Source organism: Thermus oshimai DSM 12092 (assembly GCF_000373145.1).
GTDB classification, from domain to species: Bacteria; Deinococcota; Deinococci; order Deinococcales; family Thermaceae; genus Thermus; species Thermus oshimai.
Genome location: NZ_KB890621.1, coordinates 53,411 through 110,395, shown reverse-complemented (window position 1 = coordinate 110,395; position 56,985 = coordinate 53,411). Strand labels below are relative to the sequence as shown.

The 56,985-nt window shown below is 68.1% G+C and carries 47 protein-coding genes (2 of these 47 only partly in view); 22 read left to right on the top strand and 25 right to left on the bottom strand.

Translation table 11 applies throughout. The features are described 5' to 3' along the window. The 4 genes in view from B043_RS0109880 to B043_RS0109865 are tightly spaced (each overlapping or abutting the next) and all read left to right on the top strand, a layout consistent with a single transcriptional unit that may run on beyond the window. Window positions 1–690, top strand: the 3' portion of a protein-coding gene (locus B043_RS0109880) for a cyclase family protein (protein WP_018461877.1). It extends 120 nt beyond the left edge of the window; 690 of the gene's 810 nt are visible here — the last part of the coding sequence; the start codon falls outside the window, past its left edge; its stop codon occupies window positions 688–690. Next, window positions 691–1,464: an ABC transporter ATP-binding protein gene (locus B043_RS0109875; RefSeq protein ID WP_018461876.1), complete on the top strand. Its 774-nt coding sequence runs from the start codon at window positions 691–693 to the stop codon at window positions 1,462–1,464. Next, a complete protein-coding gene (locus B043_RS0109870; RefSeq protein ID WP_015065412.1) occupies window positions 1,451–2,224 on the top strand; it encodes an ABC transporter permease in 774 nt (257 codons plus the stop codon). The genes B043_RS0109875 and B043_RS0109870 overlap by 14 nt, the downstream gene beginning before the upstream one ends. After that, window positions 2,221–3,210 (top strand): ABC transporter substrate-binding protein, encoded by a 990-nt coding sequence (locus B043_RS0109865; RefSeq protein ID WP_015065411.1) that lies wholly within the window; start codon window positions 2,221–2,223, stop codon window positions 3,208–3,210. Before B043_RS0109870 ends, B043_RS0109865 begins: the two co-directional genes overlap by 4 nt. 12 nt (window positions 3,211–3,222) lie before the next feature. Here the strand turns inward: B043_RS0109865 and B043_RS13400 are convergent, their stop codons facing one another. The 8 genes from B043_RS13400 to lysA all read right to left on the bottom strand — a co-directional run bounded on the left by B043_RS13400 (window position 3,223) and on the right by lysA (window position 15,620). Beyond that, window positions 3,223–6,510, bottom strand: a complete 3,288-nt coding sequence (locus B043_RS13400) for an efflux RND transporter permease subunit (protein WP_018461874.1) — start codon at window positions 6,508–6,510, stop codon at window positions 3,223–3,225. Further along, entirely contained in the window at window positions 6,511–7,815 is a 1,305-nt protein-coding gene (locus B043_RS0109855; RefSeq protein ID WP_015065409.1) for an efflux RND transporter periplasmic adaptor subunit, read from the bottom strand. It lies immediately after the preceding gene. Between the two features lie 12 nt (window positions 7,816–7,827). Further along, window positions 7,828–8,799, bottom strand: coding sequence for a TolC family protein (locus B043_RS0109850; RefSeq protein ID WP_081593799.1), 972 nt, complete (start codon window positions 8,797–8,799; stop codon window positions 7,828–7,830). Window positions 8,800–8,861: 62 nt separating this feature from the next. After that, a complete protein-coding gene (locus tag B043_RS0109845; RefSeq protein ID WP_476687175.1) occupies window positions 8,862–9,983 on the bottom strand; it encodes a TolC family protein in 1,122 nt (373 codons plus the stop codon). 864 nt (window positions 9,984–10,847) lie between these two features. After that, a complete protein-coding gene (locus B043_RS0109835; protein WP_015065406.1) occupies window positions 10,848–12,116 on the bottom strand; it encodes a family 4 glycosyl hydrolase in 1,269 nt (422 codons plus the stop codon). Beyond that, the gene (locus B043_RS0109830) at window positions 12,113–13,369 is read right to left on the bottom strand and encodes a Gfo/Idh/MocA family protein (RefSeq protein ID WP_015065405.1); all 1,257 of its coding nucleotides are present in this window, start codon (window positions 13,367–13,369) and stop codon (window positions 12,113–12,115) included. Before B043_RS0109830 ends, B043_RS0109835 begins: the two co-directional genes overlap by 4 nt. Next, the gene (locus B043_RS0109825; RefSeq protein ID WP_015065404.1) at window positions 13,366–14,442 is read right to left on the bottom strand and encodes an N-acetylglucosamine-6-phosphate deacetylase; all 1,077 of its coding nucleotides are present in this window, start codon (window positions 14,440–14,442) and stop codon (window positions 13,366–13,368) included. Before B043_RS0109825 ends, B043_RS0109830 begins: the two co-directional genes overlap by 4 nt. Window positions 14,443–14,447: 5 nt before the next feature. Beyond that, a complete protein-coding gene (gene lysA / locus B043_RS0109820; RefSeq protein ID WP_015065403.1) occupies window positions 14,448–15,620 on the bottom strand; it encodes a diaminopimelate decarboxylase in 1,173 nt (390 codons plus the stop codon). Between lysA and B043_RS0109815 the strand changes: the two genes are divergently transcribed. Both B043_RS0109815 and B043_RS0109810 read left to right on the top strand, forming a co-directional pair. Next, window positions 15,607–16,272, top strand: a complete 666-nt coding sequence (locus B043_RS0109815; RefSeq protein ID WP_018461869.1) for a gamma-glutamyl-gamma-aminobutyrate hydrolase family protein — start codon at window positions 15,607–15,609, stop codon at window positions 16,270–16,272. The genes lysA and B043_RS0109815 overlap by 14 nt on opposite strands. A gap of 69 nt (window positions 16,273–16,341) precedes the next feature. Beyond that, complete coding sequence (locus tag B043_RS0109810; RefSeq protein ID WP_081623148.1) at window positions 16,342–16,986, top strand: hypothetical protein; 645 nt, start codon at window positions 16,342–16,344, stop codon at window positions 16,984–16,986. An 8-nt stretch (window positions 16,987–16,994) separates the two neighbouring features. On the opposite strand, the gene B043_RS12850 is transcribed toward B043_RS0109810, so the two are convergent. From B043_RS12850 to B043_RS0109775, 9 genes are all read right to left on the bottom strand, one after another. After that, a complete protein-coding gene (locus B043_RS12850; RefSeq protein WP_155987425.1) occupies window positions 16,995–17,375 on the bottom strand; it encodes a hypothetical protein in 381 nt (126 codons plus the stop codon). Window positions 17,376–17,564: 189 nt separating this feature from the next. Further along, window positions 17,565–19,649, bottom strand: coding sequence for a UvrD-helicase domain-containing protein (locus tag B043_RS0109805; protein WP_018461867.1), 2,085 nt, complete (start codon window positions 19,647–19,649; stop codon window positions 17,565–17,567). Between the two features lie 78 nt (window positions 19,650–19,727). Next, window positions 19,728–23,021 carry a Swt1 family HEPN domain-containing protein gene (locus B043_RS0109800; protein ID WP_018461866.1) on the bottom strand — a complete coding sequence of 1,098 codons (3,294 nt, stop codon included), beginning with the start codon at window positions 23,019–23,021 and terminating at the stop codon, window positions 19,728–19,730. Between the two features lie 22 nt (window positions 23,022–23,043). Beyond that, on the bottom strand, window positions 23,044–25,920 hold the full coding sequence (locus B043_RS0109795) for a DUF1156 domain-containing protein (protein ID WP_018461865.1): 2,877 nt from the start codon (window positions 25,918–25,920) through the stop codon (window positions 23,044–23,046). Window positions 25,921–25,930: 10 nt separating this feature from the next. Beyond that, a complete protein-coding gene (locus B043_RS12700) occupies window positions 25,931–26,548 on the bottom strand; it encodes an NYN domain-containing protein (RefSeq protein WP_081623146.1) in 618 nt (205 codons plus the stop codon). A gap of 148 nt (window positions 26,549–26,696) precedes the next feature. Then, a complete protein-coding gene (locus tag B043_RS13395) occupies window positions 26,697–30,182 on the bottom strand; it encodes a helicase-related protein (RefSeq protein ID WP_018461864.1) in 3,486 nt (1,161 codons plus the stop codon). Window positions 30,183–30,198: 16 nt separating this feature from the next. Continuing rightward, window positions 30,199–31,095, bottom strand: a complete 897-nt coding sequence (locus B043_RS0109785; RefSeq protein ID WP_018461863.1) for a ParB/RepB/Spo0J family partition protein — start codon at window positions 31,093–31,095, stop codon at window positions 30,199–30,201. Next, the gene (locus B043_RS0109780) at window positions 31,092–32,009 is read right to left on the bottom strand and encodes a ParA family protein (RefSeq protein ID WP_015065385.1); all 918 of its coding nucleotides are present in this window, start codon (window positions 32,007–32,009) and stop codon (window positions 31,092–31,094) included. Before B043_RS0109780 ends, B043_RS0109785 begins: the two co-directional genes overlap by 4 nt. A 77-nt stretch (window positions 32,010–32,086) precedes the next feature. After that, complete coding sequence (locus B043_RS0109775) at window positions 32,087–33,313, bottom strand: MFS transporter (RefSeq protein WP_026234219.1); 1,227 nt, start codon at window positions 33,311–33,313, stop codon at window positions 32,087–32,089. A gap of 134 nt (window positions 33,314–33,447) precedes the next feature. On the opposite strand from B043_RS0109775, the gene B043_RS13390 reads away from it, so the two are divergent. From B043_RS13390 to B043_RS0109720, 10 genes are all read left to right on the top strand, one after another. Further along, a complete protein-coding gene (locus B043_RS13390) occupies window positions 33,448–34,182 on the top strand; it encodes a flavin reductase family protein (protein WP_281158759.1) in 735 nt (244 codons plus the stop codon). Continuing rightward, entirely contained in the window at window positions 34,110–34,349 is a 240-nt protein-coding gene (locus B043_RS13385; protein WP_018461861.1) for a class I SAM-dependent methyltransferase, read from the top strand. The genes B043_RS13390 and B043_RS13385 overlap by 73 nt, the downstream gene beginning before the upstream one ends. Before the next feature lie 138 nt (window positions 34,350–34,487). Next, window positions 34,488–35,462, top strand: coding sequence for a C4-dicarboxylate TRAP transporter substrate-binding protein (locus B043_RS0109760; RefSeq protein WP_015065383.1), 975 nt, complete (start codon window positions 34,488–34,490; stop codon window positions 35,460–35,462). 42 nt (window positions 35,463–35,504) lie between these two features. After that, window positions 35,505–35,975 carry a TRAP transporter small permease gene (locus B043_RS0109755; RefSeq protein ID WP_015065382.1) on the top strand — a complete coding sequence of 157 codons (471 nt, stop codon included), beginning with the start codon at window positions 35,505–35,507 and terminating at the stop codon, window positions 35,973–35,975. Next, entirely contained in the window at window positions 35,966–37,240 is a 1,275-nt protein-coding gene (locus B043_RS0109750; RefSeq protein WP_015065381.1) for a TRAP transporter large permease, read from the top strand. Before B043_RS0109755 ends, B043_RS0109750 begins: the two co-directional genes overlap by 10 nt. A 9-nt stretch (window positions 37,241–37,249) precedes the next feature. Next, window positions 37,250–37,957, top strand: coding sequence for an SDR family oxidoreductase (locus B043_RS0109745; RefSeq protein WP_015065380.1), 708 nt, complete (start codon window positions 37,250–37,252; stop codon window positions 37,955–37,957). Next, on the top strand, window positions 37,954–38,988 hold the full coding sequence (locus tag B043_RS0109740; RefSeq protein ID WP_015065379.1) for an Ldh family oxidoreductase: 1,035 nt from the start codon (window positions 37,954–37,956) through the stop codon (window positions 38,986–38,988). The genes B043_RS0109745 and B043_RS0109740 overlap by 4 nt, the downstream gene beginning before the upstream one ends. Then, a complete protein-coding gene (locus B043_RS0109735; protein ID WP_015065378.1) occupies window positions 38,981–39,907 on the top strand; it encodes a sugar kinase in 927 nt (308 codons plus the stop codon). The genes B043_RS0109740 and B043_RS0109735 overlap by 8 nt, the downstream gene beginning before the upstream one ends. Before the next feature lie 15 nt (window positions 39,908–39,922). Further along, entirely contained in the window at window positions 39,923–40,657 is a 735-nt protein-coding gene (locus B043_RS0109730; RefSeq protein ID WP_026234218.1) for an SDR family NAD(P)-dependent oxidoreductase, read from the top strand. A 402-nt stretch (window positions 40,658–41,059) separates the two neighbouring features. Continuing rightward, window positions 41,060–41,818: an IclR family transcriptional regulator gene (locus tag B043_RS0109720; RefSeq protein ID WP_015065376.1), complete on the top strand. Its 759-nt coding sequence runs from the start codon at window positions 41,060–41,062 to the stop codon at window positions 41,816–41,818. Here the strand turns inward: B043_RS0109720 and eda are convergent. Then, a complete protein-coding gene (gene eda / locus B043_RS0109715) occupies window positions 41,796–42,413 on the bottom strand; it encodes a bifunctional 4-hydroxy-2-oxoglutarate aldolase/2-dehydro-3-deoxy-phosphogluconate aldolase (protein WP_018461859.1) in 618 nt (205 codons plus the stop codon). The two genes, B043_RS0109720 and eda, sit on opposite strands and share 23 nt — an antisense overlap. A gap of 58 nt (window positions 42,414–42,471) precedes the next feature. Here eda and B043_RS0109710 point away from each other — a divergent pair, with 58 nt between their 5' ends. Next, the gene (locus B043_RS0109710) at window positions 42,472–43,851 is read left to right on the top strand and encodes a replication initiator protein A (RefSeq protein ID WP_015065374.1); all 1,380 of its coding nucleotides are present in this window, start codon (window positions 42,472–42,474) and stop codon (window positions 43,849–43,851) included. A 484-nt stretch (window positions 43,852–44,335) separates the two neighbouring features. Here B043_RS0109710 and B043_RS0109705 read toward each other — a convergent pair whose 3' ends face one another. Together B043_RS0109705 and B043_RS0109700 are read right to left on the bottom strand one after the other, a co-directional pair. After that, the gene (locus B043_RS0109705) at window positions 44,336–44,854 is read right to left on the bottom strand and encodes a chromate transporter (protein ID WP_018461858.1); all 519 of its coding nucleotides are present in this window, start codon (window positions 44,852–44,854) and stop codon (window positions 44,336–44,338) included. Further along, a complete protein-coding gene (locus tag B043_RS0109700; RefSeq protein ID WP_018461857.1) occupies window positions 44,851–45,390 on the bottom strand; it encodes a chromate transporter in 540 nt (179 codons plus the stop codon). The genes B043_RS0109705 and B043_RS0109700 overlap by 4 nt, the downstream gene beginning before the upstream one ends. 271 nt (window positions 45,391–45,661) lie before the next feature. Between B043_RS0109700 and B043_RS0109695 the strand changes: the two genes are divergently transcribed. Genes B043_RS0109695 through B043_RS13370 form a run of 5 tightly spaced genes read left to right on the top strand, consistent with a single transcriptional unit; the run spans window position 45,662 to window position 51,578 of the window. Continuing rightward, window positions 45,662–46,741: an ABC transporter substrate-binding protein gene (locus B043_RS0109695; RefSeq protein ID WP_018461856.1), complete on the top strand. Its 1,080-nt coding sequence runs from the start codon at window positions 45,662–45,664 to the stop codon at window positions 46,739–46,741. Window positions 46,742–46,751: 10 nt separating this feature from the next. Further along, a complete protein-coding gene (locus B043_RS13380; protein WP_018461855.1) occupies window positions 46,752–48,452 on the top strand; it encodes an ABC transporter permease in 1,701 nt (566 codons plus the stop codon). Between the two features lie 49 nt (window positions 48,453–48,501). Next, window positions 48,502–49,593 (top strand): ABC transporter ATP-binding protein, encoded by a 1,092-nt coding sequence (locus B043_RS0109685; RefSeq protein WP_051073592.1) that lies wholly within the window; start codon window positions 48,502–48,504, stop codon window positions 49,591–49,593. Window positions 49,594–49,611: 18 nt separating this feature from the next. Then, on the top strand, window positions 49,612–50,973 hold the full coding sequence (locus B043_RS13375; RefSeq protein ID WP_018461853.1) for a sensor histidine kinase: 1,362 nt from the start codon (window positions 49,612–49,614) through the stop codon (window positions 50,971–50,973). Further along, window positions 50,919–51,578 carry a response regulator gene (locus tag B043_RS13370; protein WP_038037049.1) on the top strand — a complete coding sequence of 220 codons (660 nt, stop codon included), beginning with the start codon at window positions 50,919–50,921 and terminating at the stop codon, window positions 51,576–51,578. Before B043_RS13375 ends, B043_RS13370 begins: the two co-directional genes overlap by 55 nt. 9 nt (window positions 51,579–51,587) lie before the next feature. Here B043_RS13370 and B043_RS0109670 read toward each other — a convergent pair whose 3' ends face one another. From B043_RS0109670 to B043_RS0109645, 5 genes are all read right to left on the bottom strand, one after another. Then, window positions 51,588–52,811, bottom strand: coding sequence for an ATP-binding protein (locus B043_RS0109670; RefSeq protein WP_018461851.1), 1,224 nt, complete (start codon window positions 52,809–52,811; stop codon window positions 51,588–51,590). A gap of 114 nt (window positions 52,812–52,925) precedes the next feature. Continuing rightward, window positions 52,926–54,140 carry an MFS transporter gene (locus tag B043_RS0109665; protein WP_018461850.1) on the bottom strand — a complete coding sequence of 405 codons (1,215 nt, stop codon included), beginning with the start codon at window positions 54,138–54,140 and terminating at the stop codon, window positions 52,926–52,928. Window positions 54,141–54,167: 27 nt separating this feature from the next. After that, complete coding sequence (locus tag B043_RS0109660) at window positions 54,168–54,641, bottom strand: DUF6428 family protein (RefSeq protein WP_018461849.1); 474 nt, start codon at window positions 54,639–54,641, stop codon at window positions 54,168–54,170. Window positions 54,642–54,918: 277 nt separating this feature from the next. Then, a complete protein-coding gene (locus tag B043_RS0109650) occupies window positions 54,919–55,257 on the bottom strand; it encodes an ArsR/SmtB family transcription factor (protein WP_018461847.1) in 339 nt (112 codons plus the stop codon). A 141-nt stretch (window positions 55,258–55,398) separates the two neighbouring features. Continuing rightward, window positions 55,399–56,985, bottom strand: partial view of a ribonucleoside-diphosphate reductase subunit alpha gene (locus B043_RS0109645; RefSeq protein ID WP_018461846.1) — the 3' portion only. Its footprint extends 96 nt past the window's final position; 1,587 of the gene's 1,683 nt are visible here — the last part of the coding sequence; the start codon falls outside the window, past its right edge; the stop codon is at window positions 55,399–55,401.

The window sequence follows — 56,985 nt, the reverse complement described above, 5'->3', positions numbered from 1 at the left end:
GCCTTCCGCCGGGTGGTGGACCTCACCCACGAGCTCTCCCCCGAGATCCCCCTCTTCCCAGGGGCCGAGCCCATGCGCATCACCACCCTGGTCACCGTGCGCCAGAACGGCTACTACGGCAACCGGCTGGACCTTTGGGAGCACTCCGGCACTCACATGGACGCCCCCGCCCACTTCGCGGAAGGGGGGCTCACCGCGGAACGGCTCCCGGTGGAGCGGCTCATCGCCCCCCTGGCGGTGGTCCACATCCACGAGAAGGCGGCCAAGGACCCCGACGCCCAGGTCACGGTGGACGACCTCCTGGCCTACGAACGGCAACACGGCCGCCTGCCCAAGGGGGCCTTCGTGGCCCTGCACTCCGGCTGGGAGGCCCGCTGGCGGGACCCCAAGGCCTTCCTGAACCAGGACGCCTCGGGCACCCTCCACTTCCCCGGCTTCTCCCCCGAGGCCGCGGCCTTCCTGGTGGAGGAGCGGGAGATCGTGGGGGTAGGGGTGGACACCCTCTCCCTGGACTATGGCCCCTCCAAGGACTTCAAGGCCCACCTCACCCTCCTGGGGGCGGGGAAGTACGGCCTGGAGAACCTGGCCAACCTGGCCCAGGTGCCCCCCGCGGGGGCCCTCATCCTGGTGGGGGGCCCCAAGCACCGGGGGGCCTCCGGGGGGCCGGTGCGGGCCCTGGCGGTGTGGTAGATGGCCTTCCTGGAGTTCCGCCAGGTGGCCGTGGCCTTCGGGGCCTACGTGGCCGTGGAGGGGGTGAGCCTGCGGGTCTCGGAGGGGGAGTTCGTGAGCCTGGTGGGGCCCACGGGGTGCGGGAAGAGCACCCTCCTCAACGTAGCCGCGGGCCTCCTCCCCCCCACCCGGGGGGAGGTCCTTCTGGAAGGGCGCCCCTTGAGGGGCCTGAACCCCAAGGCGGGCTACCTCTTCCAGCAGGACGCCATCCTGCCCTGGAAGACCGCCCTGGACAACGTGGCCCTGCCCCTCCTCTTCCGGGGGGTGCCCCTGAAGGAGGCCCGGGCCCGCGCCCGGGCTTGGCTCGCCAAGGTGGGCCTGGAGCGCTTTCCCGACCGCTACCCCCACCAGCTCTCGGGAGGGATGCGCAAGCGGGTGGGCCTGGCCCAGGTGCTCATCGCGGATCCCAAGCTCCTCCTCATGGACGAGCCCTTTTCCGCCCTGGACATCCAGACCCGGCAGCTCATGGAAAACGAGCTCCTCAGGCTCTGGCAGGAGGACCGCAAGACCGTGCTCTTCGTGACCCACGACCTGGAGGAGGCCATCGCCCTCTCCGACCGGGTGGTGGTCCTCGCCGCGGGGCCGGCCTCGAGGCCCATCGGGGACTTCCCCATCCCCCTGCCCCGGCCCCGGGACGTGGCGGAGATCCGGCTCACGCCCGAGTTCCTGAGGCTCCACCGGGAGATCTGGGACCTCCTGAGGGGGGAGGTGATGCGGGCCCATGCGGGGGCTTAGGGTCAGGGCCTGGCAGGCGGGCCTCCTCCTGGCCCTCCTCGCCCTCTGGGAGTGGGCCTCGAGGACCGGCCGCCTGGACCCCTTCTTCTTCTCCCAGCCCTCGGCCATCGCCGCCCGCGTCCACCGCTGGTTCAGCACGGGGGAGGTCTACCCCCACCTCTACGTGACCACCCTGGAGATGCTCCTGGCCTTCGCCATCGGCACCCTCCTGGGGGTGGTCTTCGGGCTCTGGCTGGCCCTGGCCCCCGGGGTGGCCGCGGTGCTGGACCCCTACGTGAAGGCCTTGAACGCCATCCCCCGGGTGGTCCTGGCCCCCATCTTCACCCTCTGGTTCGGCCTCGGGGTCCTCTCCAAGGTGGCCCTGGGGGTGACCCTGGTCTTCTTCGTGGCCTTCTTCAACACCTACCAGGGGGTGAAGGAGGTGAGCCCGGTGGTGCTCCAGAACGCCCGCCTCCTGGGGGCCACCCGCTTCCACCTCCTCCGCCACGTCTACCTGCCCTCGGCGGCCAGCTGGATCTTCAGCTCCTTAAGGACCTCCATCGGCTTCGCGGTCATCGGGGCGGTGGTGGGGGAGTACCTGGGCTCCGCCGCGGGCCTGGGCTACCTCATCGCCCAGGCGGAAGGGGTCTTTGACACCACCGGGGTCTTCGCGGGGATGGTGGTGCTCATGGCCTTCGTGCTGGTGCTGGACGCTCTGGTGGGCGCCCTGGAGCGGAGGCTCCTCGTCTGGCGCCCCCAGGGGGAAGGAGGGCAAAGGTGAAGCGCGCAGTCCTGGTGTTTTTGGCGGTGCTACTGGCCTTCGGGCTGGCCCAGAAGCGGGTGGTCCTGGGCGTGGGGGGGAAGACCGCGGTGGTCTACCTCCCCCTCACGGTGGTGGAGCGGCTGGGCTACTTCAAGGAGGAGGGCCTGGACGTGGTCATCCAGGACCTCCAGGCGGGCTCCCGGGCCCTCCAGGCCCTCATCGGGGGCAGCGTGGAGGTGGTCATGGGCTTCTACGACCACACCATCCAGATGCAAGCCCAGGGCCGGGACATCGTGGCCTTCGTCCAGGTGGGGCGCTACCCGGCCATCGTCCTGGGGGTGCGGAGCGACCTCGCGGACCAGATCCGCTCCGTGGCCGACCTCAAGGGGCGGCGGGTGGGGGTCACCGCCCCTGGGAGCTCCACCCACTTCTTCCTGAACTACCTCCTGGTGAAGAACGGGCTCAAGCCCACGGACGTGGCCGTGGTGGGGGTTTCCGTGGGGGCCCAGGCGGTGGCCGCGGTGCAGAACCGGCAGGTGGAGGCCATCTCCAACGTGGAGCCCGCCATCACCCTCCTGGAGGAGCGGGGCCTCATCAAGGTCCTGGCGGACACCCGCTCCACCCGGGGCACCCGAGAGGTCCTGGGCGGGGAGTACCCCGCGGCCGTGCTCTACACCACCCGGGCCTGGCTGGACCGCAACCCCGACACCGCCCAGCGCCTGGTGAACGCCATGGTGCGGGGCCTCCGCTGGATGCAGGGGAAGACCCCCGAGGAGATCGCCGCGGTCCTCCCCGAGGAGTACTTCCTGGGGGACCGGGCCCTTTACCTCAAGGTCCTCAGGAACTCCCTGGAGTCCTTCTCCCCCACGGGCCGCTTCAGCGACACCGCCCCCTTGCGCCCCCTCACCGTCCTCTCCGCCTTTGACCCCAACGTGCAGCGGGCCCGGATAGACCTCAAGCGCACCTACACCAACGCTTTTGTGGACCGAGTTCCGAAACAGTGAAAATCCCCTTAGCTAGGTGGCTTCCGCCTTAAAGGCCTCCCCCCCGACCCGGACGCGCTCGTAACGATAAAAGGCGGCGGGCACCACGAAAAAGGTAAGGAGAGCCGAGGTAAAAACCCCGCCTAGGATGACCAGGCCGAGGTTGCGCCCAAACTCAGCCCCTGCCCCATGCCCTAAAAGGAGGGGCAGGCCGATGACCAGGATGGTCAGCGTGGTCATAAGGATGGGCCGGAAGCGCAGGCGAGCCGCCTCCACCAACGCCTCTTCCAAAGGCATCCGGCCCAAACGATCCTGGACAAAGTCTAGATAGAGGATGGCGTTTTTGGCCGAGAGACCGATGAGGAGCAGGAAACCTAAAATGCCGAAGATGTCCAGGCTGGCCCCAGCCAAGTAAAGGAGGAGGAGGGCCCCAGCCAGGGCGAGGGGCACCGGCAGGAGCAGGTAGAGGGGATAGCGGAAGGTGTTGAACTGGGCGGCCATGACCAGGTAGGCCATGAAGAAGGCTAGGGCGAAGAGGCCAAGGCCCTGCCCCGAGAGCTCCCGGGCCAACCGGGCTTGACCAAAGGCCCCGGCCTCTGTGAGGGCCACCCGCTCGTCCAACACCCCAGCCGCCCGTAATCGCTCCTCCACGTGGGCCAAAAGGGCGGCCGCTGGGGGAGCGGAGGGCGCGGGGCTCAAGGAGAGCGTAGCCACATAGAGCCGGTTCTGGCGCTGGATGCTGCTGGGGACCTCCTCAGGTACCAGGTGGCCCAGCTGGCCAATGGCCAGGTTAGTCCCTAAACTGGGGCTATAAAGGGGCAGGCTGAGAAGGGCCTGGACGTCCCCTACATAGGTGGGGTCCACCCGTAGGCGGATAGGGTAGGTGAGGCCCTCGAGCTCCACCTGGCCCGCCTGCGTGCCCTGGAGGAAGGCCTGCAGGGTAGAGACCACTTGGTTAGGGGTAAGCCCGGTACCGGCTAAACGAGCCGCATCGGGAATGAAGTTGAGCTCCAACCGGTTCTGCCCCTGGATATCCACCCCTAGGAGGTAGGGGTCGTCTTGCAGGATGGCCACCGCCTGCTCCAGCCGTTCCTGGAGAAGCTCCTGACCTGCGGAGGCCAGGGCCACGTTGAGGCTACCCCCTCCCCCAGGGCCCCCCGGGCCTCCCCCACCGAAGAAGACCACCCGGGCCTCGGGGGTTTCCGCGTAGAGGGCGCGGGCTTGGGTCTGATAGCGGGCGAGGAGGGTAAAGGCATCTGGGCGCTCCCCAAAGGGCTTGAGCCCCAGGACCAGGTTGGCCTGCCCTTGATTCACGGTAAGCTGCACGGTCTCCACTTCCGGTTGGGCGAGGAAAAAGTTTTCCAGCCGGGCCACCAGTTCGTTGGTGCGGTTCAAGGAGGCTTCGCTGGAAAGCCTAAGCCCCGCCCTAAGGTATCCTGTGTCGTACCGAGGAACGAAGGAAAAAGGTATCCGTGGAAAAACCGCCAGGGCCACGATTAGAAAAAGGGCCAGAGAGAAAAGGAGAACCGAGCCGTTGTGGCGGAGGACCCAGGGAAGGCTTTGAGCGTAGGCCGCCCTGGTTTTCTCCAAAAGGGCCTCGGTGCGGAGGTGCAGGATTAGGGTGAGGGCCTCGAGGAAGGCCAGGAGGGTACGGACCAGGTACTCCCCTAGGGCTAGGAGGAAGGGGTAAAGGAGGAGAAGGGGCAGGTACATACCCCCCTGGCGCAAAAGGAAAAGAGCAAGGGCCAGGCCCCCCAGGAGGCCTAGGCCTCTCCGCCAGGCGGTAAGGCCAAAGCGCAGGGCACGGCCTAGGTCCAGAAACTCCCGCCAGGCAGAGGCCCAGGTCTTAGCGGGTGCATCGGGGGTGTAGGCCATACGCACGGTGAGGAAGAGAAGGGCCTCTAGCCAGCTCATGGCCACCGCTGCGGCTAACCCTAAGGCGAACTGCTGTACATAACGACCAGCGAAGCCCTCCACAAAGCTTACCGGGATCACCACGGAAAGCACGCTCAAAGAGGCAGCGGCCACAGCAGAAAAGACCTCGCTAGCTCCCTTCAGAACGGCTTCCATCTGGCCCAGGCCCTGAGCCCGGTAGCGTTCCACGTTCTCCGCTACCACGATGGAGTCGTCCACCACGATGCCGATGGCCACAATAAGAGCCAGAAGGGAGACCAGGTTGAAGGTGAAGCCCAGAAGACTATACAGGATGGGAGCTGCAGCCAAGGAAATAGGGATGGCCAGGATCACGGTAAAGGCGGTGTTGAGCCGCCCCAGGAAAAGAAGGACCACGGCGGCCACCACCCCCGCAGTGAGGAAGAGCTCCTTGTAGGTTCGTTCCACAGCGGCCCGGATAACCAGGGTGGTGTCGTTGGAAAAAACCACCTGGTAGCCCTCAGGCAGGCGCAGATCCTGAAGGAGCCGCCGAACCCCATCGGCCACCGCCAACGCGTTGCTCCCTGAAGCCTGCTGGAGGGAAACCAGTACCGCGGGCTGGCCGTTGACGCGCACGTAGCTTTCCACTTCGTTCCGTACCTGGACCTGGCCCAGATCTCCCACCCGAATGCCCCGCTGGGGATCTACCAGGATGGCCGCCACATCTTCGGCGCTTTTGGGCACCGTGCGGGTGGACAAGCTTAAGGTGGTGCCCGAACGGGTAAGGCTACCGATAGGGCTTTGGAGGGCAGCGCCCGCAACAGCCTGGCTCACCTGCTGGACGGAAAGGCCGAAAAAGGCCAACCGGCTCGGGTCTAGGAAGATATCCACCCCCTTTTCCGGTCCCCCCGTAAGGGCCACGTTAGCCACCCCGCTCACCTGCTCCAGAAGGGGCAGAAGCTGGTCCTCCGCGTAGCGGTAGACCTCTTCCAAAGGCTTGCCCGGGGCGTAGAGGCCGAACTCCAGAATGGGCTGGGCGTTGGGATCAAAGGTTTGAACCGTAGGGGTGCTAACCCCACTCGGCAGACCCCTTAGGGCCGCCACTTGGGCCGCCACCTGGCTGGCCGCCTGCCTTGGATCGGTGCCGGGACTGAAGGAGACCACCACTCGGCTCTGGCCCAAGCTACTGGTAGAACTCAGCTGGGCTATGCCCCCAAGGCGGGAAAGCGCATTCTCCAAGAGCTGGGTCACCTGCCGGTCTACCGTGGCCGGGCTCGCCCCTGGGTACTGGACGCTGACCACCACCGTAGGCACGTTCACCGAGGGCAAAAGGTCCACCCCCAGGCTCCGCGTGGCCAGGTACCCAAAGAGGAGGACCGCTGCAAAAAGCCCTAGGGCCAGAACATAGCGCTCCACAGAGAAGCGCACCAAAGGGTTTACACCCTTCACCTAGTCACCTCCCCTACGGGGCTGGGATCCGGGCTGCCCCGAGGTGGTGCGCACCCGGCTACCGTCTAGAAGGCCGGGCGGCGGGTTCAAAACCACTCGATCCCCTGGGGCCAGCGGCCCTTCCACCACAGCCAGGTCCCCGGACTGCGCCAAGACGGTCACCTGGCGTCGCCGAACCACCTCTCCTTCCACCTGGAAAACGTAGGCGGTGTTCCCCTCCACGCTGAGGGCTACCACGGGCAGGAGGAGCCCCTGGGCCAAGGTCAGGCGGTAACGGACCATACCTGTGGTCCCCAAGGGGAGGTTAGGTGCACCCTGGGCAAAGCGGGCCAAAAGGGTGACTTGGCCCCCGCTAGGGGCCTTGGGGTTCTGCTCCACCCGAAGGGTATAGGTCTGTCCTTCGGCCACGAAGGTCAGGTCAGACCCTGGGGAGAGGCTGGCCGCGTCGGCAGGGGGCAGGCTGAATTGGACTCGGCGTTCCTGTGCGGCAAGGGTAAAGGCCACTCCCCCCATCCCCAGGTACTCTCCCGGCGCCACGTTCACACCGGTCACCTCCCCGGTGAAGGGGGCCCGGATGGCGGCCAAGCCCAGGTTCCGCTCCGCTTGGGCCACCTGGACGCGGGCGGCTTCCACCTGCAGGCGGAGCTGGGCCAAGGTCTCCTTCCCTGCGCGCTCGTTCTGGGCCAAGGCAGCCTGGGCAGCTTCCAAGTTGGCCTGGGCCTGGGCCAAGGTGGCCTGGGCGTTTTCCAGCTCCACCCTCGAGGCGCCTCCCAGCTCAAAGGTGCGCCGTGTGGCCTCGTAGGTGCTTTGGGCCACCCGGTAGGCCGCCTGGGCTGCCCGAAGCTGGCTTTCCAACCGGGCTCGGGCCTCGGCTATCGCCCGGGTCTGGCTCTGCAAGGCGATCTCCGCCTGAGCCAAGGCGGCGCGGGCGCTGGCTAGGGCCAGCTCAAGGGGGGTCCGATCCAGCAGAACCACCGTCTCCCCCTGAACCACCTGGCTGCCTGCGGGTTTGAGAACCTGGGCCACAACCCCTCCCACCTGCGCCGAGACCCGGCTGGTGGTGGCCACCACCACCCCAGGAGCCTGGCGCTCAGCTGTAAGGGGGCCCCGTTCCACCTGGACCAGCTCCACCGTCATCGCCGTTCCCAGGCCCGGGCGGGCCTGGCGGCCCGAGGCGCCGGAAGGAGCACCGGCACCAGGGGTGGTGGGGGCTTCCTGCACCCTACTCTCCTTGGGGGCCAGGCTCCAGCCCGCGAGGGCCCCGAGGAGAAGGGCGAGGAGCAAAAGGGCGATCTGCCGCACCATACGTCACCTCCGCTACTGGGGCAGAAGCCCAGTAAGGTCCTGCCCCGCTGCCAGGGAGAGGGCCACCAGGGCTCTTAGGTAGCTGTTTTTAGCCTGAAGGAGGGCGTAGGCCGCGGTCATAACCGAGACCTGGTCCGCTTGAAGCTGGAGAGCGGAGACCGTGCCCGCCCTGAAGGCGGCCTGGTCCTGCTCCAGAACTTTCTGGGCGTTTTGGAGGCTCGCCTGGGCCAAGGCGATAGCTCCATAGGCTGCCCGGGCAGCCTCATAGGCGTTCCGTAGGCTGGTGAGGGCGTTTTTCTGGGCCAGATCCAGTGCTTTCCGATCGTTTTCCAAGGCCAGCTGGGCCGTCCTCAGGGTTAGCGCCGGCGTGTAATCGTTGTCGTAAAGCTTCACCTGGAGTTCATCGTATTCCACCGCCTGCCGGGCCTGGAGGAGAGAAGGGATCCGGTCAGCCAAGCCCACCTCCAGGTCCTCGAGGGGCGCCGTCAGGGAAGGTGGCTCCGGTGGGGCCGCTAGAACCACGGGGCCCAGATCGGAAAGCCCTAGCTGGACAGCCAACTGCCCAGCCAGGATGGGCCTTTGTCCTTGAAGGGTGGCCAAAGTCTGGCGAGCGCTGTCCAAGCTGGCCTGGGCCCGGGCCACGTCCAAGGGGGTGGCGTTGCCCACGGCCTGCCGGGCCTTGGCCACCTGGAGGTTGCGCTCGGCCAAGGCCACCTGGGCCTCTTGGAGCTTGAGGTTTTCTTGGTTCTCGTAGAGGGCCAGATAGGTGTTCACCACCCCCTGCAGGACCTGAAGCCGGGCGTAGGCTAGGTTGGCCTGGGCTAGGGCGTAGGCTTGCCGGGCCCGGGTCAGGTCCAGGATAAGGGTGGTGGGATCCGCCTCCCTAGCCCGTAGCTGCAATTCAGCGTTTTGCAGGGCCACCTGGGCCGCCTGCAGACCCGGTCCCGTCTCTAAGGCTTGTCGCAGGGCATCGGCCAGGGTCATGGAAGCCGGTTGGGCCAAAGAGGGGGAAAGGAGCAACGGGAAAACCACTTTCCAAAAATTTCTCACTGTTCCACCTCCAGCTGGCCTTGGGCCCGTTGTAGGGCCAGCCAGGCCAGATAGGCGCTTACCCGAGCGCTTTCCACGGCGTAGGCCGCTCGTAGGCGGGCCAGTTGGGCCTGGGCCAGTTCCAGGGGGGAGATGAGGCCCGCCTGCAGGCGGAGACGGGCTTCCTCCTCCCCCTGCACCGCCGCTCGGTGTGCAGCCTGGGCGGCCTCGAGCTGGTCCAACGCTGCCCGGTAGGCGGCCAAACGCCCCCTTAGGGTGGCTTCTGCAGAAAAGCGAGCCTGATCCAAAGCGGCCAGAGCCCCCTCTAAAGCCGCCTTGGCCGCGGCCACCTGGGCTTCCCCGCCAGGGTCCACCAGGGGCAGGGCCAGGCTTAGGCTAGCCTGGAAGCGTCCGCTTCCTCCCGCACCCGGAGCGTAGGTACCGCTTACGCTCAGGGTACCGGTGGCTAGGTTAAGGTTCAACCCCAAACTAGAGGCCCCTGTGCCCTGGCCGTAGGCCAAGATCAGGCTCCCCTGGGGGAGGAAACGGCTCCGCTCAGCGTAGGTCAAGCTGGCTTGAGCGTCCTCCAGGGTGTTTTGGGCTCGGGCCACCTCGGGCAGGCTGGAAAGCCCACGGAGGGCCGTTTCCAGATCGGGTACAGAGGGCAGGGTCTCCGGAGGAGGGGTGGCGGGGTCCAGACCTACCGGGCGTCCCAGCAGGGCATAAAGGGCCGCCAGACTTGCCACCCGATCCGCCTCGGCTTGAGCCAAAGCCGCCTCCGCCGCCTTAAGGTCGGCCTCCGCTTGGAGGAGGCCCGAAGGGGCAAGCTGTCCTTGGGCCCGTCGGGCCTGGGCCGCCCGGTAGGCGCTTTGGGCTACCTCCAGAGCCTTCTGGGCCACCTCCAGGTTTTTCCCCGCCAGGTAAGCCGCGTAGTAGCGTTGGGCCAGGGTGAGAACCAGATCCATCTTCCCGGCCCTCAGGCTGAGCTCTGCCCGCTCTAGGGCTTTCCTAGCAGCCCTAAGGGCCTCGCTAGCAGGGCTATAGGGAAGAACCCCTAGGCTCAGGCTGGCCTGAAGGGTTGCCTGGCCCGTCCCCTCTGTGTAGGCATAGCCCCCACCCCCCAAGACCTGGAAACCCACCGCCGCCAGGGCTTTGGCGTAAGCAACCTCGGCTGAGCGGTACTGGGCCTCCAAGGCCTGGGCCTCAGGACTAGTCCAAAGAACATTGAGGGCTTCCTGCCAGGTAAGGCCCTGGGCTGAGGTGGAAGAGAAGGTCCAAAGGATAAAAGCCAGGAGTACTGGGTACCTCAAAACCCGCATCCCCAGCACCCCCTGCCCAAGGAGAAGAAGGGGAAGATACCAAGTCCAACCTGAAAAGGTCCCCTTGGGGCAGCATCGGCCACCTAGATGGGGATTCCCAGCTAGGATGCCAGGGAATCGAGGAGGAAGTGGGAGGAGGCGGAGAGAGATCCCATCCCGGCGTGCTGAGGTCTGGCTCCGCCTTGGCCCGTGACGAGAAAGGTGGGCTTGAAGGAAGTGGGGAGGCGGGCGCTTGGCCAAAGAGCGAAAATACGGGAAAGGAAGAAGAGGGCCACGAGCTTCATGCCACCCGTTACCCAACGGGAAACCGACGGCCCCTTTGCAGCAGCTCACCTGCATAAACCTCAGAGAAATATAGGTGCAAGTTCTGAGGTATCCCACTCCCTCAGGCTAATCCCCCCGTGTTAGCCCAAGGTTAGGAAGCCCACACCCTGAAGACCCAAACAAAGGCATCGCCGGGTCCGCCTCGAATTCAAGCGCACCGACACCAACGCCTTCGTGGACCGGGTGCCCAAGCCCTAGGGAGGAAGTCGCCTGGCCTTTAGGTGCGGGGCCTTGCCCGGAAGCCCTCTGCTCTGTCCCCTTGCTTTTCCTTCGGGCCAGTTCCCCCTGACCTAACGGCCTCCCCATCGGCATGGGGCTTTAGCGCTTCCCCCCGCTTTGCAAGGGCAAGGCACGAACCCGCTACGTTACCCAAGAAGGGAGAAGGCCCTTTCCGGCCTCTACCAGCCTGCGAAAGAGGGCCTCTATTCCCCTGAGGTCCAGCACCGCCGCCGTGAGGGGATCCAAGGCCAGGCCCTGAAGGAGAAGGCTGGGGTCATGCCCTAGAGCCCCCTCCACCCAAAGGGCCTGAACCTCCTGAGCATGCCGGCTTAGGGCCAGGGGACCCGGGGGGAGGAGGACCTCCTCCCCCTTCCAGGCGGGGAGGCGCAAGGGGGCCTCCGCGGGAAAACCGGCCAGGAGCCCAGGGACCCGGGTCTCGAGGTGGGTAGCGTAAAGGCGGAACGCCCTCCCCAAGAAGAAGGCCTCCAACACCGGTACCGCATACTCCCCGCTGGGGGATTTTGGGTAGGCGCCGCGAAGCCAAGCCTCCTCCTCCCGCAGGGCCTCCTCCACAAAGCGGAGGTGGTGGCGGGGGTAAAACCCGCTCTCTCCCCTATACCCGGAACGGACATAGCGGGCCATGATCTCCGGCCGCTTGCGGAAGTAGGGCAGGTATTCGGAAACGTGTCCGCTGGACTCCGAAGGGAAGAGGCCAAAGACGCGCAAGAGCTCAAACCGCACCGGGTCCAGCTCCCAGTAATCCTCCTGCTGGGCCAGGGCCCGGAGGCGGGGGTAAAGGTCCTCCCCCCCATGGGCTAGGCGGACAAACCAGGAAAGATGGTTAACCCCTCCCGCCAGGTAGTCCAGCTCCCCTTCCGAAAAGCCCAGGTAGCCCGCCAGGGTACGGGCGGTTTCGGCAATGGAGTGGCAAAGGCCCAGCGCCCTATGCCCTTTCCGCGCCAAAAAGGCGGTCACGGCGGTCAGGGGGTTGGCGTAGTTCAGGATAAGCTCTCCCTGAAACCCTTCCGCCACCTCCTCCAGGAGGGGGAGCAGGCGGAGGAACTTCATGAGCCCCCCCGGGCCCAGGGTATCGCCGATAGACTGGTCCACCCCAAAGGCCAACGCCGTCTCGTAGTCCTGCCTCAGGACCTCCTCTCCCCCCACATCCGCAGCGAAGACCAGGACGTGGGCTCCCCTCAGGGCCTCCGGCAGGGGCAGAGGGCGGAGGTAAACGGCTTTGGGCCCCTCTTCCCGGAACTTCTCTCCCAAGCGCACCAGCCGGGCTAGGCGGTCCCCTTCGGGGTCCACCAGGCGCACCTCCACCTCCTCCAAGGGGGAGAGGAAGAGGTCTAAGAGAAAGGTGCGGCCAAAAACCGCATTGCCGGCGCCCACAAACGCGATGCGGATCACAGGTCCACCGTTCGCCCTTCCCTTCGGCTCTGCTCCGCCAGGAGGGTGAGGCGGTGGGCGTAAAGGGCCTCCTCAAAGGCCTCGAGGCGGGAGGGGTCCTCCCGGGCCACCGCCTCCACGAAGTCCGCCATGAGGCCCATGTCCCCCCCGCCGTGGCCCGAACGCAAGGAGCCCTCCCGGCCCTCCCCCACCCGGTAGACCCGCTCGCCCTCCAGGAAGCGGAAGACCCGCACCGACTCCCCATCCCCCCAAAGCTCCCCCTCCGTGCCGAAGAGGCGCGTTTCCCGGAAGCGCATGCGGCTCAGGGCCTCCGCGTGGAAGCTGGCGGTGCGCCCGTCCCGGTACTCCAGGAGGACCGCCTGGTGGTCGGCCACGTCGTTCTTCCCCAGGTAGACGCACTCCCCGTAAGGCCCCGTCCAGAGGGCCTCCAGGAGGGCCTCCCGGGTGAGGGGGAAGGCCACCACGTCCAGGGGCCAGCCCCGCTCCCCCCGGTCGTAGGCCTCGAGGTAGATCCGCCGGGCGGAAAAGGGGCAGGCCCGCTCCACCTCCTCGGGGCAGGAGAGGCACCGCTCCCCCGCCCCCTTAGGCCGGTTCTCCGGCCGGAAGTGGTAAAGCCCGCCGAAGGAGGCCATCCGGGCCACCTCCCCCGGCATGAGGAAGAGGATCCAGTCCAGGTCGTGCACCGCCTTGGCCAGGAGGAAGGGGCTGGAGGCCTTCTCCTCCCGCCAGTTCCCGCGGACGTAGGAGTGGGCGAAGTGCCAGTGCCCCACGGGCTCCAGGTGCTGGAGGGAGACGGGATGCCCGATGACCCCCTCCTCCAGGAGGGCCTTCAGCCCCCGGGCGTAGGGGGTGTAGCGGAGGACGTGGGCCACGGCCACCATGCGGCCCGACCGCCGCCAGGCCCCCTCCACCCGGTCCAGGTCCTCCAGGGTGGTGGCCACGGGCTTCTCCAGGAGGACGTGGTACCCCTTTTCCAGGAGGGCCACCGCGGCCTCCGCGTGGAGGGCATCGGGGAGGGTGAGGAGGGCCGCCTCCCCCAGGCGGGGCTCCTCCAGGAGGGCCCTCCAGTCCTCGTAAAGCCGGTGCGGGGGCAGGCCGTGGGCCTCGGCGAAGTAGGCCCGGCGGCCCGGGTGGGGTTCGGCCACGGCCACCACCCGGGTCCGGTCCGGGTGCAGGAGGGCGTATTGGGCAAGGGTCCGGCCCCGGTTCCCCCCGCCCAGGACCACCAGCCTTACCGGCGTGTCGCCCTTCACCCCACCACCTTACGCCCTCCCAGGTAAACCTCCACAAGCCCCCCCTGCCAGAGGACGAGGTCCGCGGGGAGGCCGGGCTCCAGGCCGTGCTCTAGCCCCAGGTAGGCCGCGGGGCGGAGGCCCGTCAGGGCCACGGCCTCCTCCAGGGAAAAGCCGAACTCCAGGAGGCGCTCAAGGGCCCGGTCCATGGTGAGGGTGCTCCCCGCCAGGCCCTCCCCCAGCCACACCCCCTCCCCCCGCTTCTCCACCCGGTGGGCCCCCAAGGGGTAGACCCCGTCCGGCATCCCCGCCGCGGCCACCGCGTCCGTGACCGCGTAGAGGCCGGGGATCAGGCGGTGAGCCAGGCGGAGGAGGCTGGGGTGGACGTGGAGGCCGTCGGGGATGACCTCCGCCCACCGGCCCCGCTCCAGGGCCGCCCCCACCACCCCCGGGGCCCGGTGGTGCAGGGGGGGCATGGCGTTGAAGAGGTGGGTGAAGCCCGAAGCCCCCCGCTCCAGGGCCCTCAGGGTTTCCTCGTAGCCCGCCTCCGTGTGGCCGATCTGCACCCGCACGCCCCGCTCCCTGAGGAGGGGAATGGCCCAGTCCATCCCGGGAAGCTCCGGGGCCAGGGTAACGGCCCGCACGGCCTGGGAGGCGAGGAGGGCCTCGAGCTCCTCTAGGGTGGGGGGCCGGGCGAAGGGGGGCTGGGCCCCCAGGCGCCGGGGGGAGATAAAGGGCCCCTCCAGGTGCACCCCCAAAAGGCGCGCCTCGCCGGGCCCGGGGCGCGCCATCACCCGCCGGGCGGCCTCCAACACCCTTAGGAGGTCCTCCAGGGGGGCGGTCACCGTGGTGGCCAGGAGGGCCGTGGTCCCGTGGCGGAGGTGGAAGGCGAGGAGGGCCCGGATCCCCTCCTCCCCCTCCATAACCTCCCGTCCCCCGCCCCCGTGCACGTGCAGGTCCACAAAGCCCGGGAGGGCCCAAGGGGCCTCGAGGTCCACGGGGCCCCGGGGCTCCAGGCCCTCCACCCGCTCAGAGAAGCGGAGGCGGGCCAGGGCCGGCCCCTCCGGAAAGAAGGCGTTGGCCAGGAGCTCCATCCCCCCTACCCCTCCCCCGCCCAGAGGGCCTCGATGCGGCCCCGGGGGCGGAGGACCTCCCACCCCGACCCTGTCCAGGCCACCTCCAAGGGGGCCGGGGTGTCCAGGTAGGGGGTGGCCATGCTCCCCCCGTAGGCCCCCGCCCAGAGGAAGGCCAGGGCGTCCCCCTCCTCTGGGCGGGGCAGGCGCACCTCCCGGGCCAGGACATCCCCCGCCTCGCAGGCCGGACCCGCCAGGTCGTAGACCCCCTCCCCTTCCCCCTCGTACAGGGGCAGGACGGGGTGCCGGGCCCCGTAGAGGGCGGGGCGGAGGAAGACGCTCATCCCCCCGTCCAGGAGGAGGTAGGGCCGGCCGGTGCGCTTCTCCCCCCAGACCCGGACCACCAGGACCCCCGCCCCCGCCACCAGGCGCCGCCCGGGCTCCAGCCAGAGCTGGGCCCCGTAGAGGGCCGATAGGCGGGCCGCCTCCGGGGCCAGGGCCTTCAGGTCCAGGGCCGGGCCGAACCCGCCCCCCAGGTCCAGGACCTCTAAAGGCCCCACCGCCCCCCTTAGGCCCTCCAGGACCCGGTAGCCCCGGAGGAAGTCCTCCGGCCGGTCCAGGTGGGAGCCCAGGTGGAGGTGGAGGCCCAGGGGCCTAAGTCCCAAGGCCTGGGCCTCCTCCAGGGCGGAGGGCGCCTCCTCGGGGAGGAAGCCGAACTGGCTCTCCTTCCTGGCGGTGGCCAGGTGGGCGTGGGTGGCCACCTCCAGGCCCGGGTTCACCCGCACCAGGACCCGGACCCCCGGGAGGAGGCGGGCCACCCGGCGGAGGTCCGGCCAGGAGTCCAGGACCACATAGGGGGGGCGTTCCGCCAGGACCCTCAGGTCCTCCGGGGTCTTCACCGGCCCATTCAGGACCACCTCCTCCGGGCCGAACCCCGCCCGGTAGGCCCGGAGGACCTCCCCCAGGGAGACGGCCTCCACCCCAAGCCCCAGGGCCCGGAGGCGCCGGAGGAGGCCCAGGCGGGGGTTGGCCTTCAGGGCGTAGAAGAGCCGGGCCCCGGGGAAGGCCTCCCGGAAGAGGGCCACCTCCCGCTCCACCTGGGGGAGGTCGTAGGCGTAAAAGGGGGTGGGGAAGCGGCGGGCCGCCTCCTTGAGGGCCTCGAGGAAGCCCTCGGTAAACTGGGGCATGGCCAGGTTCATCGGCATCGCCACCCAGTTTACCCAGGGCTTCTACGGGGTGCGCACCCCCTACCTGGAGGCCTTGGTCCAGGTGGGCCTCACCCCCGTCCTCCTCCCCCCCCAGGACCCGGAGGGGGTGGAGCGCCTCCTCCCCCACCTGGACGGCCTCCTCCTCCCCGGGGGGGTGGACGTGGACCCCGCCCTCTACGGGGAGGAGCCCGGGCCCGGCCTGGGGGAGGTGCACCCGGAGCGGGACGCCCTGGAGCTCCGCCTGGCCCGGTACGCGGCCAAAGAGGGCATGCCCCTTCTCGGGATCTGCCGGGGCCTCCAGGTGCTGAACGTGGCCCTAGGAGGAAGCCTCCACCAGGACCTGCAAAGCCCCATCCAGCACTACCAAAAGGCCCCCTGGGGCACCCTCGGGCACAGCGTGCGCCAGGTGGGAAAGAGCCCCCTGGAGGGCCTCTTCCCCGAGACCTTCCGGGTGAACTCCTACCACCACCAGGGGGTGAAGGCCCTGGGCCAGGGGCTTAGGCCCGTGGCCGTGGCCCCAGACGGGCTGGTGGAGGCCGTGGTCCTGGAGGGCCATCCCCTCTTCCTGGGGGTGCAGTGGCACCCCGAGCTCCTTCCGAGCCACCGGGGCCTCTTCCGCCTCCTAGCGGGCCCGGGGGTCTAGGGCGTCCCGCAGGGCATCCCCGAGGCTTGGCCTTCTAAAGCACACTGGCCCCTGGTCCCCTAAACTGGGGTGAGGAGACCAGAGGGCGGCGAGCGCGACCTCTGGGTTTGGGCGTTGCGAACCCTCCTTTTGGCACTCCTTCTCCTAGGCACGGTCCTGGGTTGGAACCGCTACGCAGGAAACCGGCCCATCCCCCATCCCCCAGGGGTCTTGGTTCCCGACCCCCCGGTGCAACGCCCCCTTTCCCGCGAGGAAGTCCGGGTTTGGGAAAGGGACGGCTACCGCTTCATCCCCGTGGCCCGCTTTGAACTCCGGGCGCGGGTGCTGGCCAAGCGGGTCTACCGCGACCGGGGTGCAGCCGTCGCCCCCCTGGACCTGGCCCTGGGCTGGGGGCCCATGTCCGACACCGCGGTGCTCCGGCACCTCCGGATCCGCCAGGACTTCCGCTTCTACTTCTACAGCTGGTCGGGGAAACCCCCTATCCCTCCGGGGGAGATGGCGGTAAACAGCGCCAACATGCACATGGTGCCCGCCAACGACGCCCTGAAGAAAGCGCTCCTGCGCCTCCGGCCCGGCCATCTGGTGGCCATCCGGGGGTTCTTGGTGAACGTGACCGGCCCAGAGGGCTTCTACTGGCGCACCTCCACCACCCGCTCGGACACGGGCAACGGGGCCTGCGAGATCGTGTGGGTGGAGGACCTGAGCTTCCTTTAGTGGTTTGTCTATGGTTCTTGATTAAAAAGCTTCTGCTCTAGAATCTTGATCTTTTCCTCGGCGGTTGCGAGATCGTTGATGAGGCGGTTTCTCCGCTCAAAAAGGTAAAGGGGAGGCAGTAGGTCACGGCTTTCGTACCATCCGATCTCCCGACGGTTCCTTTCCTCTTCTGTTCTAAGTTTTTGCGCCCGTTTACGCCAGTATTCCAGTTCTAGTGGAAACCACTCTGATTCAGGAAGCATCAATAGGCGGGCTTGCTCCTCGGTAATTTCAAGGACACGGGATGAACGGGAAGCCCTCACCTGCCAACCACCCTTAGGATTCTCCTCAAGAATCGCATCGCTCTGAAGATGATCCCTCAGACTAACCAGCAGCGGGTCAAGCTCCATGACCCCATGATAGGGAGGGGTTTTCCCAACAGGGTGAGCATCTTACCCAGGGGTTGGCCTCCCTGCCTAGCCTCGAGGCCGGGGAGCCCGGCGTCCTCCCCGAGGCCTCGTTTTACTCGGGAGCCTCCAATGGCTGGCCCTTGCGCTTCCTCACCCCCAGCGGGCCGGCCTAGGTAGCGAAACCCTCCCTTAAAACCGTGCCCGGGCATAGGCCTTTAAAAGAGGGTGCCGCACGCTCGCCCCTAAGCCCCGCCAAAACTCGGCAAGGGACCTACCCATAAGCTCCCGCTTCCTGGCCCGGGCCACGAAAAGAAGATCCTCCGCCTCCTCGCCCCCGGGGAACCTATCCCCGAGGATTTTGGCAAGCTTGCGGGGGTTGCGCCCGCCCAAGAGGGCTAGGGCGTTGATGGCGCGCAGGAGCTCGTAGGGATCCTCCCGCCACATGGCTCCAAGCCCTTCCCGTATGGCACCCAGGGCCTCTTCCGGACGGGCCCTTTCCCAAAGGGCCTGGGCCACTTCCGGGGGTAAGGGGGTGGGAGAAAGGCCGGAGAGGCGGGCCAGATCATCCCGGAGGAGGTGAAGCAGGGGGTCCCTCCCCCCATTGAGGGCCTCCGAAAGCAGGCGGTCGTAAAGGGAGGGAAGGGGGAAGGTGGCTTCTTTAGGGGAAACCGGGGTAGGCCCTGTAAAGGGCGCCGGGAGGGTTTCTCCCCTCTCGTCCTCTCCCCTATCCTCCCCCGAAGGTAAGCCTGGGGACAGGCGGTCCAGGATCCGCTTGGCCTCCTCTTCCGCCAAAGCCTCGGGCAGGGAAATGTGAAGGCCAAGGCGGGCCCTGGTCATGGCCACATAGAAGATGTTCTCTTCCTCCAAAAACTCCGGGGACGGCTCGCTAGGGGGCGGAGCAGTGTTGGGGAAAAACCATCGGTAGGCCGCAACCCAGTAAAAATCCTCCCAGAGGAGCACCCGGTCCCACTCCCGCCCCTTGGCCTTGTGGGCGGTGGAAAGGACCAGCTTAGCTCCCTCCTCCGGACCGTGCAGCTGGGCGATCTTGTGGGCGAGGGCCTCGAGATCGTACTCCTTGGCCAGGCGGAGCAAACGGTTCAAGACGATGGAATACTCCGCCAGGGACTCCACCTCTTCCCACTTGGAAATACCCAAAAGCTCCGGGTGAGGCCTGGGGCGCTCACCCCCTTCCTTGATGGCCTGCAAGTCGGTGAGGAGCCAGACCAGCTCCTCCACACCCCCCACCACGTGGGCCTCCTCCTTTTGCAGGGAAAAGAGCTGGGCCCCCTCTAAGAGGGCGGTGACCAGACCCAGGTTGGATCGGGTGAGGATGGTGAAGGGGGGCGTGGGGAAAAGGTTGACGTGGACCTCCGTAGCCCACCCCGCCCGCCCCACCAGGGGCACCAGGCCCTGGGTTTGCCGGGCGGTGATGGCCTGAACGAAGGAGGCCAGGGGCTCCCCAAAGCGGAAGCTCCAGGTGAGGGGGCTTTCCGGCAGGTCTATCTCCCCCATGGCGTTCACCGCGCCCCGCCAGCCGTAGATCTGCTGGCGGGGATCCCCCACGAACACCTGTTGAGCCTTTCCCCGCCAGCCCGAAAGCACCGTCAGGAAGTTGGGGTCCAGATCCTGGGCCTCGTCCACCAGGATGACCCCGGCCGGAGGGTCCCCCCCTGCCCCCTCCTCCCGCCAGATGCGCACGTAGCCGTCGTGGGAGAGGGGGAAGGGGTCCTTGGGGTCTCGCATGGCCTTCCAAAGGAGGGCCACCCCCTTCACCGCCCGCTCCACCTCGGCGAAGCCGGAAGGACCCCGAGCCTCCACGGTTTTGCGCCAATCCCGAGGCAGGTGCCGGGGTAGGGGCTCCGGGTCCCCCGACCGGATGAACCGCTCCAGCCCCGAGCGGACCACGTAGGCCAGGAGGGGATCCACCTGGAGGCGTTCCCGAACGTGCACGGGGCGAACCTGTCCGTTCCCCAGCCGGAACTTGGCCTCGTAGGGGGTGCCGGGCACGGTGCGCCGGTAGGCCAGGGCGTGGAGGGTGAACACCCGGGTATTGGGAGGAAACTTGCGCCGGGCCTCTTCCTTCATGGCCCGGTTGAAAGCCAAATAGGCGATGTGTCTTCTGGGAAAACTCTCCGCCATGAGGCGTAGGGTGGTGGTCTTCCCGCTTCCCGCCACCGCCACCAGCTTGAAGTCTTGGCGGGAACGGTAAAGGTGCAGGGCCTTTTCCTGTTCTGGGGTAGGAACAAGCTCGGCTTTTGATAGAGAAGAGGCCATTTGGCGCTCATTCTATAGGCAGAAAAGGCGCTCCACCCACGCCAACCCAGGAAAGGGGGCTGGGTAGAGCGCCCCCACCTAGGCGCCCTCCTCCTCAAAGTCCGCCTGGTTAAAGCGGAGGGCCCGGCTGTTTTCCGCCAGAACCCGCACCGTATGCTCCGAAAACCCCTGGGGGGCGTGGGCCTTGATCTCCAAGGTGACCTCCACCCTAGCCCCTTGGGTCAGGAGATGGGCGATGATCTCCTCCGCGATCTTGGCCGCATCCGGGCCCACCCGCATGGGGTTTAAGGAGGCCACCCCGTAGAACCGCACCTTCTTGGGGGGCGGAGGGGGAGAGGTCACCCCACCCGAGACGCCCGGAGAGCCTCCCCCCTCGGGCGGGGTTGGAGGGGGGGGTGGGATAACGACCTTTTCCCGTTCCAGCTGGTCCCGGGCCACCTCGGGGCGCACCAGGAGGCCGGGGTCATCCGGGGAGATCAGGAGGGTTTCCCCACCCCGAAGGCCCCGGTATTGGCCCGTGGCCTCATCGTACGCATCGGCGTAGGCGAAGGTTTCCGCCTGCCAGGTGCGCAGGGAAAGCCCCTTCTGGATGGCCTGGGCCAGGACATGAGGCCCTTCCAGGCGGGGCAGGTAGAGGTAGGTGGCGAAGTCCTCCACCAGCTGGCGGATGGCCACGTGGTTTCCCCGCCAAAGGGGGACGTCGTCCAGGTATTTGCGCAGGATGGTGGGAGCCAGGCCGGTAACCAGTCGGTCCTCGTTTTTGAGCTTCTTGCCTGCCTGGACCGCTAGGGCGTCGTTGCCGGTGAGCCTTAAGGCCTGCCAGGTGATGGGGTCGGAAGGGGTCTTCTGCTCGGGCACCAGGAGCCAGGCGTAGGCCTCGGGAATGCGGGCGTTCACCGTGCCTTCGGCCGCCTTCAGCTGGGTCTCCGCCTGGCGCACCTGGAAGGGGGTGAGGTTCAGAACCTCCTTCTCCTCCAGGATGGAGCGCCAGGCCAGGTAGAGGCGGATGGCCTCCTCCAAATCCTGCCAGCGGGGCCCATCGGCGGCCAGGAAGACCAAGGTGTTGCGGTAGAGCCTGGGGGCGTTCCCCCGCTTCTCCAGGAGCTCCCGGGCAGCCAAAAGGGCCTTGCTCTCCCCTTCCCGGGTGTGGAGGTACTCCGGGGAGAGGACCACCAGGCGGGCCTCGAGGTCGTCGGGCACGTCGGCCCCCGTGCGGGGGAAGAGGTGCACCTTGGCGAAGGGCCCCCGTTCCCTAAAGGCCTCCCTTAGGCGCCGTTCCAGCTCCTCAAAGACCTTGTCGGGCTCCCGCCTTAGAGCCCCGGCCCGGTCCTCCGCCAGCTTGGTCACCGTGGGCTGGGTGTCGTACCAGAAGTGGGTGCCGTCTTGGTAAAGGTAGGTGGCCTGGGCAGCCAGGCGCCTTAGGGCATCCCCGAAGACCGCGGGGGACTCCCCAGGCATGGCGCACCCCAGCTTGATGCGGCGGTCCTCGAGGCCCCGGTGGGCCGCCCCCACCTTGGGGGCCGAACCCAGGAAGATGGTGCGGGCCACGCGCCGGGCGGCCTGGAACTTGCCCAGGTTGGGCACCTCTGCGTCTATCCGCAGGGGCAGGGCGTTTTCCCCGTCCACGTCCCGGGAGATGATGGGGGCCCAGTTGTCGGGCAGGTGGCGGGTGAGCTCCGACTGGACCCTGGGGTCGTCCAGGGGGATGGTGGAGGGCAGGATGAGCGGGTTCTTGTCCCCCTTCTCCCACAGGACGTGGACCACCGCGGCCATGAGGCGCAGGACCCCCCGGGTGCGCTGGAACTTCACCAGGGAGGACCAGTCCTGGTACAGGCGGTCAAAGATCTCGGGGTGGATGGGAAAGGCCCTTTTGATGCGCTCCTCGTAGTCGCTGGTGGCGCACTCCGTCGGAAACTCGGCCGCGTGGTTCCGGTAGAGGTCGGCGAAGGCCCGGGCGGTGGTGTCCCGGTGCTTGTAGGCCTCGGGGTCGGCGATGGGCTGGAAGAGGCGGCGGCGGACGATCTCAAAGCTTTCCTCGGGGCTTGCCGGCCGCCAGGAAGACTCCAACCGCCCCACCACGTTCCGGAGGCGCTCCAGGGCCTCCCGGCCCCTAAGGCCTCCCACCTCCACGTCCTCGCTCCGGGCATCGGAAGCGGGCAGGGAGACCACCAGGAGGCAGTTCGGGGCCAGCTTGGCCGACTCCGTGAGGGCCTGGGCGAAGGAGAACTGGGTTTCAAAGCTCCCCCCGGGGAGGTCCCCCGTGTCGTGGAGCTGGCGGGCGTAGGCCACCCACTCGTCAATGAGGATGAGGCAGGGGCCGTAGCGCACGAAAAGCTCCCGCAGGCGGTCGCCGGGGCTGGTGGCGTTCTTGTCGTCCTCGGCGATGACCGCGTAGGCCTCCTTCCCCCCAAGCTGGTAAGCAAGCTCCCCCCACAGGGTGCGGACCACGGTGCCGTCGGGCTTGGTGACGGGGTTCCCGGGGGAGATCTTGTTCCCCACCAGCACCACCCGGCGCACCTGGGGAAGCTCTGTTACCTCGGCCTCGGCCAGGAGGGCCTCCACGCCGGGAAGCTCGCTGGGCTTCCTGCCGGAGAACAGGTGGTAGAGGGCCAGCATGGAGTGGGTCTTCCCTCCCCCGAAGTTGGTCTGGAGCTGGACCACCGGGTCCCCCCCCTGGCCGGAAAGGCGCCTTAAGGCGTTCACCAGAAGCCCCTTCAGGCCCTCGGTGAGGTAGGTGCGGCGGAAGAACTCCACGGGGTCCCGGTACTCGTCGCTCCCCTCCCCCAGGTGCACCTGCCAGAGGTCGGCGGCGAACTCCGCCTGCTGGTAGCGGCCGCTGGCCACATCGGGGTGGGGGGTGATGATCTCCCGCCAGGGCCTGAGCGTCCCGCTGGCGGCCTCAACCAGGGAGCCCCCCGCCTTGCGCTTTTCCTGGCGCACCTGCTCGTCAAAGACCTGGCGCATGAGCTCCAGCTTCAGGCGGCGCACCTCGTCTTCCTGGGGAGCGGAAACGGCGGAAAGGAGGCGCTCCATGGAGTCCAGGGCCCGGTAGGCGTCGTCGCTGGAGAAGGGCTCCTGGTGGGCCCACTTGTTCCGCCAGTCCCGGATTTCGCTCACCAGGCTCCGCTCGGTCTGGCCCAGGGTGTCGCGGAAGACCTCGTTCCAGGTCTCCCACATGAGCTTAAGAAGGGCGGCGCTGTCCCACTCCAGGATGGGCTTGTCCTTGAGGAGCCCGTCTTCCAGAAAGGTGCGGAGCTTTTCCGGGTTAAGCGCTCCCTTTTCCAGAGCGCTCTTAACCTCCCGCCCCACAAAGGGGGCCAGGCCTTCCCGCAGAAGGTCCAGCCCCTTGCCCACGCGCTCGCGGTTGGTCATGGCCACAGTTTATCCCCCCTTTCTAAAAAAGCTCGGTTTGCGCTGGGGCCTTCCCCTCCTGGCTCAGGCGGGCGATCTCGGGCCAGCTCTGCACCAGGGCGTTGTAGGAAAGGGCCTCCTTGCTCCAGCCCTTGCGCTCGCAAAGGGCGTACAGGCGGTAGGCCAGTTCGCGGGCGGTGTCCCCTCGGCTTCCCAGCTTGGCCAGGAGGTCCGCGGCGGCCATCTCGCCCCCGGTTTCCAGGCGGAGGACCAGCTGGTGCACCGCCTCCCAGTAGGTGAAGCGGCCATCCCGCACCGGGTCCCAGTCCCCGGGGAGCTCTTCGGGCTTTAGGAGGCGCACCTTACCCCGCCGGGACTCCAGGATGCCCGCCTCCACCAGCCCCTCCACGCTGGTGTTTTTGGCCTTGGAGAGGGTTTCGGCCACGCCGAACTCCCCTTCCCCAAAGCCGAACTGCTCAAACCAGGCCAGGGCCCAGCGGGTGTCGGGGTCAAAGTCGCCCTCCTGCTCCGCCAGGGCCTCGTCCAGCACCTGGTTGATGAGGGCTAGGGCCTCCCGCACGGTCACGGGGTTGCCCTCCGCATCCAGCACCCCGGCGTAGCGCGTGTACACCGCCATCCCCGGCCCGATGGCCGCCTGGGCCAGGTCTACGGGAGCGATGTTGCCCGCCTGGAGGAGGCGAAGGGCCTTGGGAAGCTCCTCTTTCAGGGCCGAGAGGAACTCGCGCCGGGTGGCGGTGGGGGCGTTCTCCGGGCGCTTGCGGCAGACCAGGACGATGCTGGAAGCCAGGGCGTTGGTGTCCTTCCCCACCATGCGGTTGCTCAGCTCCGTGCGCATGGGCCAGGTGCCGGTGATGGAAAACCCCGCCCGGATAACGGCTTCCAAAAAGGTTTCCCACCCCGTGCGCCGGGCCTCGCCGTTCCCCTCGCTTTCCGACTGCTTGAAGGCGTAGTAGATGGTAACCGGAAAGGCCGGGTGGGCCTGCTCCGCCAGGCGGGCTAGGGCCTTGGTCATGCCCTCCAAGAAGAACTGCTCGGCTTTATCTTTGCTCCCATGCCGGTAGGGCGTAGCTACCAGCTCCTCCGCCTTGGGCACGGCCACGGTAGCAAAGAGGTCGGGAAAAACAGAGCGGAGGGAGCGACGGAGCCAAACATAGAAAAAGTCGGAAAGGTCAGCGTAGCCGATGTTGTCGTAGTAGGGAGGGTCGGTAGAAATAATTTTTCCGGCGCTGACAGTTTGGTTCTGAGCGTCTGCTTGTTTTGAAACGCCAGGAAGTAATGAGGGAAGGTGACCTAAAACCTGTTGAATCTGCTCCAACGCGTTTTCAAAACTGCCAGCATTTCCACCAACTGAGTTAGATTCAGCAAAGTCCCAAACCATTGGGATGGCCTGACGCCCAAACACACCCCGGATGCTATCTCTTGAAGAATCCCATCCGCATATTGCGGAGTTTCGGTCAGACATTTTATCTACTGCAAACCCCAAATACACCCCCACCGCCTCCGCATAGGCCCGGGCGCCGGTGCCGCCCTCCCGCAGGGGGGTGTCGTCGTCGGGGAGGCCCGCGGCTAGGGCATCCTGGCGCACGCGCTCCATGGCCTCGCCCACCAGGTCGGCGAAGGTGGTGAGGGACACCAGCTGGCGGGGGGTGAAGAGGTCGCCATAGGTAGTGAAACCGTAAAGAGGGGGCGAAAACCAGCGGGGGTTATCAGGCATAGGTACATCCGGCTTCCAATCCGGTTTTGCCTCTAGAACTACCATCTCATGCTCAAGCGTAGGTGGGAGATAAATCCGACCATTAGGGCCCTCTGCAACAATGGCCATAAGGCGCGTTCCTATCCGCTTTGACCGGGCCTCAGCATAGATGTAATCGGCTGCAATGGGCATGCCAGACATCAAGCAACGGAAGTTGGCCCCACGCGCCAGCTTGGTGCCCATCTTGGCCGCCTCCGGGTCTTTGGGCTTGCCCACCTTCACGGTGAAGCGGTAGCCATCCCCCTCAATCACCGGCTCCACGTAGGCTTCCTTGCCCGGCTTGGTGGAGAGCATGAAGGTGGAGGCCAGGGGCACCTCCACATGGGCGAAGGCGGGGTTGGGGCTCCGCACGGTACGGGCCCAGATCCAGGCGATTACCGTGAGCTCCTGGCCCACCAGGGGCTTCAGGTCGGGCCGGTCCTGGGCCATCTCGGGGGTGATCTTCACCTTGGGGTAGAGGTGGCCGATGCGCCGTTCGGCCTCGTCCCGCATCCAGCGGCCGTAGTAGCGCACATCCTCGGCCAGGCCCTGGGCGCCCTTCCACTCCCGCTCCATAAGGGCCTTCTTGGCCCGGGCCTCGGGGTTCACCGGGGGCCTATTCGCAAAGCGGGGGGGAATCTCAATCATGGCCTTGTTGATGAGCACGGCCACGGGGTTCAGGTCGCTGGCGTAAGCCTCCAGGCCCAGGCGCTGGGCTTCCAGAGGAAGGGCGCCGCCCCCGGCGAAGGGGTCGTGGAAGGCGGGCAGGCGCTTGGGGTTGAAAAGCTCCTCGGCCCTGGGGTGGTGGGCGTTATCCCGGCAGGCCCGTTGCCAGCTTTTCCAGATCTCCTGCCGGGCCTCTTCCAAAAGGGCCTCGTTGGTGGTGTTTTCCCACTGCACCAGCTTTTCTATAAGGCGGAAAAGGCGCTCGCGCTCCCTTGCCTGGGCCTCCTCGGTGGGGAACTCCTCGGGGCAGGCGGAGGGGTCGTCCACCATCTGGGCGAAGATGACCGCCCGGGCCGAGGCCAGGGGGCGGCGGGCCCACCAGAGGTGCAGGGTGCTGGGGTGGCCGTGGCGGATGGACTTTTCCCGCGCGGAGGCGGCGTTGATGGCTTCCAGGGGTAGAGCGACTTCAATGAGTTTCTTCCGGGAGCGTACCTCACTCATGATTCACCTCTTAGCGCCAAGTTGACGGACGAACCAGCACATGGCCATCTGGCTTTGTCAGCCGATCAGGTAGTTGGCTTTTTCGTAACTTATCCTTGCCAATATGCAGGTAGCCACTAGCGTGCTTTTTTAGCTGTTCCGAAGAACGTCCCGGAGGAAAAGCGACAATGACTCGCTTATTAGGAAAGCGGCTCCGTACGCGCTGAATAGGAGTGCTTAGGTCGCTGTCTCCAGAAACAATAAGGGCTACATCAAAAAGGTCATCACATGCATCCAAGAGTATTTGGGTAGCGATATTCACATCGGTCATTTTCTCCTCGTAGTAGGGCCAGCTTGCCCCACATTTATGGCACCGCTGGGTCTTTTGTAGATAATGACCAAAGTGGCAGTTCACACCCACCAAAGTCAAGGCTTCTAAGTAATCGTTTTGACGCTTCCGATCAGGTCCGTTATTTCCCGTATCCTGTATGCGCGCCGTAAAATAGTGGGTGGCAACCAAATGTTGTTGAGGCTTAAGTAGGTTTTTGGCCAACAAGCTGACGTCAAGCCAATAATAGCGCTTTAGCTTCGCCTCGCGCAGGCCGAAGTAAAGGTTAAAGCCATCCACGTAAGCGATTACCCTCTCCATGAGATTCCTCCATAAAATGGGGTCTTGACAACGGGGTGGGGTTTCGCTTTAATTAAAGCGTAAACCCCGCCAGAGATAGTATCTCTGGCCCGACGCCCCAAAAGGGCGTCTCTTTCGTTATTGGGAAGCCCGCGCCCGTAGGTCATCCTCATTTCCAGGGTTCCTCTCCCCGAGCAAAAAGCTCCGCAAAGCTGTAGTTCACGCTGGTTACCCCAAAGTCGGGCTCGCGGTTGAAGGGGCGGCGCACGTAGCGCACCTGGTGGCTCCCGTCCTCCTGGAAGACCACCAGGGCCAGGATGAAGTCTTCCGGCTTGTTCAGGGCGGTGAGGATCTCGTTGCGGGTTACGGTGATGGTGTCGGCCCCGGCCACGCGGCCCTTGACCTCAATGAAGCGCAGGCGGCCTGTTTTGGGGTCGCGGCTTTCAATGTCGTAGCCCAAGCGCTCCAGTTCCCGGTCCACGGGCTCAAAGCCCAGGCGGCGCTCAACCTCCATGACGATGGCCCGTGCCCGGGCGGCCGCGGCCTGGGTGTCTTTGGGAAGGGATTCCCTGGAAGGGGGCTCCCCAAGAAGGCGCTCCAGAAGCCCCTTAGGCACCACCACGGCCCCTCCGAGGAGGATGGGGGGCTTGGCGAAGACCTGGGCCTCCAAGTCCAGTTCCTTCATCCTCTTCTCCAGGCGCTCGCGGAACTCGTCCGCCCGCTTTTGGGCCTCCTGCCAGTTCAGCTTGGCGTTGCGCTGGCCCCTGGCTTCCTTCTCCTTGAGCTCCTGGGCGCGGCGGTCCCAATGGGCGATCTCATGCACCAGGCGGGTTTGGACCTCGGCCTTGGCCTTCTCCACCCACCTTTCCCGTTCTTCCCGCACCGCCTTCAGGTGCTCGGGGACCAGGCGCTCCGCCGCGTACTCCAGGGCCTTCCGGGCCAGGTCCCCCCGCGCCCAGGCCAGCTCCGGCCGGGCCAGAAGGTCTTGCGGGGCGGGCTCTTCGGGGCGGAGGGGGCGGTAGTCCAGGTGGGGAGCGTCGGGCAGGGGGCGGATCTCGCCGGTGGGGTGCACCTCCAGGTAGAAGACCCGCCGGGAGAGCACGCCGCCCTCCTTGCCCCCCTCGAGGGCGTGCTCCAGGAGGAAGAGGACCCTGGGGACGGTGCCCAGATCGGCCTCGTCCACCAGCACCGCCCCTTGGCGCAGGAGGCCCTGGTGGGCCTCGAGGGTGAGGTCCAGGACGGCCTCAAAGAGGGGGTGCCCGGGGCCCACCAGGACCGCGGGGGGCCTGCCGGGGAGGTTTAGGCGGCCCTTGTCAAAGGTAACGCGCTCGTAGCCCTCGGGGACGTGGCCCTTGGCCACCTGCCGCATCCTCTCCCGCACCCGTGCGGGCAGGTGGGTGATCTCGTAGCGGCCGCTTTCCCGCTCCCTGGCCCCGCCCCCGAGGCGGCGGAAGGCCTCGAGGAAGAAGGAGGCCACGTAGTGGGGCTGCAGGCGCCGGGCCTCGGCCCGCTCCATCTCCTCCCGCACCCGGAGCACCCGCGCCCGGTCCAGCACCTCCCGGGCCAGGGCCCTTTCCTCTAGCAGGGCCTTCAGGGCTTCCGGGTCCACAGCCCCCTCCACCGCCTCTTGCAGGCGGGCCCGAACCTCGGGCCGGTCGCCGTAGCGGATGGCCTCCAGCAGGAGGTCCTTCAGGGGCTTACCCCCAAACTGGAGCCGGCCCAGCACGTCAAAGACCCGGCCGCCTAGGGCCTTGCGGGCCTCCTCCAGCTTGTCCAGAAGGCGGCGGTACACCTCCCCTTCCCGCGTGCCCTCGGCCACCAGGTTCCAGAGGTGGCAGACCTCGGTCTGGCCGATGCGGTGGATGCGCCCGAAGCGTTGCTCCAGGCGGTTGGGGTTCCAGGGAAGGTCGTAGTTCACCATGAGGTGGGCCCGCTGGAGGTTGATCCCCTCCCCCGCGGCGTCGGTGGCCAGGAGGACCTGCACCCTGGGGTCTTCCAGGAAGCGGGCCTGAAGCCTCCTTCGCTCCTCCCGGGAAAGCCCCCCGTGGATGGCCACCACCCGCTCGGGGCCCAGGTAGTCCCCCACCCGCTTTTCCAGGTAGCGCAGGGTGTCCCGGTGCTCCGTGAAGACCACGAGCTTCCTCCGGCCGGGGTCGGCGCTACGGCCGAAGAGGGCCTCCAGAAGGGAGCGGAGTTCGCGCCACTTGGTGTCCTCCCCCCGGTTCCGCACCTCCAGGGCCAGGGCCTCGAGGCGCTTTAGGGTCTCCACCTCCGCCTGGAGCTCCTTCAGGGAGCGGGCCGCGGTGGCCTCCCCCAAGAGGGCCTCTTCCAGCCGGAGCTGTTCCTCCTCGGGGAGGTCTTCCAGGTTGGCCCACTCCGGCTGGTCGGCGTCCAGGGCCTCGAGGTCTTCGGGAAGGAGCGCTTCACCCCACCTTACCCGGGCCTGGCGGGCCTCGAGGCGCTCCCGGCGCCGCTTCAAGGACTGGTAGATGGCCTCAGGGGAGGAGGCCAGCCGCCGTTGGAGCAGGGTGAGGGCGAAGCCCACCGCCGCACCGCGGCGCCGGTCGGGCAGGAGCTCCGCCCGCCCCCACTCCTGGCGCACGTAGTCCGTAACCTCCCGGTACAGGGCCTCCTCCTCCGGGGAGAGGCGGTAGGCCACGGTGTAGGCCCGGCGTTCGGGGAAGAGGGGGGTGCCGTCCATCCGGAGGAGGTCTTCCTTCTGGCGGCGGAGCATGAGGTCGCTGATGTCGCTGCGGTGCACCCCTGCCCTGAACCGGCCTGCGAAGCGGTCGGGGTCCAGGAGGGCCAGGAAGAGCTGGAACTCCTCCTCCTTGCCGTTGTGGGGGGTGGCGGTGAGGAAGAGGAGGTGGCGGGTGAGGCGGGAAAGGCGCTGGCCCAGGTGGTAGCGCTTGGTGTAGCGCACCTCGTTCCCGAACACGCTGGCCCAGAGCTTGTGGGCCTCGTCCACCACCACCAGGTCGTAGCGGTTCTCCGGGTGGGCCAGCTTGGCCTGCAGGGCCTCATCGCGGGCCAGCTTGTCCAGGCGGGCGATGAGGAGATCGGCCTCGAGGAAGGGGTTCCCCGTGCGGGCATGGGCGATGCGCTCCCCCGTGAGGATCTCAAAGGGAAGCTGGAAACGCCCTTGCAGCTCCTCCTGCCACTGCTCCAAAAGGCTCCCCGGGGCCACGATGAGGCACCGGCGCACGTCCCCCCGGACCATGAGTTCCTTGATGAGGAGGCCGGTCATGACCGTCTTCCCCGCCCCGGGGTCGTCCGCCAGGAGGAAGCGGAGGGGGTTGCGGCGGAGCATGACCTCGTAGACGGCCAGGATCTGGTGGGGCAGGGGCTCCACCTCCGAGGTGTGCACCGCCAGGAGGGGGTCAAAGAGGTAGGCCAGCTTGAGGCGGTGGGCCTCGGCCGCCAGGCGGAAAAGGGCCCCGTCCCCGTCAAAGGGCCAGGAGGGGGCCCCCTCTAGGGCCTCCAGGGCCCGGGCCTCCTCCGCCAGAAGGAGGCGCGAGCCCACGTGGCCCTCCAGGGTGCGGTAGGTGAGGTTCACCGCGCCGGAGCCCATCCGCTCCACGGCCACCACCTCCACCAGGGCCTGGGGGAGGAGACCCTTCAGGAAAAGGCCAGGGCAAAGGTCCTCGAGGCGCATGGCTTGAGGCCTTGGGCTACTTCTTCCCTCGGACTAGGGCCTCCAGCTCCGCCAAAAGGGTTTCCGCCCGAGCCCGCCTTTCCGGAGAGAGGGTCCTGAGCCGGGGGAGGAGGGCCTTCAGGCGAAGGGCCAGGTCTCCCTTCCTCTCCTCCCGCTTTCCCTCTAGAACCGCCCGCACCCGGGCCCTGAGGTCCCTTAAGGAAAGCCCCGCCCTGGCCTCCTCCAGGAGGGCCTTCCGCACGCCCTCGTCCCTCACCTTCTTGAGCTCCAGGGCGGCGGTATAGGGGATGGCCCCTTCCTCCAGGGCGGCCTTCAGGTCCTCGGGGAGGCGGAGGAGGGGGAGGCGGTTCTGGACGAAGGAGCGCCAGTCCAGGCGGGCGGCGGTGCGGAAGACCTCCTCCACCACCTCCGCCTGTCCCATAACGTTATGGGACACCTCCCCCTTCCGCTTCTCCGCCTGGAGGAGGTTCTGGAGGGCCTTGGCCGCCCCCTCCCGGTCCGTCCCCAGCCTGAGGGCCAGGAGGTCCAGGAGGGCCACGGTCTCCTCGTAGGGGTTCAGGTCCTCCCGCTTGAGGTTCTCGATGAGGGCGACGGCGCGGGCCTCCTCGGGGGTGAGGTCCAGGACCACCACCGGGACCTCCTCGAGGCCCGCCATCTTCGCCGCCCGGTACCGGCGCTCCCCGGCCACGATCTCGTACCGCCCCTCCCCCAGGGGGCGCACCAGGAGGGGCTGGAGGATTCCTTTCTCCTGGATGGAAGCGGCGAGGTCTTCCAGGCCCTCCAGGCGCTTCCGGGGCTGGTGGGGGGAGGGGAGGAGGGCGGAGAGGGGGAGGGCGGTCCGGGCCTTGAGGCGCCTATCCAGGGCCTCGGCCTTGGCCTCCAGGTGGCCCAAGAGTTCCCGGAGCTGGCTCATGCCTCCACCTCCTGGGCCACCTTCAGGAGGGCGTCGGCGATGGCCTGGACCTCCCGCACCGCCTCCTGGGCCCCGTCCACCATGTGGATGGGCACCCGCTCCGCCGCGCTGCGGCGGAAGGGGCCGGGGCGCTCGTGCAGGGGCGGGGCCACGGGGAAGCGCTTGCCCAGGCTCAGTACCCCCTCCAGGGCCTCCTGGGCGGTGCGGGAGCGGGGGTCGTAGCGGGTGGGCACCAGGAGGCGGATGAAGTTGGCCGCCCCCACCGCGGTGGCGTAGAGCTCGGACACCTCCATCACCCCCTCGAGCCCCTGCAGGCCCTTGGCCGTGGTCTCCACGGGGACGATGAACCCCTCCCCCGCCAGGCCGGCCAGGAAGGAAAGGGGCCCCAGGGAGGGCGGGGAGTCCACCAGGATGAAGTCGTAGGCCTCCCGCACCGCCTGGAGCTTGCGCCTCAGGAGGAGCTCCCCCGCGGGGACGGACTTCAGCTTCACGTCCAGGACCGCCAGGCGGAGGCTGCTGGGGATCACGTGCATCCCGTAGGCCTCCTTGGGCTCGGGCAGGACCCCGCCCGTCAGGGTGAGGAGGGTGTCCTTCTCCTCCACGGGCCCCAGGCCCAGCCACTGGGTGAGGTTGGCCTGGGGGTCCACGTCCACCAGGAGGACCCGGTGGCCCCTCGAGGCCAGCTCAAACCCCAGGTCCCGGGCCAGGGTGGTCTTCCCCACCCCCCCCGCGTGGTTGAAGAGGGTGAGGACCCGGCCCTGGCCGCTCCCCTCCTCCACCTCCTCCACCACGTACCAGTAGCGGCCCAGCTTGCGGGCGGGGATCTCCCGCTCCTCGGCCATCTTGCGGGCAGTGGAGCCGGGAATCCCCCGCTGCTCGGCCCAGAGGCTCAGGGGCACCAGCCTTTCCTTCATGGGGGCATCCTAGCCGGGTTTCCGATTTTGTGTCAAGCGCTCGGATGGTGCGGAATCGTCAAGAAACCCCCCTTGCCTTAGGCCCCCGCGCCCCGGGGAGCCCGGCGGATGCCCAGGGAGAGCAGCCCGGCCATGACCGCCAGCGCCCCCGCCAGGAAGAAGGCCAGGGTGTACGCGCCAAACGCGTCCCGCACGCTCCCCCCGGCCCAGGAGGCGAAGGCCGCCCCCAGCTGGTGGGCCGCGAAGACCCAGCCGTAGACCGTACCCACGTTCCGCCGCCCGAAGTGGTCGGCCGCCAGGGCCACGGTGGGGGGAACGGTGGCGATGTAGTCCAGGCCGAAAAGGATGGCGAAGGGAACCATGGTCTCGGGGGTCACCGCGTAGGGCAGGAAGAGGAGGGAAACGCCGCGAAAGGCGTAGTAGAGGCTGAGGAGCTTGCGGGGGTCAAAGCGGTCGGTGAGCCAGCCCGAGGCCAGCGTGCCCAGAAAGTTCATCGCCCCCAGCAGGGCCAGCATCCTCGAGGCCACCCCCTGGGGGATACCGCAGTCCACGGCGTAGGGGATGAAGTGGACGCCGATGAGGCCGTTGGAGGTGGCCCCGCAGATGAAGAAGGTGCCCGCCAAGAGCCAGAAGGTGGGGGAGCGCACCGCCCGGCCCATGACCCCGGCCTCGGCGGTGACCTTAAGGGGCGGGCTACCCGGCGGAGCCCCCAAAGGCCGCTCCCCCACCTCGGCCGGGCTGTCCCTCATGAGCCAGAGGATGGGCACCGCCACTACCAAGACCACCCCGGCCATGATCCAGCTGGCCTCCCGCCACCCCAGGCCCGTGGCCCAGGCCACCAGGGCCGGGATGAAGACGAGCTGCCCCGCCGAGGTGGCCGCCCCGAAGAGCCCCGTGACCAGCCCCCGCCGCCGGATGAACCAGCGGTTGGCCACCGTGGCGCCCAGCACGCTCCCCACGATGCCCGTGCCCACCCCGCTCACCACACCCCAAGCGAGGTGGAGCTGCCAGACCTGGGCCATGAGGGCGCTGCCCGCCATGCTCAGCCCCATCAGGAGGAGGCCGGCGAAGGCCACGCGGCGCGGGCCGTAGCGGTCCATAAGGTGGCCGCTGAAAGGCCCCCCCAACCCGAAGAGCACCAGCCCGATGGAGACGGCCAGCGAGAGGGTGGTCCTGCTCCAGCCCAGCTCCTGCTCCACGGGCACCAGCAGGGCCCCCGGCACCGAGCGGACCCCGGCGGCCACCAAGGTGGCCAGCACCGCCACCGCCACCACGACCCAACCGTAGAAAAGGCGCCCCCTCACCCAAGCCCCTCCGTAAATGGCCCACTTTACCACGCTTTCCCGAAAGGGAAGCCTCCTCTCCTTCCCACAGGGGGCTGGCCTCCTCCTTTCGCGGGGCTACACTTTTCCCCAGACCCCAGGCCCATCATAGGGGGGTGTACAAGGCCCACTTCTACCCCATGCGCCTGGCCCTCCTCACGGTGGGACGGAACTTCATGCCCATGGCCTGGTGGACCCCGGTCTCCAAGGACCCCTTCCGCTTCCTCCTGGCGGTGGACCGCAAGAACCACACCCTAACCCTCCTCCGGGAGCTCGAGGAGGGGGCCCTCTGCTTCCTCCCCTGGGAGGAGCGGGCCTGGGTGGTGCGGGCGGGCTACCTCACGGGCCGGAAGGCCGACAAGGCGGAACGGCTGGCGGTGGCCTTGCGCCCGGCGAGGGTTTTGCAAAGGACCCTGGTGCCGGAAAAGGCCCTGGCGGTCTACGAGCTGAGGACGGTGGAGTGGCCCACGGACGGGGACCACGCCCTCTTCCTCGGGGAGGTGGTCCTGGAGGCCCACACCTACCCCGGCGGGCTTGCGGGAAGCCTCCACCACCGGGGGGTCTTTCTGGACACGGGGGCCACCCTCCTCTCGGGCTTCGCCCCCGGGGGCCCCATGCGCCTTCTGGAGGAAGCCCTGGGCCTCTCGTTCCCCGTGGAACCCCTCCCCGAGGGGTTTCCCCTCATGGCCGTCCACCTGGAGGGACCCTCCTCCGCCCCGTGGGGCGGGAGGCGGAACGGGCGGAGGCCCTGCCCTTCCCCGATGGGGCCTTCTCCGGCGTGGCCTTCGGCCCCACCTGGAACGAGCTGGAAGACCCCGAGGCCGCGGCCCGGGAGGCCTTCCGGGTGCTGAGGAGGGGCGGGCGGCTCTTCGCCCTGCTCCTCCTGGGGGAGGGGAGAGGGGGGATGCTCTACCGGCCGAGCCTCGAGGGGTTCCTGGGGCTCCTCCGGGGCGCGGGCTTCCGGGCCTTCGGCAAGCGGGTGGGGCGGATCGGGCTGGTGCGGGGGGAGGTGGTTTAGCGCCCCACCGGAGCCCTCGCCCGAGCGGGGGGCTGGGAAGCACGGGTCCTCCCCAGCCCGCCCCAGGTTGGGGGCCAAACCTATTGACAAAAAGTGGTACCTAGTCTTACTTTATGGGAGACCACAAGGGGGTCAACCATGAAAAGGGTCGGGCTTGCGGTTTGGCTTTGGGCGCTCGGGCTTTTGGGTGGGGCTTGGGCCGCTCCCACGTACACCCTGCGCTTCAACCACGTGCTGGGCCCCAACCACCCCTACCACGCGGGGTTCCAGGCCTGGGCGGAACGGGTGGCCCAGCGCACGGGCGGGGACCTGCAGATCCTGGTCTTCCACAGCGCCCAGCTCGGGGTGGAGGAGGACATCCTGGAGCAGCTCCGCCAGGGGGTTCCCGTGGGGCAGAACACCGACGGGGCCCGGCTGGGCAACTACGTAAGGGAGCTCGGCGTGTTCAACGGGCCCTACTTCGTGGACAGCTACGCCGCGGTGGAACGGCTCGCCGCCCTGCCCGTGGTCCAGGGGTGGGTGGAGCGCTTGGCCCAGCAGTACGGGATCCGGGTGCTCTGCTTCAACTGGGTCCAGGGCTACCGCCACTTCATGACCAACCGCCCCGTGCGGCGGCCTGAGGACCTGAGGGGGCTTAGGATCCGCACGCCCCCGGCGCCTGTATGGCAGGAATCCGTGCGGGCCCTGGGGGCCACCCCCGTGGCCCTGCCCTTTGGGGAGATCTACTCCGCCCTGCAACAGCGGGCCATCGACGGGGCCGAGCTGGTCTACGCCAACATCCCCGACATGAGCCTCTGGGAGGTCCTGCGCTACGTGAACGAGACCAAGCACTTCCTCCTCATCAACTTCCAGGTGGTGGGGGAGGCCTGGTACCGCCGCCTTCCCGCCAACTACCGCCAGATCCTCCGGGAGGAGTGCGTGCGGGCCGGACGGGAGACCTCCCAGCGGATCGCCGCCGAGGAGGAGAGGATCAAGGGCCTTATCCAGCAACGGGGGATGACCATCGTGAGCGACGTGGACCTGGCCGCCTTCCGGCGGGCGGCGGAGGCTGCGTACGAGCGGCTTGGCCTCAAGACCATCCGCGACGCCCTCTACCAGGCCCTGAGGCGCTAAACCCTGGGGCCCCCAGGGTGGGGGGCCCCGCTTTCTCCTGCCATGCCCATGCCTTCCCGGATCCAACGGCTTGAAGAGGCCCTGGCCATGGTCTGCCTCCTGGCCTCCACCCTGGTGGTCTTCGCCGGGGGGGTGGCCCGCTTCCTGGGGCATCCTTTGGACTGGTCCATAGACCTCGCCACCTTCTTCTTCGCTTGGGCGGTCTTCCTGGGAGCAGACCTGGCCCTCAAGGAGGGGCGGCACGTGGCGGTGGACACCTTCCTGGCCTTCCTTCCCCCAAAGGTGCGCTGGGGGGTGCGCCTCCTCACCTGGAGCCTGGTGGCCCTCTTCCTCCTCCTCCTGGCCTACTACGGCTTCCAGATGGCCTACCTCACCCGCTTCCGCAGCTTCCAGGGCATCCCCGGGTTCAGCTACACCTGGGTGACCCTGAGCGTGGCCCTAGGAAGCCTCCTGATGCTCCTCACCGCTCTTGGGAAGCTAAGGGAACTCCTCCGGAGGGGGCCATGGTCCTGAGCTTCCTGGTCTTTCTGGCCCTCCTCCTCCTGGGGATGCCCGTGGTCTTCGCCATCGGCATCGGGGGCCTCCTCTTCTTCCTGAGCCAGCCCGGGCTCCAGCTCACCATGCCCGTGCAGCTGGCCCTTTCGGAAACGCAAAACTTCTCCCTCCTGGCCATCCCCACCTTCATCCTGGCCAGCAACCTGATGAACGAGCTGGGGATCACCCGGCGGCTTCTGGCCTTTGCCCACACCCTCACCGGCTTCCTCCAGGGGGGGCTGGCCCAGGTGAGCGTGCTCCTGGGCTTCCTCATGGGCGGGGTCTCGGGGTCGGCCATCGCCGACGCCACCATGCAGGCCCGCCTCCTGGGGCCGGAGATGGTGCGCAAGGGGTACCCCGCGGGCTTTGTGGCCGCCCTCCAGGGGTTCTCCGGCCTCCTGGCCGTGGCCATCCCCCCCAGCATCGGCCTCATCCTCTACGGGAGCATCGGCCAGGTGTCCATCGGGCAGCTCTTCGCCGGGGGGATCGGGGTGGGGGTGCTCCTGGCCGCGGCCTACATGGCCACGGTGGCCCTTTTGAGCCGGAGGCGGGGCTACGCCCCGGAAAGGCCCAGGCCTCCGGGGGCCCTCGAGCTCTGGCGGGCCTTCCGGGAGAGCTTCCTGGCCGTTCTCTTTCCCTTCCTCCTCCTCCTAAGCCTCCGCTTCGGGGTCTTCGTCCCCTCGGAGGTGGGGGCGGCGGCGGTGGTCTACGCCCTCCTGGTGGGCCTGGTCTACCGCGAGCTTTCCTGGGAAAGGCTCGTGCGGGCCCTCGCCCATTCCGTGCGGGATGTGGGCATGGTGGCCCTCCTCATCGCCATGGCCGCGGTCTTGGGCTACGGGATGAAGTGGGAGATGGTGCCCCAAAAGGTTTCCGCCTTCTTCCTCGAGGCCATCCAAAACCCGCAGGTGGGCCTGGCCCTCATCCTGCTGGCCCTCCTTCTTCTGGGCACCATCCTGGACTCCACGGTGATGATCATCCTCCTCACCCCCATCCTGGTGCCCGCGGCCAGGGCCTTAGGGCTGGACCTGGTCCACTTCGGGGTCCTCATGGTCCTCACCTGTGCGGTGGGGCTCCTTACGCCCCCGGTGGGCCTTTCCATGTACTCCGTCTGCTCCGTCATGGGGTGCGGCATCGGGGCGTACGTGCGGGAGGGGTGGCCCTTCCTCCTGGCCACCCTTCTGGTGCTGGTCTTGGCCTTTCTCTTCCCGGGGATCGTGCTCTTCCTGCCCCGGCTTCTCTTCTAGGGGGGTTGGATGCGGCTTAAGGGCAAACACGCGCTGGTCATCGCGGCGGGACAGGGCATCGGCCGGGCCATCGCCGAGGCCTTCCAGCGGGAAGGGGCCCAGGTCCTGGGGGCCACCCTCCATCCGGAAAAGCTTCAGGGGGTGGTGCCCGCGGTGCGGTTGGACGCCCGGGACAAGGAGGCCCTCTTCCGGGTCATCGGCGGCCTGGAGCGGCTGGACATCCTGGTGAACGCCCAGGGGGTGGTCCACACGGGGGACCTCCTGGAGGCCACGGACGCGGACTGGGAGGAGGCCTTTCTCCTCAACGCCAAGAGCGTTTTCTGGGCCATGCAGGCCGCCCTGCCCAAGATGCTGGCCCAGGGTGGGGGGCGGATCATCAACATCGCCTCGGTGGCCTCGAGCCTCAAGGGGGTGCCCCGGCGCTTCGTCTACGCGGCCACCAAGGGGGCCATCCTGGCCATGACCCGCTCCGTGGCCCTGGACTTCGCGGACCGGGGCATCCGGGTGAACGCCATCTGCCCGGGCACCGTGGACACCCCGTCCCTGCGGGCGCGGGCCGGGGGGGAGGAGGGCCTAAAGGCCTTCGCCCAGCGCCAGCCCATCGGCCGCCTGGGCCGGCCCGAGGAGATCGCGGAGCTCGCGGTCTACCTGGCCTCGGACGCGGGGGATTTCGCCACGGGGAGCTTCTTCGTGGTGGACGGGGGGATGACCCTATGAGGCTTAGGCCTGAGGCCCTCCGGGGCTTCGCCGAGGAGGTTCTTAAGCGGGCGGGGGCCGATGGGCCTTCCGCGGAGGCCGTGGCCTGGGCCCTCCTTGAGGCCGACCTCCGGGGGGTGGGGAGCCACGGCCTCCTCCGGCTTCCCGTGTACGTTCGCCGCCTGGAAGCGGGCCTCGTGAACCCCTCTCCCCGCCTCGCCCCCGAGGTCCGGGGGCCTGTGGCCCTCCTGGACGGGGCCCACGGCTTTGGTCCCCGGGTGGCCCTGGAGGCGGCCCGCCTGGCCGCTCGGCTCGCCCAGGCCCACGGGGTGGGGGCGGTGGCCGTCCGCCGGAGCACCCACTTCGGCATGGCGGGGCTTTACGCGGAAACGCTCGCCCAGGAGGGCCTTGTGGCCCTGGTGACCACCAACGCCGAGCCCGACGTGGTGCCCTACGGGGGCCGGGAAAAGGCCCTAGGCACCAACCCCATCGCCTTCGCCGCCCCGGCTCCCCAGGGGGTGGTGGTGGGGGACCTGGCCACCTCGCAGGCGGCTATGGGCAAGGTCTTCCTGGCCCGGAAGCGGGGGGAGAGGATCCCCCCGGACTGGGGGGTAGACCGGGAGGGGCGGCCCACGGAGGACCCCCACGCGGTCCACGCCCTCCTCCCCCTCGGGGGCCCCAAGGGCTACGCCCTCGCTCTCCTGGTGGAGGTCCTCTCCGGGGTGCTTGCGGGGGCCGGGGTCACCCACGGGATCGGGCGGATGTACGACGAGTGGGACCGGCCGCAGGACGTGGGCCACTTCTTCCTGGCCCTGGACCCGGAGGCCTTCCTGGGCCGGGAGGCCTTTCTGGAGCGCATGGGGCGCCTGTGGGCGGAGCTCAAGGCCACCCCACCCGCCCCCGGGTTCCCCGAGGTTCTCCTCCCGGGGGAGCTGGAGGCCCGGCGGCGGGCCCAGGCCCTGAGGGAGGGCCTGGAGCTTCCCGAAGAGGTGGTGGCCGAGCTCAAGGCCCTGGGGGCCCGCTACGGGGTGGCGTGGAGGGGCGATGCCTGAGGTGGTGACCGCGGGGGAAGCGCTGGTGGCCCTGGTGCCCTTGGAGCGGGGGCGCCTGAGGGTGGGGAAGCTTCTGGAGGTCCAGGTGGGCGGGGCGGAGCTCAACCTGGCCGTGGCCCTGGCCCGGCTGGGGGTGGGCGTGGGCTACGTCACCTGGTTGGGGACGGACGAACTCTCCGAGCTCATCCTGGAGCGGCTTAGGGCCGAGGGGGTGGACACCCGGGCGGTGCGCCGGGTGGAGGGGTTCACGGGGGTCTACCTGAGGCGGATCCTCCCCTTGGGGCAGGGCCGGGTCTTCTACTACCGGCAGGGCTCCGCGGCGAGCCGCATGGGGCCGGGGGCCTTTGACCCCGCCTACCTGGAGGGGGCCCGCTTCTTCCACCTGAGCGGGATCACCCCCGCCCTCTCGGAAAGCTGCCGGGCCTTCAGCCTCTGGGCCCTGGCCGAGGCCAAGGCCCGGGGGGTTAGGGTGAGCCTGGACCTGAACCACCGCCGCCACCTCTGGGAGGGGAGGGCGGCCCGGGCCTGGCTGGAGGAGGCCCTGCCTTCCCTGGACCTCCTCCTCCTGAGCGAGGAGGACGCGGAGGGGCTTTTCGGGGAGGAGGGGGCGGTCTGGAACCTTCCCGTCCCCGAGATCGTCCTCAAACGGGGGGCCAAAGGGGCCTCGGCCCGGGTGGGGGAGAGGCGCCTCGAGGCCCCCGCCTTTCCCGTAGAGGCCGTGGACCCCGTGGGGGCAGGGGACGCCTTCAGCGCGGGGTACCTGGCGGGCCACCTCTGGGGACTTTCCCCGGAGGAACGCCTTAGGCTGGCCAACGCCCTAGGGGCCTTCGTGGCCGCAAGCCGGGGGGACCATGAGGAGGCCCCCAGGAAGGAGGAGGTCCTGGCCTTCCTACGGGGTGAGGGAGGCTGGCACCGGTAGAGGAGGTGGATGGGCATGGAGCGAAAGGCGCTGGTAACGGGCGGAAGCCGGGGCATCGGCCGGGCCATCGCCGAGGCTCTGCTCCGGCAGGGGGTGGGGGTGGCCATCGCCAGCCGCCACCCTGGAGAGGCGGCGGAGGCCTTAAAGAGGGAGGGCCTGCCGGCCCTAGCCCTCCCCGTGGATCTGGAAAAGGACCCGCCGGAGGCCCTGGTGGCGGAGGCGGCGGAGGCCCTAGGGGGGCTCCACATCCTGGTGCACGCGGCCGCGGTCAACGTGCGCAAACCGGCCCTGGAGCTCAGCTATGAGGAGTGGCGCCGGGTGCTCTACCTCCACCTGGACGTGGCCTTCCTCCTGGCCAAGGCGGCCTTCCCCCACATGGCCCAGGCGGGCTTTGGCCGGGTGATCTTCCTGGGCTCGGTCACCACCTTCACCGCGGGGGGACCGGTGCCCATCCCCGCCTACACCACGGCCAAGACCGCCCTTCTCGGCCTCACCCGCGCCTTGGCCAAGGAGTGGGCCCCCCATGGGATCCGGGTCAACCTCCTCTGCCCGGGGTACGTGGAGACGGAGTTCACCCTGCCCGTTCGGCAAAACCCCGCCCTCTATGGGCCCATCACCGCCCGCATCCCCTTAGGCCGCTGGGCCAAGCCCGAGGAGATCGCCCAGGTGGCGGCCTTCCTGGCAGGCGAGGGGGCGGAGTACCTCACGGGGCAGGCGGTGGTGGTGGACGGGGGGTTTTTGGCCTACTGAGCCCCTGGACGCACCCGGGCCCGCCTCGGCCCCCCGATGCGTGTACCGTGGCCTTGGTCATGAAGGTCTCCAAGTCCCGCTTCAAGGCCCACGCCTTGGAGTACAAGCCCGGAGGGAGGCCCGCTACATCCCGGCCATCGCCTCCCAGGAGATGGCGGTCCCGGCCCGGAAGGGACAGCTCGCCTTCACCCTGGAGCCCCGGCGCTGGCCGGAGGAGGCCTTGCGGGTGTGGGGGATCCGGGTGGTGCCCCTGGAGGGGGGTGGCCCTCGAGGCCGCCTACCTGGACCTCCCCCACCCCGACCCGGCCGACCGGTTCATCCTGGCCACCGCCCTGAGGCTTGGCACCCCAGGGCAAAGACGCTTTGGGGTGGCTTTGCCCCCTAGTCCTACTAAGTGGTAACATGGGGAGCGTGAAGGGGGAACCGCGGGGCACCCAGACCCTAGCCCGAGGGCTGGCCCTCCTGGAGAAGGTGGGGGAGGGGGTGCACACCCTGGAGGGGCTGGCCCGGGCCCTGGGGGTTCCCAAAAGCACCGCCCACCGCCTGGCCCGGGCCCTGGTCCAGGCGGGCTACCTCCGCCACCAGCCCCGGCGGGGTTACGCCCTGGGCCCCAAGCTCATCCGCCTGGGATTCCAGGCCCACGCCCAGCAGGAGCTGCTCCTTCTCGCCCGCCCCCACCTGGAGTGGCTCCGGGATCGCACGGGGGAGACGGTGCACCTGGGGGTCTTGGAGGGGGGAGAGGTGGTCTACGTGGACAAGCTCCCGGGAAGGCGGGAGCTCCAGCTGGCCTCCCGGGTGGGCTCCCGCTTCCCCGCCCAGTCCACCGCCTTAGGCAAGGCCCTCCTGGCCCACCTGCCCGAGGAGGTCTGGGCCCGGCACTTCGTGCCCGGCCTCAGGCGCACCCCCAGGACCATCGGGGACCTCGAGGCCTTCCGGGAGGAACTCCGCTGCACCCGGGCCCGGGGGTACGCCCTGGACCTGGAGGAGAACGAGGTGGGCGTGCGGTGCGTCGCCGCCCCCATCCGGGACGGGCAGGGGCAGGTGGTGGCCGCGGTGAGCGTGTCCACCGCGGCGGTGTACCTGGACGAGGCCCGCATCCAGGAGGTGGCCCCCCTGGTCCAGGAGGCGGCCCGGAGGATCAGCGCTGAGCTTGGGGCCTGAGCTTCCCCAGCCCCCTAAGCTTGGTCCGGACCTCCTCCAGGCTCCCTTCCAAGAGCCAGCTTCCCCCGCAGGCCAGAACGTTTTCCAGGGCCAGGTAGGCCTCGAGGGTTTCCGGGCCGATGCCCCCGGTGGGGACGAAGCGCACCCCCGGGAAAACAGGGGCGTAGGCCTTAAGGGTGCGCACCCCGCCCATGGCCTCCGCGGGGAAGAACTTGAGGAGGCGGAGGCCCAGGGCCAGGGCTTCCTGGACCTCGGTGGGGGTGGCCACCCCCGGGAGGTAGGGGAGGCCCTGGGCCTCCGCCCAGCGGGCCAGGCCCGGGCTGAGCCCGGGGGACACCAGGAAGGAGGCCCCGGCCGCCAGGGCCTCTTCCGCCTGCGCTTCGTTCAGCACCGTCCCCGCCCCCACCTCCAGGCCCAGGGCCCGGAGGCGGCGGATGGCCTCCAGGGCCAGGGGGGTGCGGAGGGTCACCTCCATCCAGGAGAACCCCGCCTCTAAGAGGGCCTCCCCCAGCCCCTCGAGGCCCTCCAGGGTCCTCGGGGTTAGGATGGGTAGAACCTTGGCGGCCGCCAGAGCCGCCTCCAGCGCGGGGGCCATCGCCCAAGATTATACTTCGGAGGCCCCTATCCCCTCTCCAGGTAAACTGTTTCCCAGCATGGCCACCCAGGGCAAAAAACCCCGCCTCCCCCGGGACCTCCTCCCCCAGCCCAAGCACTTCGACGAGGCCAACGTGGCCCGCCTGGGGCTTATCTCCATCCAGGAGAGGATCCCCGAGGGGTACGCCTCCTGGGAGGAGGAGTTTGAGTTCCTGGGCAAGCCCGTGAAGCTGGCCTGCTACGCCAGCGAGAAGGTGGGGGGCGTGCCCCACGGCCTAGACAATGAGGTCTCCCTGGCCCTCCTGGCCCTCTACTTCAACGCCGGGGCCCCGGAGGACGGCACCTTCACCACCACCCCCTACCAGATCCTGAAGCTCATGGGCCTGGACACCTCCGGCTACTACTACCAGGCCCTCAAGGAGAGCCTTATGCGCCTCACCACCGCCACCTACGTCCTCTCCGAGGCCTGGCGCTCCGGGGGAAGGTGGCAGAGCGTCACCTTCCGCTACATCGAAAAGCTGGAGTACACCAGCTCCCCCGAGGGCCGGCTGGACCGGGCCAGCGTCCTCCGGGTCACCCTGGCCAAGGAGATCGTCCGCTCCCTGAAGCAAAACTACGTGAAGCCCATCGACATCGAGTTCATGGCCAGCCTGCGCAGGCCCCTAAGCCGGGCCCTTTACCGCCTCCTGGACGCCCAGCGCTTCTCCCCGGAGAACCCCACCCCCCTTGCCCGTTTTGAGGTGAACCTGATGGAGTGGGCCGCGGCCTGCAAGATCGTCCACAAGCGCCCGGACAAGGTGCGCCGCACCCTGGCCCCGGCCCACGAGGAGCTCATCGCCCGCCGCTATCTCCAGTCCGTGGAGTACGTGGGCCGGGGGCAGAACCAGACCATCGTCTACGTCTTCGGGGAGGAGGCCGGGGGGGTGCCGGACATGGAGGCGGTGGAACTCCTCATGGCCGAGGGGCTCTCCTTCACCTCCGCCTACTCCCTAGCCCGCCGCTTCTCTCTGGCCCACATCAAGGAGCGCCTGGAACGCTACCGGGCCATCCTGGCCTCAGGGTATAAGCCCAAGAACCTCCTGGGCTTCCTGGTAGACGTGATCCGGGACGAAAGCGGCAAGTACGCCCGGGCCCTGCCCCCCACCACCCGGCGGCGCCTCCAAGCCAAACAGGAGGAGGAAGAGGCCCGGCGCATGGAGGAGGAGGCGGAGCGGGAGTGGCAGAGCATGCCCAAGGAGGCCCAGATCCGCCGGGCCCTCCAGGTGGCCCAGCTCCTCCTGCGCGCCCGCGCCGGGGTGGGGGACCTGGAGGACCTCACCCGGCTCATGGAAAGCGGGGTCCTGGAGCCGAAGACGGTGGTGGAGGAGCTCAAGGAGGCCGCGGCCCGGGGGACTTTGGAAGACTGGATCCAAAGTTTTCGCCAGCGGCTCGGCCCATAGGGGTATCGGAAGACTTGGGGAGTTCGGGGGACCCCTAAAGGGGCCAAAAGGGGATTTTTGCGATGAAAAAGGGAATTTATCCCCTCAAGCCCCCCTATCGGAAGACTTGGGGAGTTCGGGCCCCAAGGTATCGGAAGACTTGGGGCGTTTGGGGCTTGAGGTATCGGAAGACTTGGGGAATCGCTATCGGAAGACTTGGGGAGTTGGTATCGGAAGACTTGGGGAGTTTGGACCCCGGACTATCGGAAGACTTGGGGAGTTGGTATCGGAAGACTTGGGGAGTTCTATCGGAAGACTTGGGGCGTTTTGGGGAGCGGCTTGCGTCCTGCACGGCGAAAAGCCGGGGCCGGGGGGCCTCCTTGTTGTTTATCAACAATATGTTTTAAGGGGTTTAAAGCTTTTAAAAGAAATCAACAACAGAGCCGATAAATCTGGACTTTTAACATTAAACAGGGCTTTCCCGGCTTTCATATGGCGCGAAGGCTCACACCCCAGGAAGCAGAAGCCCCAGTACGGCTCCTGCCAGCAGGACCGGAAGGATACCCTTTCCCCGGTAAATCAAGAAAGCGGACAGCCCCACGAGGAGAAGGCTCCCCAAGCTGTCCAACCCCATCTGGATGAGGGTCAGGAGGACGCTAAACGAAAGGCCCATGCCTATGGGGACCAAGGCCCTGCGCAAGGCCCGGCTCCAGCGGGCGCGCGCCATCCACTCCCGGACATGGACCAGGAGGGCAGCCCCTGTGGCTCCAGGCAGGAACATTCCCAGCAGGGCGGCCAAAGTCCCCCCTAAGCCGCCTGCCTTCAGGCCGTAGAACACCACCGCCAGCATGTTGGGTCCGGGCACGAACTGGCCGAGGGCGAAGCCGTCGGCGAACTCCCGGGGCGTGACCCACCCCCGGGCGGTGAGGACGCGGGCCATCTCGGGCAGGTTGGCCATCCCGCCCCCAAAGCTGATGAGGCCTAGGCGAAAAAAGGTCAGGAAGATCTCCAGCTCTTCTCTCATCGGCTTTCCCTCCAGTAGAAGGCCACCCCCACGGGGACCGCCGAAAGGAGCACCATGGGAAGGGGCCAATGGAAGAGGCCGTAGGTTACGAACACCCAAAGGGCCAGGGCAACCGCCTTGGGGGAGTCCAGCCCGATCCGTGCCTGGTGCAACGTGGTCGCCAGGATCAACCCGATGGCTGAGGCCATGATGCCCCTCAAGGCCTCGGCGGCGGAGGATCCGGGTTGGGTTCCTAAATGGAAGTAGGCCAGGCTTAGGGCCAGCATCAGGCTCGCCCCGGGGAAGAGCACCCCTATGAGGGCCGCCACCCCGCCCGGAATCCCTCCCAGCCGTGTTCCCAGGTGGGCGGCCAGGTTGGCGAAAACCGGCCCCGGGAGGATCCGGCATAGGGCGGCGGCCTCGAGGAACTCCCTCTCGCTCAGCCAGCCCCGCCGCACCACCACGAGCTGGTAAAGGTGGGCGGTGCCCCCACCGCCGAACGCGGTGAAGCCCACGTAGAGGAAAGCGCCTAGGAGTTTTGGCCAAGGCACGCGCATACGGTAGGATGGGGGCCGCCGGGCTTCGTTGGGCAACCCCTTTGACCGGCCCTCTTCGCTTCCTTCGGGAATCCCCACACCCACCCCATTATGGGTTAAGCGTATCCTAGGAAGCGCACCTTTCTTTAAACCGATTTCCTCGATGAGAGCGGCCTTTTTTCCCTGCGCTTGTGCTCCAAAGCACCAGCGGGAAAAAAACGCAACGGGCCTTGCTCCTGGGCCAGGCGTCCCCTATAGTGTCCCCTGTTAGACCCATCTGGGAGGTGGAGAGATGCGGACGAGGCTTTGGGGGTTTCTGATCCTGTTCCTTAGCTTCTTGGCTCTGGCCCAGCAAACCCGGCCAGCTTCCGACCCCGCCGTGGTGGAAGCCGCTAAAAAGGAGGGAAGGCTCATCGTTTACTCCTCCACGGATCAGGCCAGCGCCCAGGCGCTTCTGGACGATTTCCGGCGCCTGTACCCGTTTATACAGATTGAGTACAATGACCTTGGGACCCAGGCCATCTACGATCGCTTCGTGAGCGAGACGGCCGCGGGGGCCAGGAGTGCGGACCTCCTGTGGTCCAGCGCCATGGAGCTCCAGGTAAAGTTGGCCCTGGAGGGGTACGCCCTTCCCTACGACTCCCCCGAGGCCAAGAACTGGCCGGCCAACGCCCGTCTGGAGAACCTGGCCTACGGCACCACCCTGGAGCCGGCGGTGGTGGTGTACAACCGGCGTTTCCTTAGGCCAGGGGAGGTGCCCTCCACCCGGGAGGGGTTGGTCCGCCTCCTCCAGGAGCCCCGGATGCGGGGCCGGGTGGCCACCTGGGATCCCGAGCGGAGCGCGGTGGGCTTCACCATCCTCAAGGCGGACTACGACCAGTACCCGGCGTTCCAGGACCTCGCCCGGGCCTTTGGCCGGGCCCAGGTGGCCCTCTACTCTTCCACCGGGGCGGCCTTTGAAAAGGTGATCTCCGGCGAACACTACCTGGCCTACGGTTTCTTCGGATCTTACGCCCTCCTGCGCCAACGCACCGTAAAGGACCTGGAAATCGTGTACCTTACCGACGGCACTGTGGCCATCCAGAGGGTGGCCCTCATCAGCCGGCGGGCCGCCCACCCGAACGCTGCCAAGCTTTTTCTGGACTACCTCCTCTCCCTCCGGGGGCAGAACCTCATGGCCTACACCGCCCTGATCTTCGCCCGGAGGGAAACGGTGGTGGGGGAGGCCACGCCCCAGGCCCTTTACCGGGCGGTGGGGGGCAAGGATAAGGTCTACGCCATCCCCGTGTCCCGGGAGATCCTGAAGAACCTGGACCCGGCGGAGCGGATGCGCTTCCTAACCTTCTGGCGCCAGGCGGTGCGGGGGCAGTAAGGGGGGAAGGGTGGCCCCATCGGGTAGGCTTTCCCGGCTCCTCGAGGCCTGGCCGGCGGCCCTGATGGCGGCCCTGGTGGGGGCCATGGTCCTGGCCCCCATCGGGATCCTGCTCTACCAGAGCCTCCTCACCGCTCCCTTCTTCGCCCCCCTCAAGCGGTTTGCCCTGGAGGCCTACCGCTACATCCTCCACGATCCCTACTTCTTTGAGGCTCTGAAGAACTCCTTTCTCATCGGCTTGGGGATGGTCTTGGTGGCCGTGCCCCTGGGCAGCCTCTTCGCCTTCTTGGTGACCAAGACGGACCTCCCCTTGGCCCGCCTCTTCGAACTCCTCCTTCTCGCTCCCATCTTCATCTCGGCCATCATCCTAGGCATCGGCTTCATCGTGGCCTTCGGCCCCTCGGGCCTGGTGTCGGGGTGGGTGGAGGGGTTCCTGGGGCGGGTGCCCTGGACCATTTACACCCTACCTGCTATCGCGGTGATCGCTGGGCTCACCCACGTGCCCTACGTCTACCTTTACGTGGCCAGCACCATCCAGAACGTGGACGCCTCTTTGGAGGAGGCGGCCCGGGTGGCAGGGGCCAGGCCCTACCAGGTGGCCCTTTCTGTAACCCTGCCCCTGGTGCGCCCGGCCTTGGTCTACAGCGGGGCGCTCATGCTCCTTTTGGGGTTTGAGCTCTTTGGTCTTCCCTTGGTGCTGGGCGACGCCAAGGGGATCATGGTCATCACCACCTACCTCTACCGCCTCACGGCCATCACCGGAACCTCCGCCTACCACCTCATGGGGGCGGTGAGCGTGGCCATCGTCCTCATCGCCTTTACCCTGGTGCTCCTGCAGCGCTACCTGGTGGGCCGGCTGGAGGGACGGTACGTGGCCATCGGGGCCCGGGGGTACCGTACGGAAAGGCTCCCCCTGGGGCGGTTGCGCTACGTGTGGGCCCTGGTCCTGGCCCTCTACCTCCTGGTGGCCGTGGTCCTCCCGGTGCTGGGGGTGGTTTTCCGCAGCCTGGTGACCAGCTGGGGGCCGGGGGTGGACCTGAGGGAGGTCTTTACCCTAGGCCACTACGTGGAGGTCTTCAAGCTGCCCAACCTGAGCCGGGCGGTGACCAACACCCTGGTCGTGGCCGCCTTGGGGGGCATGGCCGCCCTGGCCTTTTACCTGCTCGTGGCCCTGGGCATCCAGCGGGGACGGGGTTGGGGCCGGGTGCTGGACTACCTGGCCGGGCTGCCCCGGGCGGTGCCGGGGCTGGTCATGGGGCTGGCCTTCCTCTGGATCTTCCTTTTCTTCAAGCCCCTGGCCCCCCTCCGCACCACCCTGTTGGGCCTTATCCTGGCCTACACCGTGGTCTGGATGCCCTACGGGGTCCGGCTCCTCACCGCGGCCCTCCTGCAGGTGGGGCGGGAGGTGGAGGAGGCGGCCCGCATCGCTGGGGCTTCCCCCGTCCGGGCCTTCCTGAACGGCACCCTGCCCCTCCTGAAGGGGGGGATCCTCACCGCCTGGTTCCTCCTCTTCATCCAGTTCGTGCGGGAGTACTCCACGGGGGTCTACCTGCTCACCGCTGGGACCGAGGTGCTGGGGGCCCAGATCGTGGCCCTGTGGGGCACGGGGGCGGTGGACGTGATCGCGGCCTTGGCCACCCTGCAGGTCCTCATCGTGAGCGCGGTCTTCCTGCTGGCCAACCGGCTTGGGGTGCGGCCCCAGGGGTTGTGAGGTGAAGATGTTTGGAAGAGCATTTTCACGGCGCGGGGAAGGGGCATCCATGGGAACTGGGGGCGTGCGGGACCCGGGAGGGGCTTCCCTAAGGGTGGAGGCCCTGGAGGTGCGCCTGGGGGAGAACCCGGTCCTGCGGGGGGTGGACTTGGCCGTGGCCCCAGGAGAGATCGTGGCCCTTTTGGGGCCTTCCGGATCGGGCAAGACCACCCTCCTGCGGTCGGTGGCGGGTCTGGTCCAGCCCACGGGGGGGCGGATCCTTTTGGGCGAGGAGGTGTTCTTCGATGGGGGGCGCGGGTTCTTCCTGCCTCCGGAGCGGCGCAACCTGGGCCTGGTCTTCCAGTCTTACGCCCTCTGGCCCCACCGCACGGTGTTTGAGAACGTGGCCTACGGCCTGAGGCTCCGCCGGGTTCCCGAAAGGGAGGTCCGGGAGCGGGTGCTGGCCCTCTTGGACCGCCTGGGGCTCACCGGTTTGGAAGGCCGGTACCCCGGGGCCCTGTCCGGCGGGCAGCAGCAGCGGGTCTCCCTGGCCCGGGCCCTGGCGTACGATCCCAAACTTCTCCTCCTGGACGAGCCCCTTTCCAACTTAGACGCTAAGCTTCGTGACCAGGCCCGGGTCTGGCTCAGGGAAACCCTGAAAGCCACAGGGAAGGCCGCCCTTTTCGTCACCCACGACCAGGGCGAGGCCATGGCCATCGCCGACCGGATCGCCCTCCTCAACGAGGGGCGCATCGAGCAGGTGGGGACCCCGGAGGAGCTTTACCGCAACCCCAGGACCCTTTTCGTGGCCGATTTCCTGGGTAACCCCAACGTGGTGGACGCCTTGGTGCTGGGCCTGGAAGGGGAGATGGCCCGGCTGGAGCTGGCCGGGTTTGTCCTCCGAGCCCGGGCCATGGGGCCTGTGGTGCCCGGCAGGTTGGCCAAGCTGGTCCTGCGCCCGGAGGCCCTGCACCCCGCCCTTCCGGGGGAGGTCAACCTGCTGGAGGGGGAGCTGGCCCACAGCCTCTACCTGGGAAGCCACTACGAGCACTGGGTCCGGGTGGGGGAGGCCTCCCTCCGCTTCCTGAGCCCGAGGCCGGTGGGGGAGGCCCGCCCCCGCCTGGCCTTTGATCCGGGAGAGGCCTTGGTCTACCCTCCTTGAGGCCGGGATAATGCGGGCATGGCCCGCGCCCTTCTGGTTCCCCTGGGGGGCTTGATCCTGGTCCTTTGGGCCTTTTGGGGCTGGGAGGCCAACCACCACCTGGGAGGCCTCCTCTTAAGGGAGGCAGGGGCCCTTTTGGAAGCCGCCGCTCGCCTGGAGGAGCCTAGGGCCCTGGAGGGGCTGGGGGTGCGCTGGACCGCCCGGCCTAAGGACCCCGTGCCCCTCCTGGGGGAGGTGGGGGCGCAGGCGGTTCTGAGCCCCAAGGGCCTCGAGGTCTGGGCGGCCTGGCCCATGCCCCCGGGAGCCCTGGAGCTGGAGCGGACCTACCCCCTTTACCGGCCGAGCCTCCTCTTTCCCCTCCTCCTGGCCCTTGGGGCCGGCCTTTGGGCCGGGGCTAGGGTTTCGGGAGAGATCCGCCGCCGCCTGGGCCTCTCCCCCCTGGAGGCGGCCTCTCGGCTTGGGGCCCTGGAGGCCGCCCTCCAGGCCCTGGAGGAGGGGGTGGCGGTGGTGGAGGAAGGGGCGGTGGTCCTCCTCAACCCCAAGGGCCTGGCCCTCCTGGGCTTACCCCAAGGAGCCCTCACCCCGCTTTCCCTGGGAAGGGTATGGCCCGAGCTGGAAAGGGCCCTGCGGGCCAAGGGGGCTTGGGGGGTGGAGGAGGTGCTCCCCCTCCCCACGGGCCGGCCCGCCTGGGTGAGGGTGGTGCCCCTGGGGGCCCGCCGGGTGGTGGTCTTCCAGGAGCAGGCGGAGCTCTTCCGCCTGGCGGAGAGCCTCACCCAAAGCCGCCGCCACCTGGAACTTCTTAGGGCCCAGGCCCACGAGTTCCAGAACCTCCTCCACGCGGTGGGGGGGCTTTTGGAGCTCGGGCGCACGGAGGAGGCCCTCCGGCTGGTGCAGGGGGAGCTGGCCGCGGAGGCGGAGCTCGCCGCCCTTTTGGGGAGGGTGGAACTGCCCATCGTGGCCGCCCTCCTCTTAGGGAAGGTGCGGCGGGCCCGGGAGCGGGGAGTACTCCTGCGGCTGGAGGGGGAGCTGCCCGCCCGGTACGCCCCCTTGGGGGAGATCCTGGCCTTTGTGGTGGGCAACCTCTTGGAGAACGCCCTGGAGGCGGTTCCCAAGCCAGGGGGGGAGGTGCGGCTCCTCTTCCGCCCGCAGGAGGGGGGGATTGCGGTGGAGGTCTGGGACAACGGGCCGGGGGTTCCCCCCGGGGAAGGGGCGGTTTTCCTGCCCGGGATCAGCAGCCGGGGGGTGGGGCGGGGGTACGGCCTGGCCCTGGCCCGGGCTCAGGTGCGCTCCCTGGGGGGCGACTTGGGCTACCATAGGGAGGAAGGATGGACCGTGTTCCGGGCCCTTTTCCCGGAACCCCGGAGCGGGCCCTCATTGTAGAGGACGATCCCCGGGTGGCTTCCTTGCACCGGGCCTTTCTGGAAACGGAGGGCCTGGAGGTGGTGGGCGTGGCGGGGAGCCTGGAGGCCGCTTTGGAAGCCCTGGAGCTGGGCCCGGATCTGGTCCTTCTGGACCTCTATCTTCCGGACGGCCACGGGTTGGACCTTCTGCCGGTCCTGGGGAGTGTGTACACCGTGGTGATCACCGCGGCCAAGGACGTGCCCACGGTGGAGCGGGCCCTTCTCGGGGGGGCCATGGACTACATCGTGAAGCCCTTTGGCCGGGCCCGGCTCCGGGAGGCCCTGGCCCGTTACCGGGCCTTCCGGAGCCTGAGGGCCAAGGAAAGGGTCTCGCAAGAGGACCTGGACCGCCTCCTGGCCCGCAGGCGGATCCAGAAGGGCCTGGACCCCTACACCCTGGAGCGGGTCCTGGCCTTTCTGAAGGGGGGAGGAAGGACGGTGGAGGAGGTGGCAAGGGCCCTGGGCCTTTCCCGGGTCACCGCTTGGCGCTACCTGGAGGCCCTCCGCCTTGAGGGGAGGGTTAGGACCGAGTCGGCCTATGGGACCCCGGGGCGGCCCTCCAGGGTGTACCGCCTGGAGGAGTAGGGCGGCCCCCTAGAGCCGCCAGAGGGCCTCGAGGGGCAGGGCGTGCAGGTTGGGCCCGAAAGGGACGCTCTCCCGCCCCAGGTAGAGGACCACCCCCCGGTGGAACCGGGGCCCCAGGGCCTGGGCCAGGCCCTTGAGGCCGCGGAAGTCCTCCCCCCGCACGCTTCCCCGGGCCTTGACCTCGAGGCCCACCACCCGCCCTCCAGGGCCTTCCAGGAGGAGGTCCACCTCCTCCCCGGTGTGGCTCCGGTAGTGAAAGAGCCCCACGGGAAAGGGGGCGTACCCTGCCTGCTTGGTGATCTCCATGGCCACGAAGGCCTCCAAAACCCCCCCCAGGAGGCTCCGGTCTGTTTCCAGCCTCCCCGCATCCAGCCCCAAGGTGTGGAGGGCCAAGCCGGTGTCCGTGGGGTGGACCTTGGGGCTTTTCACCAGCCGCTTGCCCAGGTTGGCCTCCCAAGGGGGGAGGGTCCGGACCAGGAAGAGGGTTTCCAGGAGGGCGAAGTAGCGCTTGAGGGTGGTGGCCGGCAGGCCCAGGCTCCGCCCGAGCTCCGCCCAGTTGAGGAGGGCCATGGGCCGGCCCGCGAGGAGGGTGTAGAGCCGGGCGAGCTCCGGGAGCCGCTCGATCTGGCTGAGCTCCCGCACCTCCCGGGCCAGGAGGGTGGCCAGATAGTCCCGGAACCAGCGCCCACGCCCTTCGGGGGAAAGGCCCACCGCTTCTGGGTAGCCTCCCCGGAGGAGGCGGTCCAGGGGCAGGCGGCCCTCCCCCTGGATCGGGGGGAGCTCTTCCCCAAAGAGGGCGGCCAGGAAGCCCTCCTTCCTGCCCTCCATCTCCCCTTGGGAAAGGGGCCAGAGGGTGAAGAGGGCCACCCGCCCCACTAGGAACTCGGAGGCCTTGGGCAGAGCCAGGAGGTTAGCGGACCCCGTGAGGAGAAAACGGCCCGGCCGCCGCTCCCGGTCCACCAGGGCCTTCAGGGGCAAAAGGAGGCCCGGGGCCCTCTGGACCTCGTCCAGCACCACCCGGCCCCGGAGGCCGGCCAGAAACCCCTGGGGGTCCTCCAGGGCGGCGGCTAGAAGGGCGAGGTCGTCCAGGGTCAGGTAGCGGTCCAGGAGGCCCTGGGCCACCAGCCCCTGGGCTAGGGTGGACTTGCCCACCTGCCGGGCGCCCAGAAGGAGGACCACCGGGCGCTCCCTTAGGGCGGTGCGAATAGGGTCTATGAGGTGTCTGGGAAACACGCCCTTAGCGTAGCCGATAAGCAGTTGATTTTCAACCACTAAGTGGTTGATTTTCAGCCCCTGGGGTTTCTGCTTTGGGGGTGGCCCTTAAAAGCGACCTGCTGGAAAGACCTTTTATAAGGAGCCCTCCTCTTTGGGGTTCCGGCCCACCTGGTGTAGGCACAGGGCCGCTAGGAGGGAGCTGGCCGCCAGAATCCCAAGCACCGCGTCGTAGCCGCCCGTGGCCCCGTACAGAAAGCCCGCGCCCACTGGGCCCAGGCTTTGGGTGAGGGAAACCACCAGGCTGAGGCCCCCGTTGATGCGCCCGTAGCTTTGAGGGCCGTAAAGTTCGGCCACGAGCCCGGCCCTGGCCAGGGTGCTTGCGCCGTTGCTCATGCCGTAGAGCCCCACGAAGGCCCATACCCCAAACGCGCCGGGAACCAGCAGGAGGGCCAGGGAGCCCAAGGCCTGGCAGAGCGCCACCCCTAAAGCGGCCCGGTGGAGCGACCAGCGCTGGCTACCCGGCAGGAAAAGGGCCCGTCCCAAAAGCTGCACCAGTCCGACAGACCCGATGGCCACCGCTGCGAAGGCCGGGCTGTAGCCGCGCTCCAACAGTAGGGGTACCCCGTGCGCCCCCATGGCCGCGGGGGTCAGCCGGAGAAGGGTGAAGGCGGCGGCCAGCCACCAAAAAGCCGCACCTCTGAAGGCGGCCCGGGCGCTTACGCTGGCTTCGGGGGGCCGTGCGGTGGGCCCGCTTTCGCCGTCGGGCCCCTGCCCCAGATCCTCTGGGCGGCGGCGCACCAGGGCGTGCAGGGGTAGGGTGGTAAGCCCATAGATCAGGGCCAGGGCCACTAGGGCATGGCGCCAGCCCAGGTGTTCCACAAGGAACGTTTCCAGCGGTACAAAGAGCGTGCTGGCCAGCCCCGCCACCATGGTGATCACGAAAGTGGCCTGGTGGCGCCAGCGGCGGAACCACACCGCCACCGCCGCGAAGGCCACCTCGTAAAGGACCATGGCCATGGCCAGGCCCATCCCCACCCAGACCGCGTAGAAGGCCCCCAGATGCCGCACCTGGGACCAGGCAAGAAGCATCAGGCTGCCCAGGAGGGAGCCCAGGAGCAGGGGGCCTCGAGCCCCCCGGTGGTCCACCCAGTGGCCCACGGGGATCGCCATCAGCCCCGAGGCTAGGAGCCCCAGGGCGTAGGCGCTCGAGGTCTGGGCCCGGCTCCAGCCCAGCTCGGCTTCCATGGGCCTGACCAACACCCCGAAGCCGTAGTAGAGGACACCGTAGGAAACGGTGGTGGCCAGGGCCAGCGCCCAAACGATCCTCCAGCCGTAGAAGCGCTTCATGGGATGCTGGCTCTGGCGGGGTTCATCTTAGGGGCCTGGCCTTGCGTTCAGCCGCAGGGGCAACCCCGGGTCGCAGCACCCGGCTTCCTTGGCCCGGTCGGCGGCCTTGCAGGCCACTTGGGGGGGAAGGAGGTGCACCACCAGGGCTTCTCCCTGGACCTCCAGCCCCCCTACCCGGTAGCGGAGGGCGGGGTTTCCGTACTCAAAGCGGAGCTCCGCCGCCCCCTCCAGCGCCACCGAAGCCGCCACGCGGCGGTAGATGCCGAGAAACTTGCGCACCGGCATGAACACGGCCTCCTCCTCGCCCCTGGGGTCCATCAGCTGGATCACGGTTTCGCGCCAGGCGTTGGCCCGCCCCCCACAATCCATGCTGGCGTAGCGCACGTCCATGATCTCGGTGACGTGGTAGCCAGGGGGTATCCGCTGGCCTTCGCCGTGCTGGAAGACCAGGGCCTTTTCCGGGTGCTGGGCGAGGGTTTGCAGAAACCCTTGGGTGTTCATCGGGTTTTTCTCCCCTCTCAGGCCTCGCAACAGGCGGCCTGGACACCGCACGCGCATGCGGCCGGGGTGGGGTGGACTCGAGCCCGCCTTAGGGACAGCTTCCCCCACCACGCCCTCCAAAGGGCCATCGCCGGGCGGGGCTCCCCCCGGAGGCGGTGGGCCTCCTCCCGTAGCTGCCGTTGCCGCTCCCTGACCAGCGCCCAGAGCTCCAGCTCGTTCATCCCAACCTCCTCAAAGGCAACACATTGATGTTTGTCAATGTATTGCGGCAAAAAAATCATCCCCCCAGGCGGGACAAGAAGGCCCGCACCGGGGCGAGGCCCTGGGGGTGGATGCGGTAGTGCATCCAGCGCCCCCGCTTTTCCCCGATCACCAGCCCCGCGGAGACCAGGTGCTTCATGTGGTGGCTCACGGTGGGCTGGGAGAGCCCCGTGACGGCCTCGAGGTCGCAGGCGCAGACCCCTTCCTCCAGGCGGCAGCAAGGCCCGCTTTCGTGGCTGGCCAGGTAGGCCAGAATCTTGAGCCGCGCCGGGTCGCTGAGGGCTTTGAAGACCCTGACCACCTCCTCGAGGTCCTGGGGGGGCTCGAGTTCGGTTATCAGGGAGGGCGCGGCCATAACCCCACCTTACCAGACACATTGATTTATGTCAATGTGTCTGCCCCCTAAGCTCCTCCAAGGCGGGCTCTGGAGGCGGCACCGCCTCCAGAGCCCCTTCCGTGGGCGGCGGGTAAGGGGGGAGGCAGGGAACCCGCGTCCCTACCCCTCGCAGGACCTGCACCCCAGGAGGAGGTCCCGGCTGTAGGCCTGGGCCACGCTCTGGTTGTACTGGTAGTAGAGGGCCTTAAGCCCGGAGCGCCAGGCCTCGAGGTAAAGCCCGTTCACGTCCTTCAGGGGGGCCTCGGGGTGGACCACCAGGTTCAGGGACTGGCCCTGGTCGATGTACCGTTGCCGGGCCGCGGCTTGGCGGACCAGCTCCAGCTGGGAGATCTCCGAGAAAGTCTTGAAGACCGCCTTCTCCTCGTCCGTGAGGAAGTCCAGGTGCTGCACGGAACCGTTGTGCTCCAGGATGCTCCGCCACACCCCTTCCTCGTCCTTCCCCTTTTCCCGAAGGAGTTCCTCCAGGAAGGGGTTCTTGAAGGGCACCTTGGCCTTCTGCAGGTCCTTCAGGTGGTAGTTGCTGGTGTAGGGCTCGATGGAGGGGGAGACCTGCCCCAGGATGAAGGCGCTGGACTTGGTGGGGGCGATGGCCAGGAGGGTGGCGTTCCGCCTTTCCTTAAGCTCCCCCACGTCCGCTAAGGGGTCATCTTTGTGGCGCTTCCTGAGCCAGCGGGAGGCCTCCTCCGCCCGCTCCCTGATGGTCTTGAAGATCTCCAGGTTCAGGTAGTAGGCCTCCATGCCCTCCAGGGGGATCATCCTGGACTGGAGGTAGCTGTGCCAGCCCAAGACCCCAAGGCCAACCGCCCGGTAGCGGCGGGCAAAGCGCACCGCCCGCTCCATGTAGGGGATGCCCTCGGCCTTCAGGATGAAGTCGTCCAGGACGGAGTCCAGGAAGATCACCAGGGTCTCCACCGCGTCCGTGTCCTTCCACTCGTCGTAGTGGAGGAGGTTCAGGGAGGAGAGGCAGCAGACGAAGCTCTCCTCGGGGGAGGAGGGGAGCATGATCTCCGTGCAGAGGTTGCTGGCGTGGATGCGGAGGCCCAGGGCCTTGAAGACCTCGGGCATGCCCCGCTCCGCCGCGTCCCGGAAGAAGAGGTAGGGGATGCCCCCTTCAAAGCGGGCCTTGAGGATCCTGGCCCACACCTCCCGCTTCTCCCGGTCCCCCGCCACCATGGCTTCCATCCAGCGGTCGGGGAGGACCACGCCCCAGAAGAGGGATTGGATCTCGCTCCCCTCCCGCTGGATCTTGAACCACTCCTCCAGGTCGGGGTGTTCCACGGGGATATAGGCCGCGCACTGGCCCCGGCGGGTGGAGCCCTGGTTGAAGACCTCGATGGCCCGGTCGAAGAGGCTGGCGAAGGCGTAGGAGCCGTTGCTCTCCCCGTTGTCCCGGATGGGGGCTCCCCGGGGGCGGAGGGCCCCCAGGTAGACGGAGGTCCCGCCCCCCTGTTTGCTCATCATGCCGATCTCCGCCACCGCCCTCAGGATGGAGGCGGTGTCGTCCTCCACGTAGGTGCCGTAGCAGGAGATGGGAAGCCCCCGCCTAAGGCCGTAGTTGGCCCACACCGGGGTGGCCAGGGAGTAGTACCCCTTGGCCATGTAACGGGTGAACTTCTCCGCGAAGCCCGGGATCCCCGTGAGGCCTTCGGCGTGGAGGGCGATCTGCCGCACCCTTTCCTCCACCGT

Excerpts from the sequence above, each read along its gene's own strand:
- B043_RS0109875 (WP_018461876.1), top strand. The coding sequence starts at position 691 with ATGGCCTTCCTGGAGTTCCGCCAGGTGGCCGTGGCCTTCGGGGCCTAC.
- B043_RS0109870 (WP_015065412.1), top strand. The coding sequence starts at position 1,451 with ATGCGGGGGCTTAGGGTCAGGGCCTGGCAGGCGGGCCTCCTCCTGGCC.
- B043_RS0109855 (WP_015065409.1), bottom strand. The coding sequence starts at position 7,815 with ATGGTGCGGCAGATCGCCCTTTTGCTCCTCGCCCTTCTCCTCGGGGCC.
- B043_RS0109850 (WP_081593799.1), bottom strand. The coding sequence starts at position 8,799 with ATGACCCTGGCCGATGCCCTGCGACAAGCCTTAGAGACGGGACCGGGT.
- B043_RS0109825 (WP_015065404.1), bottom strand. The coding sequence starts at position 14,442 with ATGGAGCTCCTGGCCAACGCCTTCTTTCCGGAGGGGCCGGCCCTGGCC.
- B043_RS0109815 (WP_018461869.1), top strand. The coding sequence starts at position 15,607 with ATGGCCAGGTTCATCGGCATCGCCACCCAGTTTACCCAGGGCTTCTAC.
- lysA (WP_015065403.1), bottom strand. The coding sequence starts at position 15,620 with ATGAACCTGGCCATGCCCCAGTTTACCGAGGGCTTCCTCGAGGCCCTC.
- B043_RS12850 (WP_155987425.1), bottom strand. The coding sequence starts at position 17,375 with ATGGAGCTTGACCCGCTGCTGGTTAGTCTGAGGGATCATCTTCAGAGC.
- B043_RS0109805 (WP_018461867.1), bottom strand. The coding sequence starts at position 19,649 with ATGGCCTCTTCTCTATCAAAAGCCGAGCTTGTTCCTACCCCAGAACAG.
- B043_RS0109800 (WP_018461866.1), bottom strand. The coding sequence starts at position 23,021 with ATGACCAACCGCGAGCGCGTGGGCAAGGGGCTGGACCTTCTGCGGGAA.
- B043_RS0109795 (WP_018461865.1), bottom strand. The coding sequence starts at position 25,920 with ATGAGTGAGGTACGCTCCCGGAAGAAACTCATTGAAGTCGCTCTACCC.
- B043_RS12700 (WP_081623146.1), bottom strand. The coding sequence starts at position 26,548 with ATGGAGAGGGTAATCGCTTACGTGGATGGCTTTAACCTTTACTTCGGC.
- B043_RS13395 (WP_018461864.1), bottom strand. The coding sequence starts at position 30,182 with ATGCGCCTCGAGGACCTTTGCCCTGGCCTTTTCCTGAAGGGTCTCCTC.
- B043_RS0109785 (WP_018461863.1), bottom strand. The coding sequence starts at position 31,095 with ATGAGCCAGCTCCGGGAACTCTTGGGCCACCTGGAGGCCAAGGCCGAG.
- B043_RS0109780 (WP_015065385.1), bottom strand. The coding sequence starts at position 32,009 with ATGAAGGAAAGGCTGGTGCCCCTGAGCCTCTGGGCCGAGCAGCGGGGG.
- B043_RS0109760 (WP_015065383.1), top strand. The coding sequence starts at position 34,488 with ATGAAAAGGGTCGGGCTTGCGGTTTGGCTTTGGGCGCTCGGGCTTTTG.
- B043_RS0109755 (WP_015065382.1), top strand. The coding sequence starts at position 35,505 with ATGCCCATGCCTTCCCGGATCCAACGGCTTGAAGAGGCCCTGGCCATG.
- B043_RS0109750 (WP_015065381.1), top strand. The coding sequence starts at position 35,966 with ATGGTCCTGAGCTTCCTGGTCTTTCTGGCCCTCCTCCTCCTGGGGATG.
- B043_RS0109745 (WP_015065380.1), top strand. The coding sequence starts at position 37,250 with ATGCGGCTTAAGGGCAAACACGCGCTGGTCATCGCGGCGGGACAGGGC.
- B043_RS0109740 (WP_015065379.1), top strand. The coding sequence starts at position 37,954 with ATGAGGCTTAGGCCTGAGGCCCTCCGGGGCTTCGCCGAGGAGGTTCTT.
- B043_RS0109735 (WP_015065378.1), top strand. The coding sequence starts at position 38,981 with ATGCCTGAGGTGGTGACCGCGGGGGAAGCGCTGGTGGCCCTGGTGCCC.
- B043_RS0109730 (WP_026234218.1), top strand. The coding sequence starts at position 39,923 with ATGGAGCGAAAGGCGCTGGTAACGGGCGGAAGCCGGGGCATCGGCCGG.
- B043_RS0109720 (WP_015065376.1), top strand. The coding sequence starts at position 41,060 with ATGGGGAGCGTGAAGGGGGAACCGCGGGGCACCCAGACCCTAGCCCGA.
- eda (WP_018461859.1), bottom strand. The coding sequence starts at position 42,413 with ATGGCCCCCGCGCTGGAGGCGGCTCTGGCGGCCGCCAAGGTTCTACCC.
- B043_RS0109710 (WP_015065374.1), top strand. The coding sequence starts at position 42,472 with ATGGCCACCCAGGGCAAAAAACCCCGCCTCCCCCGGGACCTCCTCCCC.
- B043_RS0109705 (WP_018461858.1), bottom strand. The coding sequence starts at position 44,854 with ATGAGAGAAGAGCTGGAGATCTTCCTGACCTTTTTTCGCCTAGGCCTC.
- B043_RS0109700 (WP_018461857.1), bottom strand. The coding sequence starts at position 45,390 with ATGCGCGTGCCTTGGCCAAAACTCCTAGGCGCTTTCCTCTACGTGGGC.
- B043_RS0109695 (WP_018461856.1), top strand. The coding sequence starts at position 45,662 with ATGCGGACGAGGCTTTGGGGGTTTCTGATCCTGTTCCTTAGCTTCTTG.
- B043_RS0109685 (WP_051073592.1), top strand. The coding sequence starts at position 48,502 with ATGGGAACTGGGGGCGTGCGGGACCCGGGAGGGGCTTCCCTAAGGGTG.
- B043_RS13375 (WP_018461853.1), top strand. The coding sequence starts at position 49,612 with ATGGCCCGCGCCCTTCTGGTTCCCCTGGGGGGCTTGATCCTGGTCCTT.
- B043_RS13370 (WP_038037049.1), top strand. The coding sequence starts at position 50,919 with ATGGACCGTGTTCCGGGCCCTTTTCCCGGAACCCCGGAGCGGGCCCTC.
- B043_RS0109665 (WP_018461850.1), bottom strand. The coding sequence starts at position 54,140 with ATGAAGCGCTTCTACGGCTGGAGGATCGTTTGGGCGCTGGCCCTGGCC.
- B043_RS0109660 (WP_018461849.1), bottom strand. The coding sequence starts at position 54,641 with ATGAACACCCAAGGGTTTCTGCAAACCCTCGCCCAGCACCCGGAAAAG.
- B043_RS0109650 (WP_018461847.1), bottom strand. The coding sequence starts at position 55,257 with ATGGCCGCGCCCTCCCTGATAACCGAACTCGAGCCCCCCCAGGACCTC.